Genomic DNA, 57,671 nt, shown 5'->3' with positions numbered 1-57,671 from the left:
TCGTAATTTAAAGACGCAATCATGACTCGTCATGCCACGTTCTTTCCAAAGCGGTAAAATACCGTTCATCTAAATCCCCCTTTTAGTACCATCACATGAAAAAAGCCTGCCTGCATGAAGATGCATGTGGCAGACTTTTACTGTTGTTATTCTTTGTGTAAACCACGTAGTAATGAATCAATACGGTTACCATACTCAATCGATGAGTCAAATTCAAAGATTAATTCTGGTGTTCGACGTAAACGAATACGAGAACCGATTTCAGAACGGATAAAACCAGCAGCTTTTACTAAAGCTTTTAGCGTTTCCTCACGTTCACGTTCATTGCCTAATGATGTAATATAAATTGTCGCTTGTTGTAAATCACCTGTTACATCTACACCAGTAACAGTAACGAAGCCAACACGCGGATCTTTAATTTTACGGCCAATAATATCACCAAGCTCTTTTTTCATTTGCTCAGCAACACGGTTTGAGCGTAGAGACATAATTAGTCACCTCTATTTCGATGTTCAGCTATTTGCGTTAAGCGAATGACTATGTCAATAAAAGGTTTTAAACAAACCTAACACTTTCATTGACAATAACCATCCTAAATCTTACAAATAACCTTTGCTGCTTATAAATAGTCTCGCCACACATTAAGTTGTTCCCAAGACGGATTTGACTGCAAATAATGAAGGGCGTGATTGATTTCACGCTCTGCTGCGTCCTTCGAGGAAGAAACAGCAACAAGCGCTAATTTCGTACGCTGCCATACATTTTGATGGTCAATTTCGGCAATGGATACATTAAACTTCTGTTTTGTGCGCGTAATCATACGCTGTAATACAGCGCGTTTTTCCTTTAACGAATGGGCAGTTTGGATAATAAATTCTACCTCAACGTATACAATCATTATGCACGTTTAACTTCTTCCATAATGTAGGCTTCAATGATGTCGCCTTCTTTAATGTCATTGAAGTTTGTAATCGTAATACCACATTCGTATCCTCTTGCTACTTCTTTTACTTCATCTTTGAAACGTTTTAATGTATCTAATTCGCCTTCGAAGATTACCACGTTGTCACGAATTACACGGACACCAGAATCACGTGTTACTTTACCTTCTGTTACGTAAGAACCTGCGATTGTACCAACTTTAGATACTTTAATTGTTTGACGAACTTCCGCTTGACCGATGATTTTTTCTTCAAATTCTGGGTCTAGCATACCTTTCATCGCTTGCTCGATTTCTTCAATTACTTTATAAATAACGCGGTGTAGACGAATATCTACGCCTTCTTCCTCTGCTGCACGTTTTGCATTTGTATCTGGTCGTACGTTGAAACCAATTACGATTGCATTCGATGCTGCGGCAAGAGAAATATCTGATTCTGTAATTGCGCCAGCGCCAGTATGAATAATTTTCACATTTACGCCTTCTACATCAATTTTCATTAATGAAGCAGCCATTGCTTCTACAGTACCTTGAACGTCAGCTTTAACGATTAAGTTTAACTCTTTCATTTCACCTTGACTCATTTGTTCAAATAAGTTATCAAGCGTGACACGTTGTTTTTCAGAACGTTGTGCTTGAATAGCTGTCATTGCACGAGTTTCCCCAACTTGACGAGCTGTTTTTTCGTCTTCGAAGACAACGAAGCGGTCCCCAGCTTGCGGTACATCGTTTAAACCTGTAATTTCGACTGGTGTAGATGGACCAGCTTCTTTTACGCGACGCCCTTTATCGTTAACCATTGCACGAACACGGCCATAAGCGTGACCAACTACGATTGGATCACCAACTTTTAATGTACCGTCTTGTACTAATAGTGTTGCAACAGAACCACGGCCTTTATCAAGCTGTGCTTCAATTACAGTACCAAGTGCTAAACGATCTGGATTTGCTTTTAGCTCTCCCACTTCGGCAACAAGTAATACCATTTCTAGCAATGTATCAATACCTTCACCTTTTAATGCTGAAATTGGCACGAAAATCGTATCGCCACCCCAAGCTTCAGGTACTAAACCATGCTCAGTTAATTCTTGCATTACACGATCAGGGTTTGCTGAAGGTTTATCCATTTTGTTGACAGCAACAATAATTGGCACTTCTGCAGCTTTTGCATGGTTAATGGCTTCAACTGTTTGAGGCATCACACCGTCGTCAGCTGCTACTACTAGAATTGTTAAGTCCGTTACTTTTGCACCGCGCGCACGCATTGTTGTAAATGCAGCGTGCCCTGGTGTATCAAGGAACGTAATCTTTTTGTCGCCTTCTGTTACTTGGTAAGCCCCGATATGCTGTGTAATACCACCAGCTTCTCCAGCTGTCACTTTTGTATGACGAATTGAGTCAAGTAAAGTCGTTTTACCGTGGTCAACGTGACCCATAATTGTTACTACAGGTGGACGTTCTGATAATTCAGCTTCATTGACTTCTTCTGTTTGCTCGAAGTGAGTTTCTAAATCCGTAATATCTACACGGATTTCTTCTTCAACTTCTACACCGTAGTCTGCGCAAATTAATTCAATTGCATCCTTATCTAATTCTTGGTTAATTGTTGCCATTACGCCAAGCATAAATAATTTTTTAATGATTTCAGAAGGTTCACGATATAATTTTTTTGCTAATTCAGCTACTGAAAGCGACTCAACAAAAGTAATTTTTTCTGGTAGTTCTTTTTGTTTGATTGGTAATGTTGGTTGATGCGTTTTTGGATGACGGCGTTTACCACCGTGGATTCCTGGTTTTGGACGTTGGTTGTATCCACCACCGCCTCTGCGATTATTATTATTATTGTTATTATTATTATTTTGTGTCATATTTCTATTTTGATTACCTTTAGTATTCTTAGATTTTTCGTTAGACGAATTTGAGTTTTGTTGCGTATTATAATGATTTGCTTTCGGCGTCGATGTAGCAGATTGCTGCTTTTGTCCATCTTGCTTTTTCACCGATTGCTGTGGTTTTTGTTGTCCATTCGCTTGCGAACGTTGTGTTACATTTTGAGTAGCTTGCCTTGCCTCTCTTTTCTCTGTCGGTGCTTTAAATGATTGATTTAACTTTGCCACAGTATCTTTTTCCAACATAGACATATGGTTCGTTACACTCACATTTAATTTACTTAGCGCTTCAATAACCTCTTTACTCGATTTATTCACTTGTTTGGCATATTCATGAACTCTGATTTTGGTCATCTGCTCACCCCCGATTATTTTTCGTTGAGTAGACTAGACAATTTACTTGCAAAACCTTTATCGGTAATAGCTAAAGCCACACGGGCTTCCTTACCTGTAGCATGTCCTAGATCATAACGATCGCCAATTACATGATACTCAACGTTGTAATAAGTGCATTTATCTTGAATTTTTTTACTAGAGTTTTTAGAAGCGTCGTTTGCAAGCAGTACAAGCTTAGCATTACCATTGCGGACTTCCTTTACTACTAACTCTTCTCCTGAAATAACTTTACGAGCTCTTGCAGCTATACCAAGCAAATTAAACACTGCTTGATTGGTCATAAAATAGCCTCCCTACGAATGAGCAACAATAGCTCTTCGTATATCTCTTCAGGAATTTTTGCATCAAGTTGGTGCCCTAAAACATTTTTCTTACGCGCGATGTCAACCGCCTGTTCAGACTTTGAAACATAAGCGCCTCGTCCAGGCTTTTTCCCTGAAACATCTACGCTAACCTCGCCCTCTTTCGAGCGTACAACACGAATCATTGCTTTTTTTGGTAGCATTTCTCCAGTAGCTACACATTTTCGAAGTGGTACTTTTTTATTAACCGCCATAAGAATCACCTTTCCTCTCTGAAGCTTCGTAAGAGGTGGACCAGCCATAACCAAAACGCAAAGGTAGAATTTTGTGATTTGAACATTGCGGAGTACAATCCCGCCTCTCAACATTCAGGGACCTTCGCCACAGTTCCTGGCTTTATTCAGTCGGCCCAGGACGCCCACTGAATAAAGCCAGGTGACCAGTCACACGGGCTTTCTTACTTATTCTTCGTCGTCTTGATATAAGTCAACTGTAGCTTCTTCGTAGTCACTATCATCAGCAGGTACGAAAGTGCTTGTTGCAGATGGATAAATCCCTAACTCACGTGCATCTGTTTCACTTTTAATATCGATTTTCCATCCAGTTAATTTTGCAGCTAAACGAGCATTTTGACCACGTTTACCAATTGCAAGAGATAATTGGTAATCTGGTACTACAACAGTTGTTGATTTTTCTTCTTCATTTACTTGCACATCTAAAACTTTTGATGGGCTTAATGCATTTGCTACAAATACAACAGGGTCTTCTGACCATTCAACGATATCAATTTTTTCACCATTTAATTCATTGACAATTGTTTGAACACGTGCACCTTTCGCACCTACACATGAGCCTACAGGATCAACTTCTTCGTTATGTGCATGGACTGAAATTTTAGAACGGTCTCCCGCTTCACGAGCAATTGACTTGATTTCTACAATGCCTTCATAAATTTCAGGCACTTCCATCTCAAATAATCGACGTAATAAGCCTGGATGTGTTCGTGAAACGATTACTTGTGGACCACGTGTCGTACGTTCAACCTTTGTAATATATACTTTAATACGATCATGTGGATGATACGTTTCACCTTGGATTTGTTCATTTTGTGGTAATGCAGCTTCTACTTTACCAAGACCCACGTAAATATTTCGCGCATCTAAACGCTCAACTACACCCGTTACAATGTCATCTTCACGATCTACGTATTGCTCATAAATTAAGCCACGTTCTGCTTCACGTACACGTTGAGTAACGACTTGCTTCGCTGTTTGTGCAGCGATACGCCCAAAATTTCGAGGCGTTACTTCCTGTTCAACAATATCTTCTAATTGGTAAGCCGGGTTGATGGCCTTCGCATCTTCTAAAGCAATTTGTAAACGGTCATCTTCTACTTCTTCAACAACATCTTTACGTGAAAATACACGAATTGAGCCTTTGTCTAAGTTTAAGTCAACACGAACATTTTGAGCTTGGTTAAAGTTGCGTTTGTAAGCTGTAACTAATGCTGCCTCTATCGCTTCGATTAACACATCTCTTGAAATTCCTTTTTGTTCTTCCAGCGCCGTTAGCGCATCTAACAAATCACTACTCATTTTATTTTCACTCCTAAATATGCATTATGCTGAAAAATCGATGGCAAGTCGTGCCAAAGCGATTTTTTCCTGTTCAATTGTTACTGTAATTTTGCGTGTTTTAATAGGTACTTCCATCACTAATGTATGTTCATCGTATGACGTTAAGTAGCCTTGGAATTCCTTCATGTCCTTAATGGGCTCATAGGTTTTCACATAAATAAATTTGCCAACGGCTTTTTTAAAATCAGTATCTTTTTTTAATGGACGTTCTGCACCTGGTGAAGATACCTCTAAATAATAATTTTGTGTAATAGGATCTTTTTCATCCAACAGTAAACAAAGTCGTTCACTAACTTGAGCACATTGGCCAATGTCAATTCCACCCTCAGGTGTATCTACATAAACACGTAAAAACCAGTTACGTCCTTCTTTCACAAACTCAACATTCACCAACTCAAGATTTAACTCTTCGACAATCGGTGTAGCAAGTTCTTCAATTAAAGATGGTACTTTGCTCATTGTTTCCTCCTGCATTTTCAATTTCAGGCGTAATAAAACAGAAATTCCACCAGTAATGTTGGTGAAATTTGACGGTCTTACCTGCTGTTAGTCTAAAAAATTTGTTTTGCTTCGGTATAACAACAGAAAAGAGCGGGAATGCCCCACTCTTTTGCTGGAAAACTATCAACAAATTATTACCATAAGGATAGCACAATTTACGTCACAATGCAAACTTCCTTATTTTAGACATTAGAAGAGCGATAACTGGTTCGCATCAGGCATACCTTCTAAACAACCTAATTGATCCATATACTCAATTAATGTTTTCGATACACGTCCACGTTGCTGTAAATCTTCTTTCGATAAGAACTCGCCATTTTCACGTGCCGCTACAATGGTTTTGGCAACGTTCGTCCCGAGTCCAGGAATCGCATCGAATGGCGGTATTAAAGAATTGCCATCAATAATAAACTCACTAGCCTGTGAACGATATAAGTCCACCTTTTGGAAGCTCATGCCACGCTCGCACATCTCCAGTGCAAGTTCCATTACTGTCAGTAAGTTTTTCTCTTTCGTCGAAGCATCTAAGCCCTTCATATTAATTTCATCGATTCTTGCACGAATCATTTGGGAACCTTGCGTCATCGCGATTAAATCAAAATCATCTGCCCTTACGGTAAAGTAGGCAGCATAATACAAGATTGGGAAATGCACTTTAAACCAAGCAATACGTACTGCCATTAAAACGTAAGCAGCGGCATGGGCTTTAGGGAACATGTATTTAATCTTTTTACATGATTCGATATACCAAGCAGGCACTTTATTTGCTAACATCTCTGCTTCAAATTCCTCTGATAAGCCCTTCCCTTTACGCACAGACTCCATAATTTTAAACGCTAAAGATGGTTCAAGCCCTTGGTAAATTAAATACACCATAATGTCATCGCGACAGCCGATTACTTCTTTTAATACACATGTACCATTTTGTATCAGCTCCTGTGCATTACCAAGCCATACGTCTGTTCCATGTGATAGACCAGAAATTTGCACAAGCTCCGAAAATGTTGATGGTTTCGTATCTTCTAGCATTTGGCGAACAAATCGAGTACCAAATTCCGGAATGCCTAGTGTTCCGGTCTTACACCCAATTTGCTTTTCTGTCACACCTAGCGATTCAGGTGAACTAAAAATTTTCATAACAACCGGATCATCGGTTGGAATTGTTTTCGGATCAATGCCAGATAAATCTTGTAACATACGAATAACAGTCGGATCATCGTGTCCAAGAATATCGAGTTTTAAAATATTGTCATGAATGGAGTGGAAATCAAAGTGTGTTGTTCGCCACTCCGAATCTTGTGCATCCGCTGGGAACTGCACTGGTGAGAAATCATAAATATCCATATAATCTGGTACAACGATAATCCCACCTGGATGTTGACCTGTTGTTCGTTTAACACCTGTACAACCCTGTACTAAACGGTCTACTTCAGCACCTCGGAAATGAAGGTTATTGTCGCTCGCATAGCCTTTAACGTAACCATATGCTGTTTTCTCTGCAACAGTACCGATTGTTCCAGCACGGAACACATAATCTTCACCAAACAGTACTTTTGTATAGTTGTGGGCTTGCGGTTGGTATTCACCTGAGAAATATGACGATAGGTAAGCATTTGAAGTCATCGCTAGCTTTTCCCCCGTCCCACACCGTGCATGAGGCTTTCACACTCACACGGCGTTCCATCGTTAATATTGTTGAAAGTTAGAGGCTAAGCTTTGGATTTCCTACTTCCGTTCTTAGCCTGTTTAGTTTATTAATTGCTTTTACTTCGAATTTACTAATTATCTTTTGATATTCTTTATTTGTTAGTGGGTCTGAATGATGGATAAGCATATGATATTGCTTGTTGATAATAATTAAATTATCATATTCATCTGTGCCACCAAGAGCTATTGGTTTTCTATGGTGGCAAATTGCTTGATGAGGTGTTAATCTCTCACCTGTAATACCACAACAACCTTTTTGTGCTACATATTTACTTAAGCGGTTATTTTCATACAGAACACTTTTTGATTTATATATTCCTTTACGAAACATTTCAATTTCCCTAACAGACACTTGTTTTAAACCTTTATGAATTGCAAGCCGATCTTTTGCGTTATAAATCGTAAAATCCGGTTTGCGTTGTCCTCGTATATCATGTCGAATTGCTTCAATAGGATATACCAATAATCCATTACTTTTGAATCGAGGATAATTATAGTCTCCATAAAACCTATCAATCACTCCATTTGTTTCTTTTGTTCTCACAAAAATGTTTCTGAACATTAGTGATTTGATATTAGGGTGAACATTATGCCTTATTTCATTAAAGTCTTGCGCTATCCTAGTAGCAATCTTGTAGTAATTTTGCAATCCTAAAATATTTGCATTGAAGTTCATTACCTTTTTTGGAGTAGGATTCTTTCTTAGCTTAATAAGTTGATGTCTAATTACGGCTTGTACCTTTTCTTTTGCTTTTGGGTCCATTTTTGAATTTACAATATAACCCGTTTTCGCATTTCCTTTTGATACCGCTCTAAATCGAATCCCTAAAAAGTCTGTACCGTTTTTCCGCAAGTTTGTAATTTTACTTTTTTCTTCACTTACCTCTAATCCCAATCGTTCTTTTAACCATTTTTCAATAGCTATTTTTATCCTTCGGGCGTTTTCATAGGAATTTGTGAATATTTTAAAATCATCTGCGTACCGAACTAAGTACATTGGTTTTAACTTTGTTTTCTTTAGAGCATCGGTTTTGTTGCGTTTTAGCTTATAAGGTACTTTTGTAGGTTTTGTTTCCCATTGATTCGAAATCCACCAGTCTAACTCGTTCAATACTACATTTGCGAGTAGAGGAGATAAAATTCCACCTTGTGGTGTTCCTTTTGACGGTACTCCTTCACCTAGTATTTCAGCTTTCAGCATCTTCTTAATAATAGCTAATACTTTTTTATCCCGAATGCCAATCGTCCATAATTGTCTCATAAGTTTTTTATGATTTACGTTATCGAAGAAACCTTTGATATCAATATCAATTACAAAGTGTTGATAGCTGTGATTCACCATATGATAACATCTTGCCAATGCATCGTGTGTGCTGCGTTTAGGTCTGAAACCATAACTTTGTGGGTTAAATTTTGCCTCCGTAATTGGTTCTAATACTTGTAAAAACATTTGTTGTATTAGCCTATCTTCAATTGTCGGAATACCTAGAGGTCTCATCTTTCCATTTGGTTTCGGGATAAATAATCGCCTAACAGCATGTGGTACATAATCTTCAAGCCTTCTTCGGACAAGTTTGACTAATTTATCAGCATTCATTTTATTCAAGTGTTTAATTGTGTGTCCATTAGTACCTTTCGTTTTACTACCTGTATTGCTCTTTAGGTTTCGAAAGGCTAATAAAATGTTCTGTTCAGAGATAATTATCTTATAGATATCTGTAAAGTATCGACCACTTTTACTTTCTTTATAAAGAATATCGAAAATCGATTGTAAACCGAAATATTCGTTGTTTCTTAGTTTTTGTATCATTAGGTCAGCCAACTAATCACTCCTTTGACGAAGCTTTCGTTCTCTTTAGTCATACTAGAATCTGACTTTAATGTAGGTTTGTTTTCAACATTAACGACTTGTGCCCTTCCCTCTGAAATGTTTTGTCCTCCGACTTATTGGATATTCAGTCATCTATGGCATTTCTTCACTGGTACTACGGCACTACTGCCACTCCTTTTAAGTAAGTTATAGCTAATAGCCTTTCCTTACACCGTCGTCAGCGGAATGCAATTTCCTCTTACGTTAGGAGCTTCACACGTTCCACTATTTCTATCTGTACATCTTTCCTTAGGTTCCCCCTAAATTCCGCTAGGCCAGCATGTGCCTATAACACACGATGGATTTTCATAACCAAACGCTTACTCATCCACACCTAGAAGTCCTATTTGGACCCCGCAGCATTTCTACTACGTGACATTCACGAAAAGTCAGTCGAGGGTTCGTCCCAGTCATTCTACTGATTCTAACCATAGAAAGTTTATAGACGCCAGACCTATCATTCACAAGATTGCTCTCTTTCCACAGCCGTACTGTTTGGGTGAACTTCAGCCTACTTTAACGAGCTTCATACAAGTTTCAATTTTGCAGTTATTCACTTGCATGTCGTAGCTTCAGCGAGTATGTTTCAGGGCGTTACTCCGTCATTCCATACTTTGAAATAGTAGTTCTACCAAATTGGTGGCTAATCTTTTCAATTAGCAACGTGTCGCACTCAAATCGATATCAGGTACTTTATCTCCTTTAAAACCAAGGAAAGTTTCGAATGGAATATCTTGTCCATCTTTTTTATAAGGTGTGCCACATTCCGTACAATCTTTGTTCGGTAGGTCATAGCCGGAGCTAACAGAACCGTCATTGAAAAACTCGGAATGCTTACAATTTGGACAAATATAATGCGGTGGTAACGGGTTTACCTCCGTAATTTCCATAAAGGTTGCCACTAATGAAGAACCAACGGAACCACGAGAACCTACTAAATAGCCATCCGCAAGTGACTTTTTCACAAGCTTTGCAGAAATTAAGTAAATCACACCAAATCCATGCCCTAAAATTGACTTTAGCTCTTTCTCAATACGAGCTTTAACGATTTCTGGTAATTCTTCACCATAGATACGATGGGCCATCTCATACGTTAAATTGGTTACTTCATCATCAGAACCTTCAATTTTAGGTGTATATAAGTCATCCTTAATCGGCTTTACATCGTCAATCATATTCGCAATTTTTTGCGGGTTTGTAACGACGATTTCTTTTGCAAGATCAGGACCTAAAAAATCGAACTCTTGCAACATCTCGTCCGTCGTGCGAAAATGAACCGCTGGCAGCTTGGATCGATTTAAAATATTGGCGCCACCTTGAGAACCAATCAGTATCTGTCTAAACATAGCATCGTTCGGATCGAGGTAATGAACATTTCCTGTAGCAACTACAGGCTTACCCATCTTCTTGCCAAGTTTCACAAGCTTGCGAATAATATCCTCAATAGTCCATTCATCGCGCACGACATTACGTTCAATTAACGGAGCATATACAGCCTTCGGTTGTACTTCAATATAATCGTAAAACCTTGCGATTTGTTCCGCTTCCTCAGGTGATTTATTCATCATCGTCTCAAACAATTCACCATTACTACAGCCGGAACCAACTAACAGTCCTTGTCGATATTGTTCCAACGTCGCGCGTGTTACACGAGGGACACGATAGAAAGTTTTTGTATGCGAATGAGACACAAGCTTAAATAGATTTTTTAAACCGTCATTATTAACTGCTAAAATCGTACAATGCATTGGGCGCGCTTTTTTATAGGCATCACCGCCGCCAATATGCTTATTGAAATCATCGTGATATTTAATGCCGAGTTCATCCGCTTCTTTTAACAGATGCAATAATAAGTAACCTGTTGCTTCCGTATCATAAATGGCGCGGTGATGTTGCGTTAATTCAATGCCGAATTTTTTACATAATGTATTTAAACGATGATTTTTCATCGTAGGATGGAGCAAACGAGCAAGTTCTAAAGTATCAATTACTGGGTGAATCGTATCTTCTAGACCGTATTTTTTATAACCAGTATAGAGGAAGCCCATATCAAAAGAGGCATTGTGTGCCACTACGATTGCGTCTTCTATAAAGGCATGGAACTCATGAATCACTTGCTCCACTTCTGGCGCATTGCGAACCATCTCATCTGTGATGCCGGTCAATTCGATTGTTGTTGCAGACAATGCATGATGTGGATTTGCAAAACTTTCGTATTTGTCAATCACATGTCCGCCTTTAATTTTTACTGCTGCAAGCTCTATAATTGTATCGTAAGCAGTAGAAAGCCCTGTCGTTTCGACGTCAAACACCACATAGGTCGCATCGTCTAATGAACGATGCTCAGAAGCATACGCAATCGGTACACCGTCATCGACTAAATTAGCTTCTAAACCGTAAATTATTTTTATGCCATGTTTTTTGCCCGCACTATAAGCCTCTGGGAACGACTGCACGACCGCATGATCCGTTATCGCAATCGCTGGATGACCCCATTTCGCCGCTTGAGCCACTAACCTATCTACCGGTGTAACTGCATCCATTTGACTCATCGGTGTGTGCAAATGGAGCTCTACTCGTTTTTCACCTTCTGGCGCCTTGTCTTGTCGTGTTTCTTTTTTAATTTCATTAATATCATTTGCCATCACAATTAAATCACGAATAAAGGTATCGGTTTGAACCGAGCCACGTACTTTCACCCACATACCCTTTTTCAAATGCTGCATTAATTCCGCATCATCGTTATCCCGTGAGAACATTTTTACAACAATTGAATCCGTATAGTCCGTAATTTTAATTTGTAGAAGTGAGCGTCCACTTTTTAACTCTTTAATTTCGGTATCGAACACAAACCCTTCAATAATAACACGACGTTCCTCTTCCACTATGCGCTTAATTTCCATAATTTCATCGTCTTTAATTTGCATACCGAGCTGAAATGGACGATCACCGAGGGCTGCCAATGCCGGATTGTCCTTTTTGTCCTGTTCACGTTTTTGGAAGTCTTGCATTGCTTGTTGAGCCATCGCTGCTTCTTCTAAACGTTTTTGCTCGATAAAAGCTTCTTGGGCTTCACGCATTTCTTCTGTTTCCTCTTGCAGCATAAAATCAAAGGCAATTTGCGGAAATCCAAATTGACTGTAACTAAGAGCTAGCTTTTCCGCATATTTCGTTTTCAGCATCATCAGTTCCATTTCCTGCACGCAGGATAACGTAATTTTTTGCCCATTCCACATCGGTATTTGCGATACAAGGCAATTTTTTAAGGTTGGTGCCATATCGTCGATTTGCTCAACAATGGTTAACCAATACGCTTGAATCAGCTCTTCCGTAACATTTTTTTCAACTGTTTCAAAAGTTGTTTCGATTTGGGCTATAGCAGCGAATTTTTCAGCTAGATGTGTACGAAATAGTTGATATAACGGAAATGGAAGTATGCCACGTAATTTAATATTAAAATGCCAGAGTCTATTTTTTTTATGCACAGTAAGACGGGCTAATTCGCCTTCTTCAAAAAAGGACATATAAACATCTTCTGTTAACTCTAGTTGTTGCAAGAGCATTTGAAATCTTTGTCTTGCTTCTTGTTGCTGTTCCAATCAATGACACCTACTTTCACTTTAATGGGCAAGAGTCTCTAATCACCACTTGCTCATTGTTATCTAGCAAATACTTTTTCAACTATGATGCAAAAAAATTCGCTCCCTTTCCACGGGCTATTCCAGCAAGCCTCACTTTGCTTTTATAGCAGTGAGATTTGCTTGGTTTCCCGTAGGAGTGTCGCGAATTCGTTTGCTTGTCCTCATTCATCTTCCAAAAGATGTTACTAGTAAGAACATCTATATCTTTTGGCTATTATGTTACCAAAGGATATTAATTTTTGCGGAAAAATTCATTTAAACGATCAATGACTTCCTCTTTTTTCCATTCAAATGTTTCACCTGTTTGACGGAATTTCACTTCGACAACACCTTCTGTTGCCTTTTTACCGACTGTTACACGAACTGGTAAACCTATTAAATCTGCATCTGCAAACTTAACACCTGCACGTTCCGCACGATCATCTAATAGTACATCATAGCGATATGATTTTAATAAGCCATATAACTCATTTGCTAATGAAACTTGTGTTTCATCTTTCGTATTAACAGGTACAACATGAATGTCATACGGAGCTAGTTGTATTGGCCAAGTAAAACCATTTTCATCTTGGAAATGTTCAGCTACGGCAGCTAAAATACGTGACACACCAATACCATAGCAACCCATAATAAACGGCTGTGCCTTTCCTTGCTCATCTAAAAATGTTCCATTCATTTTTTTAGAATAGGTAGTACCTAATTTGAAAATATGACCAACCTCGATACCTTCTGCAAATTTAATGATCCCTTGTCCATCAGGAGATGGGTCTCCTTCTTGGATAAAGCGAATATCCAAGTATTCATTGACAGCAAAATCTCGCTCTGGGTTAACATTTACTAAGTGGAAGCCGTCGTCATTAGCACCCGCTACCCCGTTACGAATTGATTTAATCGCATGATCTGCAACAACTTTGACCTCTACAGGTAATTTTACTGGGCCGATTGAACCTACGCCACAGCCTAGCAATTGACGAATAGCTGCTTCGTCAGCAAGTTCTACAGAACCAGCATCTAGCGCATTTTTCAGTTTAATATCGTTAATTTCGTGATCGCCACGAGCAAGGACTACCACTAATTCGCCATCAACATTAAATACTAATGATTTAATAACCTTTGAAGGTGCTACTTGTAAAAATGCAGATACTTCTTCAATTGTTTTTTGATCTGGTGTTGCTACTTTTTCAAGATCTTTTAATGCTTCATTGGCTGGTTGATACTCTACAGTGACTTCTGCCATCTCAATGTTTGCCGCATAATCGGATGTATCAGAGTATGCAATTGTATCTTCCCCAATTTCAGAAAGTACCATAAATTCATGTGTACCTTTACCACCAATTGAACCAGCATCGGCAATAACTGCACGATAGTTTAAACCAAGACGCGAGAAAATATTAGAGTAAGCGCGGTACATATCCTCATATGTTTCATCTAAGCTTTCCCGTGAAGCATGGAAAGAATAAGCATCTTTCATAATAAACTCTCTTCCTCGTAATAAGCCAAAACGCGGGCGTTTTTCATCGCGGAATTTAGTTTGAATTTGATAGAGTGTTAATGGTAATTTTTTATATGATTTAATTTCATCACGTACTAAAGTTGTAATGACCTCTTCATGTGTTGGTCCTAAGGCAAAGTCACGATCATGGCGATCTTTTAATCGCATTAGTTCTGGACCGTATTTTTCCCAACGGCCGGATTCTTGCCACAGTTCAGCAGATTGCAATGCAGGCATTAATAATTCGATAGAATTGATGGCTTCCATCTCTTCGTGAATAATATTTTCGATTTTTGTTAACACACGTTTTGCAAGCGGTAAATACGAATATACCCCACTTGTATTTTGACGAATAAACCCTGCACGTAATAATTGCTTATGTGATTTTACATCTGCATCAGCAGGTACTTCACGTAGCGTTGGGATAAATGTTTTACTTTGCTTCATTCAGTGTTCCACCTTTTTAATAAATAAATTTATACTCTAATTAGCATAAACAAATTTAGCTTTGAACGCAATGTTTCAAAAAAATTGCGCTCAAAGCTATTTTACATTTTATTTTCACTTTAGCCTAACTTTGTTTCGATGTTACGTTATAAACAGTCACGTATCATCTAAATATTGGAAATATAAAAGCCAATTGTCATTACGTGCTTGCTAGAAGAAGAAACGTTGGATATCGTTCCACGTTACAACCACCATTAATATCATCAGCAAGACGATACCTACAAAGTGCACCATACCTTCTTTTTGACGATCAATTGGTTTGCCTCTTAAAGCCTCATAGCCAAAGAACAATAATCGGCCACCATCTAATGCTGGAAGAGGTAGTAGGTTCATAATACCAAGGTTGATACTTAGCATAGCAGCAAAATTGATTAAGGCGAAAATGCCATATGTCGCCACTTCTTCCGTTGTTTTATAAATCCCTACAGGTCCTGATAATGCATCAATAGTAAATTGTCCTGTAATAAGCATACCTAGTAATTCAAAGATTTTAACCGTCATATTATACGTTTCTTGAGCTCCGTATACCACTGCTTTTAATGGGTTATAAACACGCGGACTTTCATACTTAACACCAATTTGTCCAAACGTCTCGCCTTTCTGCTTCACTGCTTTCACTGTCATATTGAGGTTTTCGATTTGTCCACCACGCTCAACCGTTACATTGATTTCTTGATTCGGGCGATTCTGTACAATGGCAGCTATATCTTGCCACTTTTCAACTGCTTGTCCATCAATCGAAGTCACCTTATCTCCTGCAAGCATCCCAGCTTGTGCTGCTGGATCATTTGCTACCACTTCTGTAATAATCGGCTCGTATGTTGGTACACCGTTTATTAAACCAATAAGCAAATAGATGAAAAAGGCTAATATAAAGTTAAATAATGGTCCTGCAAAAATGGTCATTGCACGTTGCCCAACGGTTTTTGCGTTAAATTGACGATCATATGGCGCGATTACGGTTTCTCTGCCATTTTCTACAACAACACAATCTCTTGCAACACTGTAACGAACTAAATTTTCTTCCTCATCATAGCCTTCAATAAATAATTCTCGTTCTAAATCAGCTCGTTCCACCTCTAAAAATAATAAATCTGGTAATTGTCTATTATTTTGATTGAAGATAATTTTTTTGGCGATATTATCTTCATCGACAATAAGCCCTACACGGTAGCCAGGCTGTAATTCAATACCATCCATATCTTCGCCTGCCATGCGGACATATCCACCTATTGGCAATAAACGGACTGTATAAATTGTTTCCCCATGCGTCTTGCCATAAATTTTCGGACCCATACCGATTGCAAATTCACGCACCATAATCCCTGCACGCTTTGCAAATAGGAAGTGACCAAGTTCATGGAAGAACACCAGCAAGCCAAATATTAAAATAAATGCAATGGCTGTTTGCATAATACCCCACCTTTAAAAGCGAATAGTTAACGAAAGCTTCCTGTCGTTATTTTACCATGTCTAACACTATTTTTCTTGTTTCTCTGTCCACATGTAAAATTGTTTGCAAATCTGGCACGGATACATTATTGTGTGCCTGCATGATCCGTTCAATTGTTGCATCAATTTCAAGGAACGTTATTTTCCCTTGTAAAAATGCTGCAACTGCCGCTTCATTCGCAGCATTCATTGCCGTTAAAATGGTACCGCCTGTACGCCCTGCTTCGAATGCTAAGCGCAACGCAGGATACCGTTCAAAATCCATTTCTTTAAAATGCAGTTGACCAATTTGCGCTAAATTAAGACGTTGTCCATTTTGGAGCGGCATACGATCTGGATAGCTTAATGCATATTGGATTGGTACACGCATGTCCGGCGTACCAAGCTGAGCAATTACGCTAGTATCATGATACTCAACAAGAGAGTGAATAATACTTTCTCTGTGTAAAAGTACATCAATTTTATCATAAGGCATATCAAATAAAACATGTGCTTCGATTACTTCAAGCCCTTTATTCATCATAGTAGCTGAATCTATCGTAATTTTTGCACCCATTGACCAGTTCGGATGATTAAGTGCATCGGCAACCGTAACATGTTTTAACTCTTCACGTGTTTTGTCGCGGAAACTTCCTCCAGAAGCTGTAATGATTAAACGCTCAATATTTTTCGGGTTTTCGCCATTCATCGATTGGAAAATAGCCGAATGCTCACTATCCACTGGTAAAATTGTAGCATTGTATTTTTTTGCCTCTGCCATAACTAAATGACCTGCTGTGACAAGCGTCTCTTTATTGGCAATCGCAATTGTTTTGCCCATACGAATAGCAGCTAGTGTCGATTCAAGACCAACGCTACCGAGCACTGCATTCACGAGCACCGTCGATTCAGGATGTGTAGCAACCTCTACAAGCCCTTTTGCACCAAATGTAAAGTGTACTTGCGGGTAGTCTTTTGCGAGAATAAGTGCATCTTCCTCAAGCTGAACCGATACCAGTTCAGGCTTTAAAGTCTCTATCATTTCACGTGTTTTTTCTATGTTTTTTCCTGAAGAAAACGCTACAAGATGAAATGCATCACGTTGTTCTTTTAAAATATCATAGGTTTGCCAACCGATAGAACCAGTTGCACCCAATAAACTAATTTTTTTCACGACAAAACGTCCCCTTTTTCTATCTAAGCGATCTATTGCAGAATTCGCATTTTCATCCATCATTGCGTCCCGATTTTATTCCAAGCTTGCTCGACAAGCAGCTGGCGTCGCCCTTTGGTGAGTATGTCGAGCTATTTACGGCTCGCTTTTCAAAGTGAGGTCGCCCGCCTTGCGCCCATCGATATATCTTTTCCTAAAACTTTAGGCAAATGACGCTTCCTAACAAGGTCTTACATACTTAGCTACCGAATAAATGTAAAAAATGCAGTAGTGGCACGACAAATAATAAACTGTCAAAGCGGTCTAGAATCCCGCCATGTCCTGGTAAAATATTGCCTGAATCTTTTACGTCAAAATGGCGCTTGATAGCTGATTCCACTAAATCGCCCATCTGACCAATTATCGAAGCAAAAATCGTGATCACAATAAGTGAAGCATAACCGTTAGCAAATGGATAAATCGCTTGCATAGCTATAGCAAAAATAACCGCTATAACAATCCCACCAACAAAGCCTTCAATCGTTTTCTTCGGTGATATTTCAGGCCAAAGCTTATTTTTACCTAGTTTTCTACCTACAAAATAGGCTCCTGAATCTGTTGTCCAAACAACAAGTAAACAATATACAACAAATTCAAGACCATAGTTTCGCGTTTCGATTAAATAATGGAAACCTAATCCTACATAAAACGCCCCAAGCAAAATAAAGCCAACTTCATCAAATGTAATTTTATTTTTTACGAGGACTACATAAATAAGTAACAGCATGACCAGTCCGTAAATAACCATTAGAACCGATGAATAGCCGATTGCATGTACTACCTCATTTGCCCAATCTTTTGGTATGACAAGCATAATAAGCGTTAGTAACCCGATCATACCAGGTACTGAAAAAATGGAAATACCTTTCATCTTCAGTATTTCATAAAAGCCTACAACAGCCATTGCTAGTACAAGTAGTGTAAATGGCACCTTTCCATAAATAACAAATGGAATAAACAGTGCCGCGGCAATGATTGCTGTGATGATTCGTTGTTTCAAGATGTTTCTTCTCCCTTCAACCCACCGTAACGGCGATTACGTTTTTGATAGTTTTCCACCGCTTCCAGAAAGTTTTCCTCGCTAAAATCTGGCCACAATGTATCTGTAAACCAAAATTCTGTGTAGGCGAGCTGCCATAACATAAAGTTACTTAATCGTACTTCACCACTTGTACGAATGAGTAAGTCTGGCTCTGGTAGATGAGCTGTCATTAAATGAGCTGTCATACATTCCTCATTTATGTCTTGTATAGTTAATTGACCGTCCTGTACTTTTTGAAGCATCGTTTTCATGGCACTTACCATTTCTGAACGACTACCATAATTTAAAGCAAAGTTTAAAATTAACCCTGTATTATGCTTCGTCTCTTCCATTGCCTCATACAATGCTTTTTGTGTATGTGCTGGCAAGAGTGACGGATCTCCAATCATTTCAACTCGCACATTGCGCTCCATCATTTCCGGTAAAAAAGATCCTAAAAATTCTACAGGTAGACGCATCAGAAAATCGACTTCAGGCTTTGGCCGTTTCCAATTTTCTGTAGAGAACGCATACACTGTTAATACTTTTATGCCAAGATCAGATGCAAATCTAGTTACCTTCCGTACCGTCTTCATACCTTCATGGTGCCCAGCAACACGTGGCATGGCACGTTTTTTAGCCCAACGTCCATTTCCGTCCATAATAATCGCTACATGGGCAGGAATCGGCTCGCTTTTCGCAAGGGCAACACGTTCCTCCAATGATAGTGTATCCATATTTACTTGTTTACCTAATAGCTTCTTAAACATGCTAACTCCCCCACTACAACTAATCGGACGTATACTAACCTATCATAACAAACAAAAGTGCTTTTTGTCTTTTTTTTCCCTCTAATTGACTATGTATGAACTAGCTTATTTTAGAACAACACACATCTCAAAGAAAAATCTTGTCTTGCTACATTCAGCAACTGCTAATAAGCCAGAACAATGTAATTCGTATACTACGTGTAAACGAGTTAACCATTACGGCTCGTAGAGAGCAGGTGAAAATTGTAACACCGATAAGAAATGAATACTTTTACAATAAAAGAGAAAAGACGTCCTGTTATGTATAGGACGCCTTCATCTCATCAAAAAGTTCCATCATAGAAATGCAAAGCGCCTGCTTACACTTCTAGAATTTCTTTTTCTTTTTCTTTCGCTACTTGGTCTACTTTCACGATGAACTCATCTGTTAATTTTTGAATATCGTCACCGTATCCACGTAAATCGTCTTCTGTGATTTCGCCTGCTTTTTCAAGTTTTTTAAGATCATCATTAGCATCACGACGAACATTACGTACTGCGATTTTTGCATCTTCAGCTTCTTTTTTCACTTGTTTTACAAGGTCTTTACGACGTTCTTCTGTTAACGCTGGAATCATTAAACGAATAACAGAACCATCATTTGTCGGTGTAATACCGATATCTGACTTCATAATCGCTTTTTCAATTTCACCTAAAATGGATTTATCATAAGGTGTAATCACGAGTAAACGAGCTTCTGGTACTGCAACACCTGCAAGTTGATTGATTGGGGTTGGCGCACCATAGTACTCTACAGAAATACGGTCTAGTAGAGATGCGTTTGCACGGCCTGCTCGGATTGATGCTAATTCACGTGAAAAAGCAGCAATTGATTTGTTCATTTTTTCTTTCGCTTGTTCTAATACTTGTTTAGTCATTGTGCATTCCTCCTAACAACAGTTCCAATTTTCTCGCCCAGTACGGCACGTTTAATATTACCTTGCTCCGTAATTGAGAAGACAATTAACGGAATATCGTTATCCATACATAAAGTTGAAGCAGTTGAATCCATTACTTGTAACCCTTGCTGAATAACGTCTAAGTATGTGAGTGTATCATATTTGATAGCAGTAGTATCGACTTTTGGATCTGCAGAATAGACACCATCTACATTATTTTTCGCCATTAAAATCGCATCTGCGTCAATTTCCGCTGCACGTAATGCAGCTGTTGTATCTGTAGAGAAGAACGGGTTACCTGTACCTGCAGCAAAAATAACTACGCGTTTTTTCTCTAAATGACGAACTGCTTTACGACGAATATATGGCTCTGCTACTTGTGTCATCACAATAGAAGATTGCACGCGTGTTTCGATACCTAATTTTTCAAGAGCATCTTGTAATGCTAATGAATTCATAACCGTTGCTAGCATACCCATATAGTCAGCTGCTGCACGATCCATGCCCATTTCACTACCGATTTTCCCACGCCATATATTACCGCCACCTACAACTACAGCAACTTCTACATCAAGATCTACTACTTCCTTCACTTCTTCAGCAACAGACTTGATAATTTTTGGTGATAAACCGAAGCCAGCCTCTCCTGCTAACGCTTCACCACTTAGTTTAATAACTACTCGTTTATATTGTGGCACACTCATTGTAAACCTCCGTCAGACATTTATTTAAAACTTTTCTTTTCCTTTTCCATTATAGTATATCTAACAATAATTGCTAGCTGTGAATAATGGTAATAGAAAATTCTATCCTTTTTTAGCTCATCTCGGAAAAATAGGGAACACGTTATGTTGTGTTCCCCATTTTTGTCTAGAAAATCTAGTTATTATTTGATTAGGATCAAATGCAAGCCAATCCATCAACTGAACTAGTCTACAAATTAGTTACCTTTAACTTGGTTCATTACTTCTTCAGCAAAGTTATCTTCGCGTTTTTCGATACCTTCACCAACAGCGTAGCGTACAAAACCAGTTACATTACCGCCAGTTGAAGCAACGAAGTCGCGAACTTTTTGATCTGAATTTTTAACGAATGATTGGTCAAGTAAGCATACGTCTTCGAAGTATTTACCAAGACGACCTTCAACCATTTTTGCAACGATGTTTTCTGGTTTACCTTCGTTAAGTGCTTGTTCAGTTAACACTTTACGCTCACGGTCAACTTCTTCAGCAGAAACTTCTTCACGAGAAACGTAAGTTGGGTTAATCGCTGCGATATGCATAGCGATATCTTTAGCAGCAGAAGCATCTGTAGAACCTTCTAAAGATACTAATACACCAATACGGCCACCCATGTGTAGGTAAGAACCGAAAGCATCTGCATCAGTTTTTGTTTTTACTTCAAAACGACGAAGTGTAATTTTTTCACCGATAGTTGCTACAGCTGTTGAAATTTGGTCAGCGATTTTTACGCCTTCTGCATTTTCAAGCTCTACTGCAGCTTCTACTGATGCTGGTTTAGCAGCAAGTAATTGCTCAGCTAAAGAAGAAACTAATACTTGGAATTTATCGTTTTTCGCAACGAAGTCAGTTTCAGCGTTTACTTCAAGAATAATTGCTTCGTTACCTTTTTCTAAAATATAAGTTGTACCTTCTGCAGCGATACGGTCAGCTTTTTTAGCAGCTGAAGAAAGACCTTTTTCACGTAGGAAATCGATTGCAGCTTCTAAATCACCATCAGTTTGTACTAACGCTTTTTTACAATCCATCATACCAGCGCCAGTTTTTTCGCGTAATTCTTTTACTAATTGTGCAGTAATGTTTGCCATTTAGTGTTGCCTCCTCAAATTGGTTAAACTATTTATAGTGGTAGGTTCTAAAAAAGGTGATAAGGGTTCTGAGCCACTTATCACCTTTTTGTAAACGTGAATTACTCAGCAGCAGCTTCAGTAGCTGGAGCTTCTTCTTCACCTTGTTTTGACTCGATTAAAGCGTCAGCCATTTTAGCAGTTAAAAGTTTAACAGCGCGAATAGCATCGTCATTAGCAGGGATAACATAGTCGATTTCATCTGGATCACAGTTAGTATCAACAATACCTACTAGAGGGATGTTTAATTTACGAGCTTCAGCAACAGCGATACGTTCTTTGCGTGGGTCAACCACGAACATAACGTCTGGAAGATCGTGCATATCACGGATACCGCCTAAGAATTTAACTAGACGTTCGTGTTCTTTTTTAAGTTGGATTACTTCTTTTTTAGGTAGAACTTCAAAAGTTCCTTCTTCTTCCATTTTTTCGATAGCTTTCATACGTGCAACACGTTTTTGAATTGTACCGAAGTTAGTAAGAGTACCACCTAACCAACGTTGGTTGATATAGTAGTTGCCTGAACGTTCAGCTTCGTCTTTGATCGCTTCTTGTGCTTGTTTTTTCGTACCAACGAAAAGAACTTTACCACCGTCTTGACCAACTTGACGCATGAAGTCATAAGCTTCCTCTAATTTTTTAACAGTTTTTTGTAAGTCGATGATGTAGATCCCGTTACGCTCAACGAAGATAAATTTCTTCATTTTTGGGTTCCAACGACGAGTTTGGTGACCGAAATGTACACCAGCTTCAAGTAATTGTTTCATAGAAATTACTGACATGTGAATTTCCTCCTAGAATGTTTGGTTTTTTTCCTCCGCATTTATCACTTGCGACAAGCTACCCTAATCTTAGAGCACCACTTACTGCATCAAAATGCGTGTGTAGTAATAACACCATTTGCTACTATATCACAGCTTTATGGCATTCGCAACTGTTTTAGCTATGAAATTTCAATAAAAGCTCGATTTCTGTCTTTCCTTTTTGCAGCTTTTTCGCAATTTCTTCAGCAGTTTTTCCCTGCTCAGCCATTTGAACAATTTGTTGTTCCATCGTTAACGGCTTTGATTCTTCTTTTGGTAAACTATCAATCTTTGGCGCAGCCGTTTGCACAGCCGTCGTTCCTCCCTGTTGTTGACGAGAATAGGCATTCGCTACGATATTTTTCGGCATTAAAATACGTGGCTCACTATTAGCTGTCACTGCCTTCATCTCACCATCGGTTTGTGACAAAGGCTGTCCTTGACTTTTAGGCACAGCTATTGGTTGTGCCTGTTGTCCAGTATCAGGTGTCATAGTAGGTTTTGGTACCACTTGCAACGCTTGAATTAGACGATTATTTTCATCCTTCATTTCAGCTAAATAGAGGCTAATCGTATCATCCATTTCTCGCATTAAGCGTTCCTGCTTTACTTCTAAATCTTTGAATTTCGCTAATTTCGTATTTAATATAATAATGAAATAAAATGATAGTAGCTGCAAAACAAAGAGAACAGCAATTAATATGGTTGTCATAGTAAACTCCTATCCACTAAAGTCCACGAAATTACCTTTGAACGGATGCTGAGCCTGTTTTTCTGGTTTTTCGTTATGGTTCTTTTTCTTTTTACGCGTTCCTTTTATATACTCGCCACCCGCTTCTTCCTCTTCGCTAATCTCCGTCATACCTTCTGAAGTATTTACAGCTTTTTGCTTGCGCTCTAATTCCTTTTTTAACGCTTCATTTGCATGTACTTGTTGAGCTAAAGTTTGTTGTTGTGCCTGATCTGCCATTTTACCCGCTTCAAACGTTTTTGGAATAGCTATTTGTAATTCGACACCTTTTAAACTCATTAAAATTCCTCCCTCAACAATCCGTTAGATACTATACATTAATCATTTCATTGGACAATAGCTTTCGCAACTTAAATAATGCTTTTGAGTGAATTTGAGAAATACGTGATGTTGACAATTCGAGCATTTCACCTATTTCAGTTAGTGTCAACTCTTCTGTATAAAATAAACTCAGTACGAGCTGCTCTTTATCATTAAGCTTTTGTATATTTACCGCTAAATCATCGAGTAACTCCGATTTTATTACGACTTGCTCTGGAGTCTTTGTCGTATCATCACGGATTACAAAGGACTTCCCCTCTGCTTCTTCCTGATCTTGTTGCTCATTGATGGAGAGTACATTTGAGAAGAAATGCTCCTGCACCGTTTGGTATACGTCTTCCACAGGTAACTCCATATGCTGTGCAAGCTCCTCAGGCGTCACATGGCGCATTAACTGTTGTTCTAATTGTTCAATCTTGGCATCCATCTTTTTGGCCTTTTCTCGTGCAGAACGAGGTAGCCAATCCTCTTTACGCAAGCCATCGATTATAGCGCCTCTCACCCTAAAAGAAGCATATGTATCAAACTTTAAGTCTCGATTTATATCAAATTTATTTAAAGCATCAAATAGACCTAGCATGCCTAAGCTTGTTAAATCGTCACGCGATACGCTCTTAGGTAAACCTGCACCAATTCGCTGCACATGGTAAGTCACAAGAGAAGTATATTTTTTTATTAATAAATCACCCGCATCAGGATCACGTTCATTCACCCATCGATTCCACAGCTTTTGTTCATCGTTTAGAATTGGTTGTGTCATAAAATCCACCTCTCTACTTTGCGCCTGTTTGCACGGACTTTTTGCGCTTTCCTCTCAAATGCTCCAAGGCGCCAATAGTTCTGTCGCTTTGTTAACGCTGTACGCTTGAAAATTAAAAAACATACACATGTCTATCAAAAAGAGACTCACTTATCACATTTTGAGTATTTTGCTTACAATGACTGACAGATTTAGATACAAACCTATGCCATTCTTTCCTTTTATTATAACAACATTCGACTATAATTTCATATGATTCTCTAACACTATTCTATTATTAATAGCTGTTCTATTTTAGGCAGAAGAAAACTGCCTCCAATAATTAGACGACAGCTAACATTAGAGGCAGTTTAAAGTGTTCTGGCTTATGCATTTACTTGTTGTTCATCTTCACGATGCATCATCGTTCGAACGGCTTGTGCAATATCTTCTGTGCTTTCATCTTGAAACTCAACCGTTGAATTTGTCGTAGAAGTTTCTTTCCCCTTCTCATCGACGACAGAAGCACTATTTTCTTCTAGTCCACTGTCATCTTCCGACGGGTCGGCAGTTGGTGTAAATAACACATACGCAATTAAAAACCTTACGATATACATGACAAAAAATACGATAATTGCTGCTACAAATGAACCGATGATAATACGTAATGGTGTATAGGGCTGTTGCAGTGTCATAAAGAAATAAAGGGAAAAGGCAATCAATGCCCCCCATAGGTTATAAAAAATAGAACCAAACATTATATTTCACTCACTCCTTGGTTAACCGTTCGAATATGTAACATCGACGTAGCAGGGTTAAATTCAATTGTTCGACCGCTATTACCGCCCGTATTTTCGGCTACTAAAGGAATTCCATGACGTTTTAATTCAAACTTTACAGCCTCCACATTACGAGGACCGATGCGCATTGAATCTTTGTCGGACGTAAATTGAAACATTTGCGCACCCCCCGCAATTTTTGCCTTCAGTTTAAATTTTTGAACACCCTCTAGCTTTAATAAATCAATCATAGCTGAAATGCCCGTATCTGCAAATTTCGCTACATTTATTGACTCTGCTCTACCTAAACTTGAATCTGGTAGCATGACATGTATTAAACCAGCTATTTTCTTTGACTCATCGTATAAAATAACGCCTACACAAGAACCAAGTCCTGAAGTTCTAATCGTGTTCGGAAATTTCGCTACATCCATTTGAGCAATTCCAACTTTTATTACTTGTCCATTATTATTGTTGTTAAGCATAGGCTATGAAACTCCCAATGCTTTAAAAATAGCATCAAAAGAATCTGGATCAGGCAGTAAGAAGAAATGTCCCCTAACTGTTTCATGATCCTCCACACCGTCTTCAAAAATGGATGTATTAATTACGATGACATTATCACTCACATGCGATAATTCAATTAAGCCAATACTAATAATAGCACCAAACATATCTACACTTAGACCAGGCACAGTTGGATAAATTTTTAAATTTGTAAAATCTGATAACGCGGATAAATATGAACCAGATAAAATATTCCCCATTTCCTGCATGGCAGATAAACCTAACTCCGAAACAGGTGGGTTTTTAAAGTCGAATGATTCATCCTGTATTAGACGTCGGATAAAGCGATTAGCTTGTTCAATCGGAAGTATGAAAAACATGCTTCCTTCAGCATCTCCCTCAATGCGTAAAAAAATCCCAACTACAACGTTTTCAGAACCACCAGCAAGCTCCATCATGTCATTAAACGACACCATTTCAACCTTCGGGACACGCATATCGATTTTTTTACCAAGTAAATTGGAAAGAGCTGTTGCAGCATGGGCAGCTCCAATATTTCCAATTTCCTTTAATACGTCTAAATGTAGTGATGTAATCTTTTGATTAAGTGTCATAATCGAATCCCTACTTTAGTGGATTTAATACTTTCTCTAAATGTAATAATATTAATAATCGTTTACCTATTTTGGCTACGCCAGAAATAAACTCTTCTTCAAGAGATCCTACTACCTCTGGTTGAGGTTCGATTGAGCTTGCTGGAATATCCAACACATCGTTCGCTGAATCTACAACAAAGCCTACTTCCATGTCTTCTAAAGAGATAATGATAATACGAGTCGTTTCTTCGTGCTCAGAGATTGGTAATTCAAAACGTTCGCGTAAATCAATAATTGGTGTTACGACACCTCGTAAATTGATGACACCTTTTACATATTTCTCTGTTTTAGGTACACGTGTAATATGCATCAGTTTCTCGATACCTTGGACGTGTGATACTGGAATCGCATATTCCTTATCTGCTAATTGGAAGACAATTACTTTAATATTTTCTTGTTCAACTGCATTTGTCATAGTAAACACCTCTCTTATTCATTCACCTTATTTTATAAGTGCATTGCAATCCACAATTAGGGCTACTTTACCATTACCTAAAATTGTTGCACCTGAAATTGCAAAGATATTCGTTAAGTAGTTTCCTAATGATTTCAGTACAATTTCTTGTTGGCCAATGAATGAATCGACAACTAAACCAGCAAGTTTCTCGCCTTTACGAACAATTACTACTGAATGGAATTCATCATCTTGTAGCTCTTTACGAGGTACTTCGAAGATTTCTTCTAAGAATACAAGTGGAACCACTTTACCACGGAAGTCAATCACCTTTTGGTTATGTGCATTCATAATATCTGATGAACGGATAATCGATGTTTCAATAATTGATGATAGTGGTATCGCATAAATTTCTTTTTCTATTTCCACAAGCATTACCGAAATAATAGATAATGTTAACGGCAATTGAATGGAGAAAATAGAGCCTACATCTTGTGTAGATTCAATCGAAATGTTACCACCTAACGATTCAATCGTTGTTTTGACAACGTCTAGCCCTACACCACGACCTGATACATCTGAAATAACATCTGCCGTTGAGAAACCAGAAGCTAAAATAAGCTCATTAATTTGATTGTCTGACATAGCAAGAGATTGTTCACGCGTAACAACTCCTTTTGAAATCGCTTTTGCCAACACCTTTTCACGATTAATGCCAGCCCCATCATCTTCAATTTCAATAAAGACATAGTTACCACTGTGATAAGCACGTAACACCACTGTGCCTTCTTCTGGCTTTCCTTTTGCACGGCGTGCAGTAGGGTTTTCAATGCCATGATCGACAGAGTTACGGATTAAGTGAACGAGTGGGTCTCCAATTTCATCGATTACTGTTCGATCAAGCTCTGTTTCTGCGCCAATAATCTCAAGGTTTATTTTCTTATTAAGATCACGAGATAGCTGACGAATCATTTTAGGGAAGCGGTTGAATACAGTTTCCACAGGGACCATTCGCATTGTTAAAATAATCGTTTGTAGGTCACCCATAACACGGCTCATTCGTTCAACAGTTTCGTTTAACTCCCCATGATTCACTTCAGTTGCAATGGATTGTAAACGTCCACGATCAATCACAAGCTCCTCAAATAGATTCATTAAAATATCCAGACGTTCGATATTTACGCGAATCGTTTTGTTTCCTACAGGTGCATGACTTTTATCTGCTTTGGCAGGTGTTGATTTTGCTGGTGCAGGCTTAGCCGGAGCTTCAACTGGTGTATCTACTACCTCTACTGGCGTTGTTGCTGTAGCCGTTGCTGTAGCGGCTACCTCTTTATTTGCTTCATATTGTTTTTCACTGAATTGCTCTTGATTAATCTTTGCAACACTTACTTCATCAACTTCAGAAACCTTCATTAACTTCTTCTGCATATCTTCTGCTGATTCTTTTGTTACGAACGCTACATAAAATTGTTGATCGAATTGTTCATCTTCAAGCTTCTCAACAGATGGCGTTGATTTAATAACATCACCATCTTTTTCAAGAATCTCGAATACCATAAATACACGTGCTGCTTTTAATAGACAATCTTCACGCAGTCTTACTGAAATTTCAAAAGCATTAAATCCTTGTTCCGCAGATTGCGTTATAACTGTTTGCTCAAAGCTATCATATTCTAGTACGCTTGGTACTTCAGGTATAGCTACAGTAGCTACTACTTCTGGAAGAGCTTCCTCACCAGATTCAATGCGCTTTAACTGTGCGACAGTGGAAGAAACATCTCTTTTACCGTCTCCGCCATTAGCAATATCCATTACCATTTCTTCTAAATGATCCACAGATTCAAATACAATATCTAAAATTTCTGGTGACACATGAATTTTTTCATTTCGAATTGCATCTAGGACATTTTCCATTTTATGCGTTAAATCTGCTAAGTCTTCGAAGCCCATAGTCGCTGACATACCTTTTAATGTATGAGCTGAACGGAAAATTTCTCCTACGATAGCCAAATCATCTGGGTTTTTTTCTAGTTCTAATAAATGCTCACTACAAGCTTGTAAATGCTCTTTACTTTCTTCGATAAACATCTCTAAATATTGATTGACTTCCATTAAGAGGACACCCCTTTTAAGGCAAATATTTCATAATTGTTTGTGCAATATCATCTACATCAGCGACTTCATCGACAAGCTGCGTTTCCACCGCAGCTTTCGGCATACCATACACTATGCAAGTTTCTGCTGACTCTGCAATAGCAACTACATTTCCGGTATTTTTTAATGCTTTCAGTCCCTTCGAACCGTCATAGCCCATACCCGTCATAATGACTGCTACCTTATCAAAATCTTTAAATTGACTTACATCTTCAAACATCACATCTACAGATGGGCGATGACCAGAACGTGGTGGTTCGTGATTATCTAAAACGATGCCAAATGAGGTACCAACTTTTCTTAACCTTAAATGATATCCTCCTGGGGCGATATAGGCCACGCCATTTTGTAAAATATCGCCTTGCTCTGCTTCTTTTACCGTAATCTCGCTCAATTGGTCTAAGCGGGAAGCCAGCGATTTTGTAAAGCCCGCTGGCATATGTTGAACAATAAGAATTGGCGCTTGAATTGTTTTAGGAATTTTAGTAATTACTTCTTGTAGTGCACGCGGTCCACCAGTAGATGTCCCAATCAACACAATTTTTTTACTAACTTTACTCCATTCAATATGTCCCTTAGTGACATTCGTACCTGTTGCGTTCACATTGACTGGAGGGGTAGCTTTACGTTCCTTCGACAATTCTTTTCTTATTGAAGTAGGCGATACAATTGGTTCTTGTTGTCTTTTGCTAATTGATGGTTTTTTCAATTTAGAAATAGGTACCAACGAAGCTTGTTCAACTTTATGGACAAGCTCAGATTGGATTTTATGTAAATCAAGAGAAATTGTTCCGCTAGGTTTCGCAACAAAATCAACCGCTCCATACTCGATTGCAGTTAGTGCATTTTCAGCCCCTCGCTGGGTTGTACTCGAAAGCATGACGACAGGCACTGGACAAATTGTCATAATCTCATTTAATGCATCGAGTCCATTCATTTCAGGCATTTCAATATCCATTGTCACGACTGTTGGTTTTAATGTTTGGATTTTCTTAATCGCATCTTTTCCATTTCGTGCTGTTCCAACTACTTCAACCCTCGAGTTTCCAACAAAAAAGTCACTAATTAGCTTTCTCATAAAAGCAGAATCATCAACGACTAAAAGCTTGCTTTTATGTACAAAGTCCAATTAATCACGCCCTTTCGAAAAAATACTTCTAAGTTTAGATAAGAATTTACTTGCTGACTGTTCATGTGCATGCACTTCCTCCATACGTTGTTCCATAAACCGAGCCACTATCAGTTGAAGTGTTTTAGAAATAAGTGCTTCTGGATATGCGATTGAAAATGGTACTTGCTCGCGCACAGCATTACGTACAACAGGGTCCTCAGGTAAGGAGCCTAATACTATAACCTCTTTGTCTAGAAATCGTTTCATCGTAAGCTTTAAACGTTCAATCGTTTCGATCCCTTCTTCTTTAGAAAAAGCACGATTACAAAGTAAATAAAATTGCTTATCCATATCGCGAACATGAATATATTTCATCATCGAATAAGCATCTGTAATAGAGGTTGGTTCAGCTGTTGTAATCACTATAATTTCATCAATAGATGTTAATAACTCTAATGACCATTTTGTCGCGCCAGCTCCCATATCAAATAGAATATAGTCGAAGTTTTTTTGGAGTTGTTCAAAAGCATGAATCAGTCTTTCAAACATTGCCTCCGACCATTCCAGCACACTCGACATGCCAGAGCCACCAGCAATACATTGTAAACCATGTGGCCCTTCAAATATTACCTCATCTAGTGATTTATTTCCTTCTAAGTAATCTTTTAAACTATAAGAAACATTTTTTCCAATTAATATATTGATATTCCCCATCCCAATATCCATATCTACAATTGCTACTTTTTTGTCCTTACTCGCTAAATTAATTGCAAAGTTCATTGAAAAGTTACTCTTACCAACTCCACCCTTACCGCTTACAACGGCAATTGTTTTACCTAATTCACCTTGCCGCTTCAGCATTTTCAAGCGTAATGTTTCTGCTTGATCTCTCATTTTTCTTCACCTTGGAAAAACATATTAAGCACTGCTTCTAAATCAGCTTCTTCAATATCTTCTGGTACTTCTTGACCATTGGTATAGTAAGCAAGTCCTTTATTATATTTAATCATTAAATTAATCATTGTGCCAATAGAATTTGTTTCATCAATCTTCGTAAAAATAAATTTTTCAATTGGCACACTTTTAAATTGCTCAATAATATTGGTCATATCCTTTTCTTTTGCCGTCATAGCAAGTACTAGAAAGGATTCAGCTTGATCATCAAACTTAATAAGGCGTTGTAGATCGTCTACATATTTTGCTTCCTTATAATTGCGGCCAGCAGTATCGATAAAGACTAAATCTAAATGGGACAATCGTTGCACAGCTTGCTCGTAATCTGTCGAATTATAAGCAATTTCAACAGGTGCTTGTAATAGGCCAGCATACGTTTTTAACTGCTCAATGGCAGCAATTCGGTATGTATCTGTAGTAATAAAGCCTATTTTTTTCTTTTTCTCTAGAACCGCTCGAGCTGCCATTTTAGCAATTGTCGTTGTCTTGCCGACACCCGTTGGTCCTAGCACATTAATATATTTACGTTCATAGGATAGGCCACCAATCGGCAAGCCTTCTAGTTTTTTACGCAGCAAGTTTTTTGTAATTAGCTTGCATTGTGAAAAATTGATTTCTGAAGCTTCTTTGAAATGCACAAAAAGCTCATCACCAATCGTTGTGATGAGCTCCTCATTTAGCTCTTGCTGTCTTAAGTATTCAATGAAGGATAAGAGTTCATCGGGATATTGAGCTTGGGTAGCCTTCTTGTGCATTGATTGCATTAACGATTTTAAATCTGCAATTTCCTTCCTCAGTTCTTCAGACATACCTGACTCATCTTGCAAAGTTATTTCTTGCGTAGGCTGAGCATGTTGAATTTTAGCTTGCACAGCATTTGTAATCTCTAGTAAACTAGCATTTTCTTTTTTAACAGGAATCATAGGCATACTTGCAGGTGTTGGAGCCGTATTGCTTGGCTCCATCGTGTCAATCCCTGCAACAACCTCAAAGCTCTTCTTTTTAACAAGCCCAAAAAGTTTCTTTGTTACGACTACTTTTGAATTCAAAATGACAGCGTCGTCGCCTAAATCAGCACGCACAAGCTTCATTGCTTCTGGTATGGAAGATGCATAATATTTTTTCATTTTCATTCAACATTCACCACCCCAACACTTTGAATTTCAATAGAAGCATCAAGTTCATTATAAGATAGTACCGGAATCTGCGGGAAATAGCGTTCTGTCAGCTGACGTAAATACATACGAACTGCCGGAGAGCACAAAATAATAGCAGATTGTTCCATAAATGACACACGCTCTACCTCTGATGCAATGGTCTCTAGCACCGTTTGAGAATCTTGAGGATCCATTGCTAAATAATTGCCGTGATCCGTTTGCTGAATGCTATCTGCAATCATTTTCTCTACTTTACCCGATACAGTAATGACTTTCAATGATGAGCTGTCTCCTACATATTGAGAGGTAATTTGACGAGCTAATGACTGACGCACATACTCTGTTAATATATCGGTATCACTTGTTAGTTTTGCATAGTCTGCTAATGTTTCGAAAATAATCGGCAAGTTACGGACAGAAACATTTTCTCGAAGAAGCTTGCCCAATACTTTTTGGATTTCTCCAGTAGATAATGGTGTGGGTGTTAATTCTTCGACTAAAATTGGATGTGTTTCACGTAAATGGTCAATTAATTGTTTCGTTTCCTGACGTCCTAATAATTCATGCGCATTTGCTCGAATCATTTCTGTTAAGTGTGTTGACACAACACTTGGTGGATCAACAACCGTATAACCAGACATCTCAGCGTCCTCTTTCACTTGCTCTGTAATCCATTTAGCAGGAAGACCAAATGACGGTTCAACAGTATCAATACCCTCGATTGAATCATCATCTCCTGGGCTCATCGCTAAATAATGATCGAGTAGAAGCTCCCCACGAGCCATTTCATTACCTTTAATTTTTATGCGGTATTCATTTGGCTGAAGTTGAATATTATCACGAATACGAACAACTGGAATGACAATCCCTAGTTCCAATGCTAGTTGGCGTCGAATCATGATAACGCGATCTAATAAGTCCCCACCTTGGGCTGCATCTACTAGTGGAATTAAGCCATAGCCAAATTCAAATTCAATTGGGTCCACATTTAATAAATTCACAACATTTTCAGGGCTCTTCATGCCGTCTGTTGCCACTTCTTCCTCAATTTCAAGTAATTCTTCCTCATCCTCTGGTTTCTTACGTTCCATCATGTAAGCACCTGCAACAAGTGAAATACCAATTGGTAACGTTACCCAGTTAGGAATTGGCGTGAATAAACCAAGTAAAATAATAGTACCCCCAGCAACATAAAGAAGCTTTGCTTGAGCGAATAGTTGTCCTGTAATATCTTCTCCTAGACTTCCTTTAGAGGATGCGCGTGTTACTACAATCCCTGTTGCTGTTGAAATAAGAAGTGCAGGGATTTGTGATACAATACCATCACCAACCGTTAGCTTTGAGAAATGGGTTGCTGCTTCCGCAAATGGTAAGCCCATTTGTACAACACCAATAATAATACCAAATAATAAGTTGATAATTACCATCACCATGGAGGCAATTGCATCCCCTTTTACGAATTTCGTAGCACCATCCATCGCTCCGTAGAAATCCGCTTCTCCCGATACTTTGTCACGTCGTTCACGTGCTTCTCGCTCAGATATTACACCTGCGTTTAAATCAGCATCAATACTCATTTGTTTACCGGGCATCGCATCGAGTGTGAAACGAGCAGCTACTTCTGCAACACGTTCCGCCCCTTTTGTAATAACGATAAACTGAATCAATACAAGAATTAAAAACACTACTAAACCTACGAGAACATTCCCGCCAACTACGAAATCCCCGAAGGTTTCAACAACTGATCCAGCATCTCCATTTGCTAAAATTGCACGCGTTGTGGAAACACTTAAGCCGAGTCGAAACAGGGTTAACAGAAGAATAACGGAAGGGAAAATAGAGAAATCTAACGCTTCCTTCATACTCATTGCTGTTAAAAGTACTATTAATCCTAACGTAATATTAATGACGATTAAGAAACTTAGCATCCACGGAGGAAGAGGGATGATGAGCATCGCAACGATTAAAATAACCGCACCTAAAACCCCTATATCGCGAACCTTCATTTGTGTCCCTCCTACATAAAAGCTTTAAATTTTCCGCTTAATACGATAAACATAAGCGAGTACTTCTGCTATTGCTTTGAAAAATTGTTCTGGTACTGAATCGCCTATTTCTACCTGATCATACATGGCTCTGGCTAATGGTCTGTTTTCTACCATTATGACATCATGTTCTTTCGCAATCAGTTTAATTTTTTGAGCAACAAAGTCTGTCCCCTTCGCCACTACGCGAGGGGCATCCATACTGTCCTCATCATACTTTAGAGCGATCGCATAGTGAGTTGGGTTAGTGATTACGACATCAGCATTTGGCACTTCTGACATCATTCGACGCATTGCCATTTCACGCTGACGTTGCTTGATTTTTGATTTAATCAGCGGGTCACCCTCACTATTTTTATATTCATCTTTAATATCTTGCTTAGACATTTTTAGATTTTTTTCATACTCATGTTTTTGATACATCCAGTCCAATAAGGATACACATAGTAACACAAGAGAAGCCGCGATCCCCATAATGCCAACAAGTTTACCAACTGTAACAAGGGTCACCCACGGACTTTTAAATGATAGTGCTAAAACTTCATGTAAATTTGACCATATGATAATTGTTGTTACTCCACCAATAAAGGAAATCTTTAAGATTGACTTTATAAGCTCAACAATGGCTTTTACAGAAAAAATTTTTTTTAAGCCTTTAATTGGATCCATCTTTTTTAAATCAAATTTCATCGGCTCTAATGTGAATAAGAAACCAAATTGTAGAAAATTACCTGCTAAGGCTCCTACAAACGCAATTGCCATTATTGGAACAATGACATAAGCCATTTGTACTAATGTTTCGGTAAATAGATGCATGACACTGTCAATCGTAAGTGTTTCTACACGGACGTTATGGATAAATGTTTGCCTAAAAAAAGCTAACAGATCGTCTCGCAATGATCCTGCAAAGAATAATAGAAAGATAAACACCATGAGCATCACAATCGCACTGGATATGTCCTGACTCTTAACGACCTGCCCTTTTTTTCTAGCATCTTGTCGTTTTTTAGGTGTCGCCTTTTCCGTTTTTTCACCTGCAAAAAACTGTAAATCTAAATCCAGTAGTAGCAACATCTTATCCACCACCTAATATCGCCATTAAATCGCGCATTCCATAAATCATAATCGTAATCAACTTTTGAATGACTTGTATCATAACCGCCATCATTGTGAAGAGCACTAAAAAACTGACACCAATTTTAATTGGGAAACCAACCACAAAGATATTTAATTGTGGCACCGTTTTTGCCGTTATACCAAGTGCTAAATCCACTAAAAACAACGTTGCTACAACAGGTGCTGCCATTTGAAACGCAATAGCAAAGACGGCAGTAAAGGTTGTCATGACAAACTGGATATAATCATCTTGCGCGAAATTAGGAAATCCCTGATCTATAGGTAAAAACTGATAACTATAGAAAATTCCATCTAGAATCATATGATGGCCATCAATTGCCAATAAGAACAGCAATGCCAATGTATTGAAAAATTGACCGATTAATGGACTTTGCGCCCCTGTTTGTGGGTCGATAATATTGGCAATGGCAAATCCCATTTGGAAATCGATAAAGCTTCCGGCAATTTGAATTGCCGACATGATGATATAGCCTATTAGACCTAATAACAATCCAATAACAGCTTCTTTCATCACTAAAAGTATGTAATCACCATTAAAAAGAAATGGCTCTACGTCTATTGTATAATACATCATCCAAGCTAAAACGAATGCGAGGGAAATTCGTACTTTCTGCGGAATCGTCCTATATGAAAAGAAAGGTACCGTAACAAAAAAAGCAGTTACGCGCACTAGTACTAATAAGAATACCGTTATTTGAGGGACTAGTTCATTCATGTACTCACCCTATATAACGCGTTAAATTCTCAAAAATGTCTCTCGCATAGCTCGTAACTTGTGATAACATCCACGGACCAAAGAAAACGATGGCCACTAATACTGCGACGATTTTTGGAACGAATGCTAATGTTTGCTCTTGAATCGAAGTTGTTGCTTGAAATATACTTACCGCTAAACCAGAGATTAAAGCAACTAATAATAGCGGTCCGCTTGTTAGAAGGATAATCATAATGGCACGCTCTGCTATTGAAATAACCATTTCACCTGTCATACTGTATCATCCCCTAAAAACTTTGTAGTAATGATTTCATTACGAGGTACCAGCCATCGACGAGTACAAATAATAAAATCTTAAACGGCAATGAAATCATAACCGGTGGTAACATCATCATCCCCATCGACATTAATGTACTTGCGACAATCATATCGATTACAAGGAATGGAATAAATATCATAAAACCAATTTGGAAAGCAGTTTTAATTTCACTGAGTGCAAAAGCAGGTACGAGCATAGTAAGTGGAATTTCCTCTACAGATGCTGGCTTTTCTGCCTTATTATATTGTAAAAACAGATCTAAATCTTTTTGCCTTGTATGCTTACTCATAAACTCTTTAAACGGCACACTTGCCTTCTCATATGCTTCTTCTAGCCCAATTTCTTCAGCAAATAGTGGCTGTAATGCCTCTTTATTGACCTCTTGAAATGTAGGAGCCATGATAAAGAAGGTTAAAAATAAGGCAAGTCCAACAATAACCTGATTAGGAGGCATTTGTTGTGTCGCCAACGCTGTACGTACAAATGAGAGCACAATGACAATCCGCGCAAATGATGTCATTAAAATTAAAATGCTCGGGGCAAGTGACAATACAGTTAATAATAAAAGGAGCTTAATAGAAGTTGAGACATTGGTTGGGTCGCTGTTGGAAAAATAATTGACTATATCATTCATTTATCATCATTCTCCTTTTGCTTCCATCTCTCTAATTCTTCACTACGCTCCTGTTTAATTTCAGAGATTTTTTTTTCAAAAAGTTCACCAAACGAATCTTGTTGTGTGCTTGTTGATGAATTTTGTTTATTTTTTCTCTTAAACTTAGAAATTACTTCTGCTATATAAGGTGATGTTGCCGCAAATTCCTGTTTTTCGTTATAGAGCGCTAACAGCTCTTCAACTTCTTGCGGATCGGTAATTTCTCGAATCAGTTGGACATCTTCACCGACACCAACCAAATAAATCGTTTTACCTATTTGCAACAGTTGAACAGACTTTTGTGCCCCTAACGATAAACCGCCTAAATTTTGTACCATTTGATTTCGTTGAAAAGTTAAATTTCTTTTATTTAAAAACTTCATCAACCCATAAAATAAAGCTACAACAAAAATAAGCGCCAAAACCATTTTTATGTATTCCCATGCAGAAACATCTCCAGCTGCTGAAACAACTGTATCTTCTTTCGCAGCTGGGTCTGAATTTTCCTTACATTCCTCTGGTTTTTTCATACAATACTCAATACTATTTGTATCGGTATCTGCATGAACAGAAACTGTTGGTGGATACACAAATAGGAAGGTTACAAGAAATGCGAAAATCATCGTGACACGAAATGATTTTAACATTTGCATGAAATCATCCTAGTGCTTTTTGAATCGCTTCAATTACACGATCAGCTTGGAAAGGCTTAACAATGAAGTCTTTCGCGCCAGCTTGAATTGCATCGATTACCATTGCTTGTTGTCCCATTGCTGAACACATGATTACTGTTGCGCTTGGATCAGTACCTTTAATCGCTTTAAGAGCCGCAATACCATCCATTTCAGGCATTGTAATATCCATTGTTACTAAATCTGGCTTTAACTCGTTGTATTTTTCAACAGCCTGTAGACCATCGGCAGCTTCCCCTACAACTTCAAATCCGTTTTTGGATAAAATATCCTTGATCATCATGCGCATAAATGCAGCATCGTCTACAATCAAAATTCTTTTAGACATGGTTAACTCCTCCAATTGAAACTATCTTAAATTATTTAAACGCTCTGCTTGACTTAAAACATCTGTAATGCGGACACCGAAGTTTTCGTCAATAACAACCACTTCGCCTTTGGCAATTAGACGACTATTTACTAGAATATCAACTGGTTCCCCTGCTAATTTATCTAATTCTATAATCGATCCACTAGCTAGTTCTAAAATCTCTTTAACAGAACGTTTCGTACGTCCTAACTCTACAGTAACTTGCAATGGAATATCAAGTAGCATATTTAAATTTCTAGCCTCAGATTGAGAGATTACATTTGGATCAAAGCTAGCAAACTGTGCTTGCTGAACATTTACAGGTTGAACTGGTCTTTGTTGCATCTGAATTTGTTGTTGTTCTTGATACATTGGTGGTTGCTCTTGATACATCGGCTGTTGCACTGGTGCAGCCGGTTGTTGATATGCCGGTTGCTGTGCTGGTGGCGGTGTATGTTGAACTGGTGGTGGCGCAATAGGCGCTTCCGGTGCAATGGTAGCTGCAACTGGCTCTGCAATCGCCTCTGTTTCACCTAATAATGATTTGACAATATTTTGACTAAACTTCAGTGGCAATAATTGCATTAAGTTCGAATCAATTAAATTACCGATACGTAATCGGAATGAAACTTTTACTAGTAAATCGTCTTCCGGAATATTGTCTCGACCTTCATTTTTAGAAATATTCATTAGATCGATTGTCGGTGGTGAAATATCCACCTTTTTGTTGAATACTGTCGACATGGATGTTGCCGCAGAACCCATCATTTGATTCATCGCTTCTTGTACTGCACTTAGCTGAATTTCACCTAGGTCGGGCTTAGGGTTTAAACCGTCCCCTCCTAACATTAAATCGGCTATAATGGCAGCGTCTGATTGTTTAATAACAAGTAAATTCATACCTGTTAAACCAATCGTATATTCTACCTGTACGGCTACATACGGATGAGGAAATTCCTCTTCTAACTTATTACGGTTAATCATTGAAATACTAGGGGTAGTAATGTCTACTTTTTGTCCTAATAACGCAGAAAGAGCAGTAGCTGAACTACCAAAAGATATATTGCCGACTTCACCGAGTGCATCTTGAGCAAACGAATCAAGGTAATCCTCTACTCTTACCTCATTTTGTTCTTCTTTTGTAGAAGCTTCGCTGTCGTTCATTCTATCGTCCAACGTTTCGCCCCTTAATAACGCTTCAATTTCTTCTTGGGAGAGCATTTCATCACTCATCTTCGTCTCCTCCTTTCAAAGGGTCGATAATCTGGATTGCTAATTTTTTACCCTGTTTGCCAGGTTGTACTGTGAATTTAGGTAATGTACCTACTTTCAGCAGCAGTGGATCATCAATTTTTTGTTCTAATTGAATAACATCACCGACTTGCATCATTAAGAAGTCTTCAATGGTGATGTCGCTAATGCCTAACTCAACAGAAAGAGGCAATTGAGCTTGTTTTACACGTGTTTCAAGCATTTTTGTTTGCTCTGGTGACATCTCTTTTGTATTAGTTTGCATCCAATAGCGAACAGATAGATTTGGTACAATTGGCTCTAAAACAACATGCGGAATACAAATATTAATCATACCGCTTGTCTCACCAATAATCGTATTTAATGAAATGACGACTACCGTTTCATTTGGTGAAATCATTTGTAAAAACTGAGGATTTACCTCAAGCTCTACTAAAATTGGGTCGATTTCAGCAACATTTTCCCATGCTTCGCGTAAATTGTCGAATGAGCGTTCAAAGAGATTTGTCATAATTTTTGTTTCAATTTCTGTTAAGTTATCAACATTACTATGACTTGCTCCACTACCACCCATTAAACGATCTAACATCGAATAAGCAATGTTTGGGTTTATTTCCATCAATATATTACCATCAAGTGGTGGCACTTCAAACACATTAATGAGCGTCATATTCGGAATTGAACGAACAAACTCTTCAAAGGGTATTTGGTCTACTGATGCTACTGTAATTTGTACATAGCTTCTTAACTGTGCAGAAAAGAAGGTAGTCAGTAGTCGTGCAAAATTCTCATGTATTCGGGTCAAACTTCGGATTTGATCTTTTGAGAAGCGCAACGCTCGCTTAAAGTCATAAACTTTAACCTTTCGCCCCTCGTCCTCTTTTTTAATGTCATCCGCTGACATTTCTCCGGTCGAGATTGCAGATAGTAGCGCATCTATCTCAGATTGGGATAACACATCTCCTGCCATTTGCCCACCTCCATTTCAAGCAGTTTCTAATTTTTATTGAAAGATGTAGGAGGTAATATATACTTGTTGAATTTCTCCCTCTTGCATCAATTCATTTAACTGTGTTTTTATTGCCTTTTCAAACATTATTTTACCTTGCTTGCCATCTAAATCTTTTTGTTCCATTTCTGAAAGCTCTTGAATAATTAAATTATTCGTTTGGAAATCACGCTTCTTTAACTCTTCTGCAGCGTCCTTGCTAGTAGTTTGGATTTTTAGCGTCATGCGCACAACCCTTTTATCAGCAAGATTGGTCATAATTTCAGGAACATCAACAGAGGCTTCTACAATATCGTCTATTGATGGTTCAAGTGATGCTGCCGGCTTATTGAATTGAGTAAATAATACAAACGCAATAACGCCAATAAGTATAATCGCCACTAGTACGATGATAATCATCGTTAACACTTTATTATTCTTCATCTTCTTCACCTCGTAGATGCGGGTTTGATAGTACTTGTATATTGTTATAAAAAGCTGTTGCCTTTTGTCGCACCTCATCTTCACTCTGTAACACAATAATTTTTGTTCCTGTTGTTAAAGTAATAGTCGTATCTGGGAAAGATTCGACTGTTTCTATGTATAAAGCATTTAGTGTAAATGCTTTGCCATTTAGTCGTGTTAGTTCAATCATTGAAATAGGGCCGGTCTAGCGCAAGAGCCGGCCCGACCCTCCCTCATATTGAAAATTATGTTTTATAGCTCGAACGCCCTCTACGCATAACCTCTTGTGACATCATCCAAAGCTCTACTAAATTACTAGCAGCTATTTGGTTGCATACTTAAAGGCTTAAAAACTATGATATAACAGCTTTCGAAACTAGAAGTAACTAATTTCTAAACTATCGTTTTAAGTTAACTAACTCTTGAAGAACCTCATCTGATGTAGTGATAATACGCGTATTCGCTTGGAAGCCACGTTGCGCTACAATCATTTCAGTAAATTCTTCAGATAAGTCTACGTTGGACATTTCAAGTGCCCCTGCCGTAATTGACCCCATACCTGCTACTGTAGCAATTTGTCCATAAGGTGCTCCAGAGTTCGCAGTTGCTTGGAAGTAGTTACTCCCTACTTTTTCAAGACCACCAGCATTAGGGAATTTAACCATAACAATTTGACCTGCATATTGTCTATATCCATTGGCATCCACATATTCAACCGTTCCATCCGGACCAATACTCAACTCTTTTGCAGTTGTTGGGATTTTAATTGGGTTATTACCGTCAAAAGTAAAAGTATCGTTTTCTCCAAGTAAATCCTCCGTTATTCCATTCAGCGGGCTGGCATTTTTATCTGCTTCTGCATTACTTTCAGTTGAGTCAGTTCCATACAATGTATCATTGGCATGCCCCACTAAATATTTCCCCTCTGCATTCACTAAATAACCTGCATTATCCATGTAGAAGTTACCTGCACGCGTATAAACAACGTTTGTATAGTTTTCTGCAACACCATCCGTATTTGATACAGAGTCAGCTACCATAAAGAAGCCTTCACCTTGAATGGCAAGATCCAATGGGCGGTTTGTCGTTTGACGTGAGCCAGAACCGTGAACTGTATCAATTGCTGCAAGTGTTGAACCAAGACCTACTTGTATAGGGTTTGTACCACCACGAGTAGGTGTTGCAGCTGAAGCACCTCCGCTTGTTTGAGATAGGATGTCTTTGAAAATCACGCGACCTTTTTTAAATCCATACGTGTTTACATTGGCAATATTATTGCCGATAACATCTAGCTTTGTTTGGAAGTTTTTAAGACCTGAAATACCTGAATACATAGAACGTAACATAAGTTGTCGTTCTCCCTTCATTTTTGAATTGTGTGCCTCTGTCAGTCAGCAACACATAGGCTTCCTTACTAAAGAAGGTCCAGCCTTAAAGCACGATTGTGCCATCAATATTAGTAAACAGTTGTTGCTTTGCTTCCGTGCGATCCATTGCTGTAATAACAGTAGCATTTTTAGCACTGACAATTAAAGCTGCTTGATCCATCAAGACTAATGGTTGTTTGACACCTTTGGAATGTGCCTCAAATACCTTGTCAGATACAACCTGCCATTCCTGTTCAGTAATCGCGATATTACGCTCTTTAATGCGTTCATAAGCATGCTTACTGACTTTTAGCTCCTGTTGATTCGTCGCCTCATGTAAATGCGCGCTAAACGATTGCTGTGTATTGGTAGGTGTAGGTTGCTTTTGGCGAATAGTTGGATACAATGGGACACGATGAATTGAAAATTTATCCATCTCTCTCCACCACCTTTATTCGCTAATTACTGTAAATTCTTTCCCTGCTAGTTTTTTGCCATTTGCTAATTCGTAATATATAATGCCATCTTTATTAGATACAGAAGTGATTCTACCTTGTGCATCTTGTTCCCCGTCTTTGTACGTAACATTTTTGCCGATTAGCATACTCGCTTGTACAAGCGGTGATTCAGTTGATGTATTGTTTTCACCTGTGCTCGTTTCTTTATTACCAAGAATAGCAGAGATATTTCCAGGGAATATTTCCTTGCCATCTGCTAATACAAACACGGCTTCCCCATCAACAAATTTTAAAGATTGGATAACGCCTGAGCCTTCTATTACAATCGGCTTATTATCTTTATCCACTTCTTTTGAGATTTCATGCCATTTTACTTCTTTGCCAACAAATGATGTATAGTTCATAAGCTGCGATTGTTGTTGAGACATCAGCAATGATTCCATCGCCTTTGTCATATTTTGCATTTGTTCTAAAGACGAGAACTGTGCCATTTGAGCAATAAATTCTCGGTCATCCATAGGATTTGTTGGATCTTGATGTTGTAATTGTGTAATTAATAACTTTAAAAATGCATCTTTACCGAGCTCACTGCTACCTGTTTGTTTAGTTGGGGCACTATAGTTTGAATAGTAAAGATCATTTGAAATTTTCGTTTCAGCCACTGTTTACACCTCCTCAATTTCTAAATAATCATGGAAGGACATACTCTCTTCGTTATCCTCATTTTGTTGCTCTTGTTCTTCTTGCTGTTGTCGCTTAAAGAAGTTGTTAAAGAAGTGTTGATCTCGCTGTTGTCTATCAGCATCCTGCAACGACTGTGCAATATCTAGTCGCTCCACTTGGATATTTTGCTGAACAAACGCTTGCTTTAACTGATGTGCTTGACTGTCAAGCAGTTCACGCCCGTGCGCAGTAGATGCTAGTAGACGCGCAGTTAAAACACCGTCATTTTGGACAAGCTCGATTCGAATTGTACCAAGATTTTCAGGATATAATTTTAATGTTAAACGTGTAATTCCTTGCGCATTAGAAATTTGAGCTTTATTGATGATTGCCTGCATTTCTTTCAGTAATGCTTCCGATTGAGCTGGCTTAGCTGTTGGCAAAGTTACTTGGAATGTATCTGCTTTTGTTTGTACTGTATTCGCTGTCACCATTTCATTAGCATTTGTATCGCTTTGTTTCGTCACTTGTACTTGCTGAATGACTTGTTGGAAACCTTGCAACGGCAATGTAACAGTTGTTTTTGTGGTAACTGGTTGCGCAGTTTGAATCGTTTCAATTTGCGTTTGCACCGTTGTTAAAAATTGTTGAACGTTTGACAAACTATTTTCTTGAGACATTGTTAAATCTGCTTTTTGTCCAACTAATTGTGTTAGTTTTAATACTTGAAGTAGCGTTGTTGCCTCCTCGGGCGTTACTTGTCCTTCACCTTGTAAAGCAGCTACTAACTGCGTCTGTAACACAGGTGCTTGAGCGTCTACTAAAGTTAGTAGCTCCCACACATCACTCGCTTGCTGTTCTTCCCCTAGAAGTTGTTGAACCAATTTCTGAATTTGCTCTTTATCTACATTCAATGCAGCCATTAAATTGTCTAAATTCAACATTTCATCCATAGCTACTGCTTTGCCATCTTCCCCTATTTGAAGCATTAACAAGCCTTCGTCGTGCGGGATCTCTAACAAATCTAACAATTCCTCGATAGATTGAGTATTTAATAATTCCTCTAGTTCAGCTAACTTATCGCCATCTTGTGTTTCACTGCTTTGTGATATGTTATTTTGCTGGTTCGTTGAAGCTACTACTTGTCCAAATACAGATCCAAATTTTGATACTTTATCTTGAGCTGTTCCTGCATTTGTTTTTACTTCAGCATTACTAGCTGACACAGCTTTCGGTGAAGCAGTGTTTACTTTAGAAGCCGTCATATTCATCATTGCAATATTCATGTTTTCACCTCCTTTTCAATTGTTTTTTTATTGTTTAGCCATCAGTTCAGTATATTTCGCAGCATCTTGTGGTTCCATTTTCTCTAAAATAGCAGCTAACTTATCAGGTTTTAAACTTGATAAAATGCGCAATGCCTGTGCATCGCTCATTTTTATAAGCACCGGTGCTGCTGCTTTAGGTGACATCTTATCAAAAGTAGACAAAATATCATTGAAATCACGTTTCACATCATCTTGTTCTCTATTTAATTTTTCTATTTCAAACAGTAATTTCTCTTGTTCTGTCAACAATTTTTCTTTCTCAGTTGTCGTGTCATCTAATTTTTTTTGTAATTGCGCTATTTCGGCTTCTTTTTCTTGTATTTCTGCCTGTAAACTTACAACTTTGGAATCATCAATTACAACAGCATCTTTCGCTTGTTGTGCCTCTGATTCAACAAAAGGTAAGCTACTTACTGCCTTTTTTCCTAAATCAAAGACGTTCGTATTCATTAACGTTGCTACAACAAGTAACACCGCGACTACAAACATAACAGGTATTAATATCCAGATAAAAAACTTTTGGAAACCTCCTGATTTACGTGGTGGCTGTTGTACTTCTAATTCAGTTTTAATACGGTTTTCTTTTTTCGCCATGAAATCACCTGATTTCTTTCTTGAAATACGTAAGTGAAGAAATTTCATCTAAAAATATGCTCTCGATGCGATCTTGTTCTTGTTGAAATGACTTATAATCTTTTTCACGCATTTTTTCAAATTTACGTACTTCCAAGTTTTTTTCTAATAGTTTTTCTTCGTACCAATTCATTTTAGAACGTGCCTGTACAACCTTTTGTTGTACGTCGGCAATAGTCTTTTCAAGGCTATCAATAAAACGAGCATAGTGATGAATTTCTTCTATTGATGATCCTACAACTAAACGTTCTTGCTGAAATTCTATTAAATTCTCTTTCTTTTTCAGCAAGTCATACAACTTTGTTGCAACCTCTTCAAAAGAACGAACAGCTTCTTTATAGGCAATTTCAGTTTCATTTTTTTCTTGTTCTCGAATGGTTAACACTTTTTCAAAACGATACATATAACTAACCAACCTACTTGCCACCACCGTTCGATAATGTAATCAACTCATTCATACTTTCCTCAAGCGTCACCTTATCTAAATACCCTTGCTTTAAATAAGCCGTAATAAGCGGTTCATAATAAATGGCCTCATCAATCTCTTTAGATGTCCCACGTTTATAGGCACCGATATTAATTAAGTCCTCAGATTTGTCATATGTATAATAAAGCTCACGTAAACGCTCGGCCGCTTTTTTATGCGCTGGCTCTGCCACATGATTCATTAAACGACTGACGCTTTTCAGCACATTAATAGCAGGATATTGGCCCTTATTGGCAAGGTTTCGGTCAAGTACAATATGTCCGTCTAAAATACCTCGCACTGTATCAGCTATAGGCTCGTTCATATCATCACCATCAACTAGTACCGTGTAAAAGGCAGTAATCGAACCTTTTTCATTTGTCCCCGTACGCTCTAATAACTTTGGTAAAATCGCAAATACAGATGGCGTATAACCTTTTTGAGCAGGGGGCTCTCCTGTTGCAAGCCCTATTTCCCGCTGTGCCATTGCAACACGCGTTACTGAGTCCATCATCAACATGACATTTAAGCCACGATTTCTAAAGTACTCTGCAATAGCTGTTGCAGTAAACGCTCCTTTAATACGCATTAGTGCTGGTTGGTCTGACGTAGCTGCCACAACAATTGAGCGGCTTAACCCCTCAGATCCTAAATCTCTTTCAATAAATTCGCGCACCTCACGGCCACGCTCTCCAACTAAAGCAATGACATTTAAATCCGCTTGTGTATTGCGTGCAATCATGCCTAGTAATGTACTTTTACCTACCCCAGAGCCGGCGAAGATACCTACACGTTGTCCGTTACCGACAGTTAACATACCATCAATTGCTTTTACTCCAACCTCAAGTCTTTCATTAATTGGCGGACGAGTAAGGGGATTGGGTGGATCTTGTTCTGTAGGAACAGACATTAATCCTTTCGGTAACAAAGTACCATCAATAGGATTCCCCATTGAATCTAGAACCTTCCCAATTAACTCTGGTCCCACTTTAATTTCAAGCGGCGCCCCTGTTCCCTCTACTAAGCAACCAATCGATATTTCTCGAAGCGAAGTATAAGGCATCAAAACAACAATTTCATCTTTGAAGCCAACAACTTCTGCCAAAATGATTTGATGGCCGTTTTTCGACGTTTCAACATGAATTTTACACACATCACCGATGGAACTATCGGGACCTTGCGACTCAATCATTAAGCCGACAACTCTCGTTACTCTACCATACTTTTTGAAAGTCGGTATATTTGGAATTTGTTCGATTAATTGAGCCGTTTTCATGTCGATCATTCCTTACTTTCTAATATTTCATGTAGCTTGATTCTTAATTCATTTAATTGCTCGTCAATACTAACAACTATCCGACCATAATTTGTTTCGATATAGCAATCTGTTTCATTTGCAAAATCTTCGTTAACAAAAATCATAAATGGTACGTCTGTTGGGAACATTTCGGCCAACTCATCACGATTAGATGTAATTAAGCCATAATATGTAGGAGAAACGTAGATTTTAATTTCCTTCATTTCTCTCGCTTCTTTAAGACCTCTACGAACAATGGATAGATATAATTCATCGTTTTGCTCTAATGAAGTCCCTATAATACGTTCTGCAGCAGTTAAACCTAGTTCTAAAATAATTGCTTCTTGATCTTCGATATATTTTTTCGCATTTTCCCCAGCTTGTACAATGATTTCATTCGCTGTTTGAAGGGATTGCGCCATTGCTTCCGTGGCTCTGTTTGTACCATCCTCATAGCCTTGACCATACCCTTCATCATACGCTTCTTGTACACGATTTGGGCGTTCTTCTTCCCAGCTTTGTTTCATATGCTCAATTTCTTGGAAGTGCATTTGCATCTCTTGTTCAAAGGCTTGTCGTGCCGCTTGAATTTCAGCTCGAGCCTCTGCAAGTAAACGATCACGTTCGGCAAATACATCTTCCATTGTCATTTGATGATGGGATGTTTCATCTGTTTCCATTTCGGGTATATCAAACATATCACGTATTTGTATCTTCTTTACATTATCGCCATTGGACTGTGTGTATACAGAACGGATGATTCTAGACAATGACGTCATCTCCTCCACCACGTGCAATAATAATCTCACCAGCATCCTCTAAGCGACGAATAACAGCAACAATTCGCGATTGAGCTTCTTCTACGTCACGCAAACGAACTGGCCCCATAATTTCCATTTCTTCTTTGAAAGTATCTGCCATTCGTTGTGACATATTTCGGAAGATAATATCTTTTACTTCTTCGCTTGACACTTTCATTGAAAGGAGTAAATCTTCGTTTTCACAATCACGGATAACACGCTGAATCGAACGGTTATCAAGCGTAACAATATCTTCGAATACAAACATGCGTTTTTTGATTTCTTCTGCAAGCTCTGGGTCTTGAATTTCGAGTGCATCGAGAATCGTTTTTTCTGTTTGTCGGTCTACACCATTTAATACTTCAACGACTGCGTCGATACCACCAGTTTCTGTGTAGTCTTGCGTCACAGTTGAAGATAGTTTACGTTCTAAGACAGACTCAATTTCACTAATTACTTCTGGTGAAGTTGACTCCATCATCGCAATACGTTTAGCTATATCAGCTTGTACTTCTTGTGGTAATGAAGGTAAAATAACACCCGCTTGTCCTGCTTCTAAATACGAGAGAATAAGGGCAATTGTTTGTGGATGTTCATTTTGAATAAAGTTAAAAATTTGTGCAGGATCTGCTCTACGTGCAAAGTCGAATGGGCGCACTTGTAAAGAAGAAGTCAAACGATTAATGATTGTTTGAGCTTGTTCAATACCTAGTGCTTTCTCTAATACCGTCTTCGCGTAGCCAATACCGCCTTGTGTAATATAATCTTGCGCAAGTGCAATATTGTGGAATTCTTCAATAATTTCTTCTTTTACATTTGCTTCTACTTTTTTAACACTTGAAATTTCTAACGTTAAACGTTCAATTTCTTCCTCAGTTAAATGTTTATAGACAGAAGCTGAAACCTCAGGCCCTAATGAAATTAACAAGAGTGCGGCCTTTTGTTTTCCGGTTAATTCCTTATCTTTCTTGGACACAGCAGAACCTCCTAGTTAGTCTTCCGCAATCCAACTACGCAGTAACTTTGCAAAATCATCAGGCTTTTCTTTCGCCATTTTTTCAAGTTGCTTACGACGCATTGTAGCTTCCGTTTCAATTTCTTCATTAATATCATCAATCATCAATTCTTCTTGTTCTTCTAGGATACTTAACTCTTCTTCTTCCTTCGCACGTTTACGTGAACGGATAATAAAGAATGCAAGTAATAGAATAACAGCTAGTAAAATACCTCCAACTACCCAAACCCACCATGGGATAACAGGTGTTTCATCAGCAGTATCAGCTACCTTACCATTTAACGGTTGGACAGAAACAGCCACTTTTTCATCAATTTGCTCTTGAGTAAGTACCGCTGCTACATCCTTTGAAATTGTTGTACGAACAATTGTACTTAAAATTTTCTCAATGTCTTGTTGTACACCATCAGGTAATGATGCAGCGTCTGTAGCTGTAGGTGGTTCAACAATTACTTGGATGCCAATATCTTGAATTTTATATGGTGCTTCTTGAATATCTTTACGAATACGGTTGACGTCATTATTAATAGTTTCTTCCGTACGTTCATAATCACCATTTCCTGTTGCACCCTCATTGTATGTTGTGAAATTATCTGTAGTTGTTTCAGCCTCAGGTGTACCCATTGCTGCATTACCAGTACCAGAATATTGCTCTGTAATACGTTGGGCGCTAATCGCAATCCCTTCCATATTCTCTTCATCAACTGGTGTCACTAAGTTCTCTTCACGATTTTCCTTTTTAAAGTCAATGTCTGTTGTAACAGAAACAATTACTTTATCTTGTCCCATCAGTGTTCCTAGCATATTTTGCACTTGACGTTGTAGGTCACGTTCAACCAATTTCTTCATTTGTAATTGACCTTCAGCTGTTGTTGTCGATGTACCATCTGTTGTTGCAGCATTTAAATCAAAGTACTCTGAGAATTGATTCGAGATCACAATGTTATCAGTTTTTAAATTCGGAATACTTTTTGAAACTAAGTTGTACATTGTTGCAATTTGTTGTTCTGTAAACTTATAGCCAGGATCTGTATTCAATACAATGGATGCAGTCGCATCTTCTTTTACATCTTGTATGAAAACTCCTTCTTCAGGAAGAGTGATCATCACTTTTGCATCTTTTACGCCCTCTAGATTTTTGATTAGCTTAGCAATTTCTGTTTCAGTTGCGGCTTTTTTCAATAAATTGAATTCATTGTCCGTCATACCGAAGCCAGAACTATTAGCAAAAGAGTAATCGATTGTTCCAGTCTGAGGATATCCTTCTGATGCTAGTTGCACCAATAAAGAGTCAACCTGTTCTTGAGGCACTAATATAGATGTGCCTCCTGGGGCAATTTCATATTTTACACCTTGAGTATCCAATGCTTCTTTTACTTGCCCAATTTCTCTTGTGGATAAATCTTTATAGAGCGGAACATATGTAGTTTTTGTTGCAAAAAACGTAATGATGGCTGCAAGTGCTATCACACCTACTACAGAACTAAGCATTACTATTTTTTGTGTTTTACTCCGACTTTTCCAAAATTGGCTGGTGTCGGTTTTTATTTTCGTCAATCGTTCATTCATTATGAATCCTCCGGTTATAGTGAATAACCTAGCAATCAATAATTCGCGATAACAGTGGAATCTCATGGAAGTATTGAATATAAAATGTATCGTTCCATGAGAAGCCTAATTAATTGGATTGGTGTCTTTCTTCACCAACGCAATTTAATTAGACACTCATTCGCATTATTTCTTGGTAAGCTTCAATCACCTTATTGCGAACTTCAATTGTTGCGTTTAATGTAATGCTCGCCTTTTGAGATGCAATCATTACTTCGTGCAACTCCACATCTCCACCAGTTATTAGCTTTTGTGTAAATTTATCAGAAGTGATTTGCTGATCATTCACTTTCGCTATTGCCTCTTTTAACGAATTCGCAAAGCTTTGTTGCGCTTCGTAAGGTGTCGTTTTTAGTTTATTTGTTTCATTTACAACCTGAGTAGGTGTCATTAGTGAAACGGACGAAATTGCCATTATGTATCCATCCTTTCTTTATGTTTATTTACCAATCTCCAACGCCTTTGTCAGCATGGACTTATTTGCATTTAAAACTGTTATGTTCGCCTCGTATGAACGAGTAGCAGACATTAAATCTACCATTTCTTTTAACGGGTCAACATTTGGCATGTTGACATAGCCTTCTGCATTTGCATCCGGATGTGTCGGATCATACACTAATTTGAAAGGTGTTTCTGTATCTTCCTTAATTTGCGATACTTTTACGCCATTCCCCACGCCACCTTTAGCATTTTTTCCGAGTGCAACATTAAGAAACTTTGAAAATTGCCCTTCCTGCGCGGAAAAAGTGACAGACTTCCGGCGGTATGGCTCCCATTCCCCATTTACTTGTTTAGCACGAGTTGTATCCATGTTTGCCATATTGGAAGAAATAACATCCATGCGCAACCTTTGTGCTGTTAAAGCAGAGGCAGTGGTATTCATTCCATGAAATATAGACATTTATTACTTACCTCCTTTAATAACTGTATTGAGTGTATTTAACTTACCATTTACACGGTCGATTAAAGCATTGTAGTAGATTTGATTTTCTGCTAATTTCGTTTGTTCAGCATCCATATCTACAGCATTTCCGTTATTTCGATATCGTAAGCCGTCAACATTATGGACACCTGGTGTCGATTGTCTTATTTCGAAATCATAATGTCTACTATCTGTGCGATATGCCGAAATAGAAATTTGTTTCTCTTTCTCCAACATATCCTTAAAACTTACACTTTTCGCCTTATAATTTGGTGTATCGACATTCGCAATGTTATTTGCGATTGTTTTATGATTCAAAGTTGCATAGGAAAGTCCGTTTTCCAGGCTACTAATAGTTCCTCCAAATAAGTTCAAAACCATTCACCTCATTTTAATTCAATCTATGTACTTCTTATTTTATCCAATAATACAATTGTAATTAAGATGATACGTAGTGTCTATTGTCTTTTGTCATTTTTTAATAGTAGATACGCCCTATTTTTTCAGAAGTTTAACCGGGACAAATATGCCCCATCCCTTGGGGCACTAAGCGTCGATACGTTTCGTCTTATTTCTAGTTATTTTACACTATTTCGACAGTGTTTACTGTATTAGTATCAATTATCTCCCTGTTTATTACTAGACAGGGCTGGATATAAATTACAAATTGTGATTTTTCGGTAAAAAAAAGTCCCTTTTTACTATTTTTAATATGATTATATAAGTAACCTTCTAGAAATGTAATTATGAAAATTTTCGCACATCGACAAAAAAGGCTATTGAAATGCATACCCCATTGTCAGATGTACTATCTTCAAACTGAGTACTTTTCAGTTGCTTCTCTGAAAAATTCTTTATATGTAAAGATTGAATTACGCGGAAATTAGCAAGTTATTCTCGTATAAGCATTAATTCTTTGCTTAACGGATTTTAATTGTCCCTTTGTTTTGCTAAAGCTACCTCCCCTTTTCCACAATAAACAGACCTTAGGATGCAGTTATTGCACTTACAGAAGATGGATTTTAAATTTCCCTACTAAAAAAGCCCTACCATATTTTTCCCTATTAAAAATACAAGATTGGTACCATTCACAAAAATGACACATATACCATTTGTTGAGATACCATTTGCACGTAAGAAAAGCTAAGTAAGGCTTAACATATTAACAATGTATATAGTTGAGATAACTAAAACAACGCTTAGTTACAGTGAAAAGCTCCCTCAAAATCATTTGAGGGAGCTTTTTTAATTATTTCATTTTAATTTCAGCAAGTGCATTTAAGAACTTATCGTTTAATACTTTAATGTAAGTTCCCTTCATACCTAGAGAGCGTGATTCAATGACACCCGCAGATTCTAGTTTACGTAATGCATTGACGATTACAGAACGTGTTATACCTACGCGGTCAGCAATTTTTGAAGCAACTAATAAACCTTCGTTACCATCTAGCTCTTCAAAAATATGTTCAATCGCTTCTAATTCACTATATGAAAGTGAGTTAATCGCCATTTGTACAACAGCTTTGCTACGCGCTTCTTCTTCAATCTCTTCTGATTTCTCACGTAAAATTTCCATACCTACTACTGTTGCACCGTACTCAGCTAAAATTAAATCATCATCTTCAAATTGAGCTGATAAACGGGCTAAAATTAAAGTACCTAAACGTTCACCGCCACCAACGATTGGAACGATTGTTGTTAAAGCGCTTTGGAATAAATCTTTATTTTCTACAGGGAACGCAGTATGTTCATTGTTTATATCTAGGTTTGAAGATGTTTCAGAAATTGTAAATAAGCTATGTGTATATTCTTCTGGGAATTGACGCTCTTCGAACATTTTTTTCATACGCTCATTTTCAATTTGTTGGTGAATTGAAATACCTAAAAGCTTACCTTTACGGCTCACAATATAAACGTTGCTGTCAATAATATCACCTAGTGTGTCAGCCATTTCTTTAAAGTTTACCGGCTTACCTGCAGATGCTTGGAGCATCGAGTTAATTTTACGTGTTTTTTCTAATAAGTTCATTATGTGTTCCTCCTATAAATAATCCATACCGTATTTATTTAATATTCTAAAGTTTTTTACAATTGAATGATACTAACAAGCCTTGCCTACAGTATAAACTGTGACAAATCTTTGTTTTTTACAATACCCGCTAGCTTCTGGTCAACATAAGCAGCTGTTATTTCAATTTGCGCCGGTGCTATTTCAGAAGCTTCAAACGATAATTCTTCTAACAAGCGTTCTAAAATTGTATGCAAACGACGTGCACCAATATTATCGGTTTCTTGGTTAACCTCTGTAGCAATTTCTGCAATTCGTTCAATTGCATTTTCTGCAAAATCGATTGCTACACCTTCTGTTTCTAACAATGCTTTATATTGCAAAATAAGTGATTGATCTGGTTCCTTTAAAATACGAACAAAATCTTGCTTCGTTAATTTTTCTAATTCAACACGGATAGGGAATCGCCCCTGTAATTCTGGAATCAAATCGGATGGCTTTGACATATGGAAAGCACCTGCTGCAATGAAAAGCATGTAGTCTGTTTTGACCGCCCCATACTTTGTCGTCACAGTAGAACCTTCGACAATCGGCAAGATATCGCGCTGAACACCCTCGCGTGAAACACTGGCAGAAGAGTTCGTGTCTTTGCTTGCGATTTTATCGATTTCATCAATAAATATAATCCCAGATTGTTCTGCTCTAGCAATCGCTTCTTGTGACACCTCATCTGCGTCAATCAGCTTATTTGCTTCCTCTATAGTTAAAATACGACGTGCATCTTTTACTTGCACTCTGCGTTTTTTCTGTTTTTTAGGCATTAAGCTAGACAACATGTCTTGCATCCCGCTATTGGCAGACATATCCATCCCTGTTCCTTGCAATGCATCAAAAATCGACGGACTTTGCTCCGTTACTTCAACTGTAACCCACTCATTTTCTAATTTGCCATTGCGTAAATCAATTGCGATTTGCGCACGTTTTGAACGCACTTCCGTTTCTTCAGAAGATGTATCATCATGCGTTTGTTGTTCTTTGCCACCAAATAACATTTCAAACGGATTTTGCATAGCCTGTTTTTTACGTAAAGAAGGGACAAGTAATTTTACAATGGCTTCATTTGCCAATTCTTCCGCTTGCTCCTTCACAGACTCCATCATCTCTTCCTTCACTAGACGATGAGCAGCCTCTACAACATCGCGTACCATTGACTCCACATCGCGTCCAACGTAGCCCACTTCTGTAAATTTCGTTGCTTCAACTTTCACGAACGGTGCATTCGTAAGCTTTGCAATTCTTCTTGCAATTTCAGTTTTCCCAACTCCAGTTGGTCCAATCATTAAAATATTTTTTGGAATAACCTCAGCCTTCATATCATCCGCTAGAAGAGAACGACGATAACGATTTCGTAATGCAATAGCTACCGCTCTTTTCGCCTCATTTTGCCCTACGATAAAACGATCCAAATGCTCAGTAATTTGTCTTGGCGTTAAGTTTTGTGGTGTCATTAGTTAAGTGCCTCCACGATAATATTATGGTTTGTAAATACACAAATTTCAGCGGCAGTTTCTAACGCTGCCTCCGCAATCTCTCGGGCAGTCATTGTTTCACCTGCATATTTTTTTAGAGCTCGACCTGCTGATAATGCATAATTCCCACCAGAACCAATTGCTAAAATACCATCGTCTGGTTCGATCACTTCTCCCGTACCAGATACAAGGAGTAGTGTACTTTTATCCATTACAAGTAACATCGCCTCTAGTTGGCGTAGCATTTTATCACCGCGCCATTGTTTTGCTACTTCTACAGCAGCCCGCTGTAAATTCCCATTATATTCGTTTAATTTCGCTTCAAACATTTCAAAAAGTGTAAATGCATCAGCTACCGACCCTGCAAAGCCTGCCAGCACCTGACCATTAAACAGACGTCTGACCTTCCTTGCAGTTCCTTTCATGACAACCGCATTGCCAAGTGTCACTTGACCATCGCCAGCCATAGCGCACCCGCCGTTATGATGTACCGCAAATATCGTAGTCGCATGGATTTGTCCCATTTGCCTTCCTCCTTAGCCTCTATTATGCCCTTGGATGGGCATTCATATATGTTTGACGAAGATGCTCATTTGTTACATGCGTATAAACCTGTGTTGAAGTTAAATGCGCGTGGCCCAGTAACTCCTGCACCGTCCGTAAATCCGCGCCATTATTCAGTAAATGTGTAGCAAAAGTATGGCGAAGCATATGTGGGTATATTTTCGTATGGAGTGAGGTCTTGTCAATCATTTCATTTAAAATATGACGTACCCCTCGTGGTGTAAGTTCCCCACCACGCATGTTGACAAATAATTGCTCATGATTTGTTTGTTTCATCAAACGTGGACGAGCCTGCTCTATGTAGTGCTGTATAGCCACACTCGCAAATTGACCAAATGGTATAATACGTTCTTTTCTTCCTTTACCCATTACCCGAACAATAGAATAACGGAAATCTATATCCCCTACCATAATGGATGTGAGCTCACTCACACGAATGCCCGTTGCATATAATAACTCTAAAATCGCCATATTGCGCAACGATTTCAAATCATCGCCTACATTCGCATCAAAAAGCTGCATTAATTCTTGTTCGTAAAAAAAACTTGGTAAACGTGATTCTTTTTTCGGATGATAGAGCGATCGAAAAGCGCCATCATCCAAGCCGTGCTGTTTATTTAGAAAGCGAAAAAAGGAGCGGATTGATGAAATCTTCCTTGATACAGAAGTTCTTGCTTTCTTTTCATCGTACAACTTCGTTACATATAGACGTGCATGTATATACTCAACACTAGCTAAATCATTAACGCCTTCTGCCTGTAAAAACGCTAAAAAATCTAGTAGGTCTGATTCATATTCTCGCACAGTATGAACAGAGAAGTTTTTTTCTACCTGGATGTAAAGCATAAACTGTTCAAGTGCTTCTTGGGACGAAACTAACATGAAAGATTCACCACCAATGAATTATTCGTAACCTTCTCTCATTACTATTACCAACAAATTCAAATGGTAAAACAATTGCGGCCATCTAAATCAATTTGTTGCTTTAGTAATCTTTAAAAAACATACATATTGACACTATACCTATCTTCGTAATATAGCAAGTGAAAATGGTTATATTTTGAGAAAATCTCTATACAAAATAATAAAATACGTGTAAATAAGCATTTTGTCTACATAAAAGAAAAAGCCTCTAAGAGTATATCAACTTTTAGAGGCTTTTGGCAATTAAATTGTTTGTGAATTCACAAAATTTCGAATTGTGCTCATTGCACGTGCAGCATGCATTTCTGCACGTTCTGGTTTTGAACGACGTCCAGGTGGTAATTCAGGGAATATGCCAAAGTTGACATTCATCGGTTGGAAGTTTTTCGATTGTGCTTCTGTTATATAACGCGCCATACTTCCTAATGCCGTTTCGAATGGGAAAATAATTGGTTCTTGACCCAATGCTAAACGTGCCGCATTAATGCCAGCAATTAAACCGCTTCCTGCTGATTCTACATAACCTTCTACACCCGTCATTTGACCAGCAAAGAAAATATTTTTTTGTTCACGTAACTGATATGTTTTCTCTAAAACTTTCGGTGAATTAATGAAAGTATTTCTGTGCATTACACCATAGCGTACGATTTCAACATTTTCTAGTCCAGGAATTAGTTGTAGTACTTCCTTTTGCGGCCCCCACTTTAAGTGCGTTTGGAAACCTACGATATTGTAAAGGGTACCTGCTGCATCATCTTGGCGCAATTGTACTACCGCATATGGTCGTTTACCTGTTTTTGGATCTTCAAGCCCTACTGGCTTCATCGGTCCAAATAACATTGTTTTTTCACCACGAGCTGCCATTACTTCGATTGGCATGCAGCCTTCAAAATAAATTTCTTTTTCAAATTCTTTTAATGGCACAACTTCTGCTTCAATCAATGCTTGGCGGAAACGATCGAATTCTTCTTTTGTCATAGGACAGTTTAAATAAGCCGCTTCACCTTTATCATAACGAGATT

58 protein-coding genes and 2 pseudogenes (2 of these 60 running past the window's edge) are annotated in these 57,671 nt (G+C 38.2%); all 60 read right to left on the bottom strand.

Annotated features, from left to right (window positions below):
- Positions 1-69 carry the start of a tRNA pseudouridine(55) synthase TruB gene (truB, locus tag I5435_RS05080; protein WP_229388778.1) on the bottom strand. The gene continues 843 nt to the left of window position 1, outside the view, so the window shows 69 of its 912 coding nt (coding positions 1-69); it begins with the start codon at positions 67-69; its stop codon lies off the left edge, out of view.
- Positions 70-146: 77 nt separating this feature from the next.
- On the bottom strand, positions 147-488 hold the full coding sequence (gene rbfA / locus I5435_RS05075; RefSeq protein ID WP_024361990.1) for a 30S ribosome-binding factor RbfA: 342 nt from the start codon (positions 486-488) through the stop codon (positions 147-149).
- 131 nt (positions 489-619) lie between these two features.
- On the bottom strand, positions 620-898 hold the full coding sequence (locus I5435_RS05070; RefSeq protein ID WP_024361991.1) for a DUF503 domain-containing protein: 279 nt from the start codon (positions 896-898) through the stop codon (positions 620-622).
- Entirely contained in the window at positions 898-3,183 is a 2,286-nt protein-coding gene (gene infB / locus I5435_RS05065) for a translation initiation factor IF-2 (protein WP_025218810.1), read from the bottom strand. Before infB ends, I5435_RS05070 begins: the two co-directional genes overlap by 1 nt.
- 14 nt (positions 3,184-3,197) lie before the next feature.
- Entirely contained in the window at positions 3,198-3,506 is a 309-nt protein-coding gene (locus tag I5435_RS05060; protein ID WP_024361993.1) for a YlxQ family RNA-binding protein, read from the bottom strand.
- Positions 3,503-3,781, bottom strand: a complete 279-nt coding sequence (gene rnpM, locus I5435_RS05055) for an RNase P modulator RnpM (RefSeq protein WP_024361994.1) — start codon at positions 3,779-3,781, stop codon at positions 3,503-3,505. Before rnpM ends, I5435_RS05060 begins: the two co-directional genes overlap by 4 nt.
- A 207-nt stretch (positions 3,782-3,988) precedes the next feature.
- Positions 3,989-5,122, bottom strand: coding sequence for a transcription termination factor NusA (nusA, locus tag I5435_RS05050; protein WP_024361995.1), 1,134 nt, complete (start codon positions 5,120-5,122; stop codon positions 3,989-3,991).
- A 24-nt stretch (positions 5,123-5,146) separates the two neighbouring features.
- Complete coding sequence (gene rimP, locus I5435_RS05045; RefSeq protein WP_024361996.1) at positions 5,147-5,623, bottom strand: ribosome maturation factor RimP; 477 nt, start codon at positions 5,621-5,623, stop codon at positions 5,147-5,149.
- Positions 5,624-5,854: 231 nt separating this feature from the next.
- A pseudogene (locus tag I5435_RS05040) lies at positions 5,855-7,258 on the bottom strand (PolC-type DNA polymerase III); the annotation flags it as partial.
- Positions 7,259-7,367: 109 nt separating this feature from the next.
- The gene (ltrA, locus tag I5435_RS05035; RefSeq protein WP_337983331.1) at positions 7,368-9,194 is read right to left on the bottom strand and encodes a group II intron reverse transcriptase/maturase; all 1,827 of its coding nucleotides are present in this window, start codon (positions 9,192-9,194) and stop codon (positions 7,368-7,370) included.
- A gap of 719 nt (positions 9,195-9,913) precedes the next feature.
- Positions 9,914-12,841 (bottom strand): annotated as a pseudogene (locus I5435_RS05030) (PolC-type DNA polymerase III); the annotation flags it as partial.
- A 274-nt stretch (positions 12,842-13,115) separates the two neighbouring features.
- The gene (locus I5435_RS05025) at positions 13,116-14,822 is read right to left on the bottom strand and encodes a proline--tRNA ligase (RefSeq protein WP_337983330.1); all 1,707 of its coding nucleotides are present in this window, start codon (positions 14,820-14,822) and stop codon (positions 13,116-13,118) included.
- Positions 14,823-15,032: 210 nt separating this feature from the next.
- A complete protein-coding gene (rseP, locus tag I5435_RS05020) occupies positions 15,033-16,295 on the bottom strand; it encodes an RIP metalloprotease RseP (protein WP_337983329.1) in 1,263 nt (420 codons plus the stop codon).
- Between the two features lie 46 nt (positions 16,296-16,341).
- Complete coding sequence (dxr, locus tag I5435_RS05015) at positions 16,342-17,487, bottom strand: 1-deoxy-D-xylulose-5-phosphate reductoisomerase (RefSeq protein WP_025218805.1); 1,146 nt, start codon at positions 17,485-17,487, stop codon at positions 16,342-16,344.
- Positions 17,488-17,725: 238 nt separating this feature from the next.
- The gene (locus I5435_RS05010; protein WP_337983328.1) at positions 17,726-18,526 is read right to left on the bottom strand and encodes a phosphatidate cytidylyltransferase; all 801 of its coding nucleotides are present in this window, start codon (positions 18,524-18,526) and stop codon (positions 17,726-17,728) included.
- Positions 18,523-19,317 (bottom strand): undecaprenyl pyrophosphate synthase, encoded by a 795-nt coding sequence (locus tag I5435_RS05005; RefSeq protein WP_024362002.1) that lies wholly within the window; start codon positions 19,315-19,317, stop codon positions 18,523-18,525. The genes I5435_RS05010 and I5435_RS05005 overlap by 4 nt, the downstream gene beginning before the upstream one ends.
- 359 nt (positions 19,318-19,676) lie before the next feature.
- The gene (gene frr, locus I5435_RS05000) at positions 19,677-20,234 is read right to left on the bottom strand and encodes a ribosome recycling factor (RefSeq protein ID WP_108029527.1); all 558 of its coding nucleotides are present in this window, start codon (positions 20,232-20,234) and stop codon (positions 19,677-19,679) included.
- Positions 20,231-20,959 carry a UMP kinase gene (gene pyrH / locus I5435_RS04995; RefSeq protein ID WP_024362004.1) on the bottom strand — a complete coding sequence of 243 codons (729 nt, stop codon included), beginning with the start codon at positions 20,957-20,959 and terminating at the stop codon, positions 20,231-20,233. The genes frr and pyrH overlap by 4 nt, the downstream gene beginning before the upstream one ends.
- Before the next feature lie 236 nt (positions 20,960-21,195).
- Positions 21,196-22,083 (bottom strand): translation elongation factor Ts, encoded by an 888-nt coding sequence (tsf, locus tag I5435_RS04990; RefSeq protein WP_069510104.1) that lies wholly within the window; start codon positions 22,081-22,083, stop codon positions 21,196-21,198.
- Between the two features lie 101 nt (positions 22,084-22,184).
- Positions 22,185-22,904 (bottom strand): 30S ribosomal protein S2, encoded by a 720-nt coding sequence (gene rpsB / locus I5435_RS04985; RefSeq protein ID WP_024362006.1) that lies wholly within the window; start codon positions 22,902-22,904, stop codon positions 22,185-22,187.
- 157 nt (positions 22,905-23,061) lie between these two features.
- On the bottom strand, positions 23,062-23,637 hold the full coding sequence (locus I5435_RS04980) for a DUF6115 domain-containing protein (protein ID WP_337983327.1): 576 nt from the start codon (positions 23,635-23,637) through the stop codon (positions 23,062-23,064).
- Positions 23,638-23,646: 9 nt separating this feature from the next.
- On the bottom strand, positions 23,647-23,955 hold the full coding sequence (locus tag I5435_RS04975; RefSeq protein WP_024362008.1) for a hypothetical protein: 309 nt from the start codon (positions 23,953-23,955) through the stop codon (positions 23,647-23,649).
- 31 nt (positions 23,956-23,986) lie between these two features.
- The gene (locus I5435_RS04970; protein WP_024362009.1) at positions 23,987-24,757 is read right to left on the bottom strand and encodes a FliA/WhiG family RNA polymerase sigma factor; all 771 of its coding nucleotides are present in this window, start codon (positions 24,755-24,757) and stop codon (positions 23,987-23,989) included.
- Positions 24,758-25,122: 365 nt separating this feature from the next.
- Entirely contained in the window at positions 25,123-25,494 is a 372-nt protein-coding gene (locus tag I5435_RS04965; RefSeq protein ID WP_024362010.1) for a hypothetical protein, read from the bottom strand.
- The gene (locus tag I5435_RS04960) at positions 25,494-26,000 is read right to left on the bottom strand and encodes a chemotaxis protein CheD (RefSeq protein ID WP_024362011.1); all 507 of its coding nucleotides are present in this window, start codon (positions 25,998-26,000) and stop codon (positions 25,494-25,496) included. The genes I5435_RS04965 and I5435_RS04960 overlap by 1 nt, the downstream gene beginning before the upstream one ends.
- Positions 26,001-26,003: 3 nt before the next feature.
- Complete coding sequence (locus I5435_RS04955) at positions 26,004-26,636, bottom strand: chemotaxis protein CheC (protein WP_024362012.1); 633 nt, start codon at positions 26,634-26,636, stop codon at positions 26,004-26,006.
- A 10-nt stretch (positions 26,637-26,646) separates the two neighbouring features.
- On the bottom strand, positions 26,647-27,093 hold the full coding sequence (locus I5435_RS04950) for a chemotaxis protein CheW (protein ID WP_024362013.1): 447 nt from the start codon (positions 27,091-27,093) through the stop codon (positions 26,647-26,649).
- 27 nt (positions 27,094-27,120) lie between these two features.
- Positions 27,121-29,187 (bottom strand): chemotaxis protein CheA, encoded by a 2,067-nt coding sequence (locus I5435_RS04945; protein ID WP_024362014.1) that lies wholly within the window; start codon positions 29,185-29,187, stop codon positions 27,121-27,123.
- A 16-nt stretch (positions 29,188-29,203) separates the two neighbouring features.
- Positions 29,204-30,358, bottom strand: a complete 1,155-nt coding sequence (locus I5435_RS04940) for a protein-glutamate methylesterase/protein-glutamine glutaminase (RefSeq protein ID WP_025218799.1) — start codon at positions 30,356-30,358, stop codon at positions 29,204-29,206.
- Complete coding sequence (locus tag I5435_RS04935; RefSeq protein ID WP_024362016.1) at positions 30,359-31,234, bottom strand: MinD/ParA family protein; 876 nt, start codon at positions 31,232-31,234, stop codon at positions 30,359-30,361.
- Positions 31,231-32,427 carry a flagellar biosynthesis GTPase FlhF gene (gene flhF, locus I5435_RS04930; RefSeq protein WP_024362017.1) on the bottom strand — a complete coding sequence of 399 codons (1,197 nt, stop codon included), beginning with the start codon at positions 32,425-32,427 and terminating at the stop codon, positions 31,231-31,233. The genes I5435_RS04935 and flhF overlap by 4 nt, the downstream gene beginning before the upstream one ends.
- Positions 32,424-34,457, bottom strand: coding sequence for a flagellar biosynthesis protein FlhA (gene flhA / locus I5435_RS04925; RefSeq protein WP_024362018.1), 2,034 nt, complete (start codon positions 34,455-34,457; stop codon positions 32,424-32,426). The genes flhF and flhA overlap by 4 nt, the downstream gene beginning before the upstream one ends.
- 24 nt (positions 34,458-34,481) lie before the next feature.
- Complete coding sequence (gene flhB, locus I5435_RS04920; protein WP_024362019.1) at positions 34,482-35,570, bottom strand: flagellar biosynthesis protein FlhB; 1,089 nt, start codon at positions 35,568-35,570, stop codon at positions 34,482-34,484.
- Between the two features lies 1 nt (position 35,571).
- Positions 35,572-36,348, bottom strand: a complete 777-nt coding sequence (gene fliR, locus I5435_RS04915; RefSeq protein ID WP_024362020.1) for a flagellar biosynthetic protein FliR — start codon at positions 36,346-36,348, stop codon at positions 35,572-35,574.
- Positions 36,349-36,352: 4 nt separating this feature from the next.
- The gene (gene fliQ, locus I5435_RS04910; RefSeq protein ID WP_024362021.1) at positions 36,353-36,622 is read right to left on the bottom strand and encodes a flagellar biosynthesis protein FliQ; all 270 of its coding nucleotides are present in this window, start codon (positions 36,620-36,622) and stop codon (positions 36,353-36,355) included.
- Between the two features lie 13 nt (positions 36,623-36,635).
- On the bottom strand, positions 36,636-37,301 hold the full coding sequence (gene fliP, locus I5435_RS04905; protein WP_024362022.1) for a flagellar type III secretion system pore protein FliP: 666 nt from the start codon (positions 37,299-37,301) through the stop codon (positions 36,636-36,638).
- A complete protein-coding gene (locus I5435_RS04900; RefSeq protein WP_227665413.1) occupies positions 37,298-37,969 on the bottom strand; it encodes a flagellar biosynthetic protein FliO in 672 nt (223 codons plus the stop codon). The genes fliP and I5435_RS04900 overlap by 4 nt, the downstream gene beginning before the upstream one ends.
- Positions 37,970-37,979: 10 nt before the next feature.
- Positions 37,980-38,342 (bottom strand): response regulator, encoded by a 363-nt coding sequence (locus I5435_RS04895; protein WP_004269288.1) that lies wholly within the window; start codon positions 38,340-38,342, stop codon positions 37,980-37,982.
- 21 nt (positions 38,343-38,363) lie between these two features.
- Positions 38,364-39,596 carry a flagellar motor switch phosphatase FliY gene (gene fliY, locus I5435_RS04890; protein WP_024362024.1) on the bottom strand — a complete coding sequence of 411 codons (1,233 nt, stop codon included), beginning with the start codon at positions 39,594-39,596 and terminating at the stop codon, positions 38,364-38,366.
- Entirely contained in the window at positions 39,589-40,584 is a 996-nt protein-coding gene (gene fliM / locus I5435_RS04885; RefSeq protein ID WP_024362025.1) for a flagellar motor switch protein FliM, read from the bottom strand. The genes fliY and fliM overlap by 8 nt, the downstream gene beginning before the upstream one ends.
- 33 nt (positions 40,585-40,617) lie before the next feature.
- A complete protein-coding gene (fliL, locus tag I5435_RS04880) occupies positions 40,618-41,046 on the bottom strand; it encodes a flagellar basal body-associated protein FliL (protein WP_024362026.1) in 429 nt (142 codons plus the stop codon).
- Positions 41,036-41,257 (bottom strand): flagellar FlbD family protein, encoded by a 222-nt coding sequence (locus tag I5435_RS04875; RefSeq protein WP_024362027.1) that lies wholly within the window; start codon positions 41,255-41,257, stop codon positions 41,036-41,038. The genes fliL and I5435_RS04875 overlap by 11 nt, the downstream gene beginning before the upstream one ends.
- A 208-nt stretch (positions 41,258-41,465) precedes the next feature.
- Positions 41,466-42,413: a flagellar basal body rod protein FlgG gene (gene flgG / locus I5435_RS04870; protein WP_108029522.1), complete on the bottom strand. Its 948-nt coding sequence runs from the start codon at positions 42,411-42,413 to the stop codon at positions 41,466-41,468.
- 85 nt (positions 42,414-42,498) lie between these two features.
- Positions 42,499-42,870, bottom strand: a complete 372-nt coding sequence (locus I5435_RS04865) for a TIGR02530 family flagellar biosynthesis protein (RefSeq protein ID WP_025218795.1) — start codon at positions 42,868-42,870, stop codon at positions 42,499-42,501.
- A gap of 15 nt (positions 42,871-42,885) precedes the next feature.
- Positions 42,886-43,554, bottom strand: coding sequence for a flagellar hook assembly protein FlgD (gene flgD, locus I5435_RS04860; protein ID WP_024362030.1), 669 nt, complete (start codon positions 43,552-43,554; stop codon positions 42,886-42,888).
- Between the two features lie 3 nt (positions 43,555-43,557).
- The gene (locus tag I5435_RS04855) at positions 43,558-44,841 is read right to left on the bottom strand and encodes a flagellar hook-length control protein FliK (RefSeq protein WP_108029521.1); all 1,284 of its coding nucleotides are present in this window, start codon (positions 44,839-44,841) and stop codon (positions 43,558-43,560) included.
- 27 nt (positions 44,842-44,868) lie between these two features.
- Positions 44,869-45,477 carry a MotE family protein gene (locus I5435_RS04850; protein WP_024362032.1) on the bottom strand — a complete coding sequence of 203 codons (609 nt, stop codon included), beginning with the start codon at positions 45,475-45,477 and terminating at the stop codon, positions 44,869-44,871.
- Positions 45,478-45,481: 4 nt separating this feature from the next.
- Entirely contained in the window at positions 45,482-45,931 is a 450-nt protein-coding gene (gene fliJ / locus I5435_RS04845; RefSeq protein WP_024362033.1) for a flagellar export protein FliJ, read from the bottom strand.
- 1 nt (position 45,932) lies between these two features.
- Entirely contained in the window at positions 45,933-47,258 is a 1,326-nt protein-coding gene (gene fliI / locus I5435_RS04840; RefSeq protein WP_337983326.1) for a flagellar protein export ATPase FliI, read from the bottom strand.
- Positions 47,259-47,263: 5 nt separating this feature from the next.
- A complete protein-coding gene (fliH, locus tag I5435_RS04835; RefSeq protein WP_024362035.1) occupies positions 47,264-48,049 on the bottom strand; it encodes a flagellar assembly protein FliH in 786 nt (261 codons plus the stop codon).
- A complete protein-coding gene (gene fliG, locus I5435_RS04830; RefSeq protein ID WP_337983325.1) occupies positions 48,042-49,055 on the bottom strand; it encodes a flagellar motor switch protein FliG in 1,014 nt (337 codons plus the stop codon). The genes fliH and fliG overlap by 8 nt, the downstream gene beginning before the upstream one ends.
- Positions 49,056-49,070: 15 nt before the next feature.
- Complete coding sequence (gene fliF, locus I5435_RS04825; RefSeq protein WP_337983324.1) at positions 49,071-50,663, bottom strand: flagellar basal-body MS-ring/collar protein FliF; 1,593 nt, start codon at positions 50,661-50,663, stop codon at positions 49,071-49,073.
- Positions 50,664-50,811: 148 nt separating this feature from the next.
- The gene (fliE, locus tag I5435_RS04820) at positions 50,812-51,117 is read right to left on the bottom strand and encodes a flagellar hook-basal body complex protein FliE (protein WP_024362037.1); all 306 of its coding nucleotides are present in this window, start codon (positions 51,115-51,117) and stop codon (positions 50,812-50,814) included.
- Between the two features lie 24 nt (positions 51,118-51,141).
- Positions 51,142-51,603, bottom strand: a complete 462-nt coding sequence (gene flgC, locus I5435_RS04815; RefSeq protein WP_024362038.1) for a flagellar basal body rod protein FlgC — start codon at positions 51,601-51,603, stop codon at positions 51,142-51,144.
- 3 nt (positions 51,604-51,606) lie between these two features.
- The gene (flgB, locus tag I5435_RS04810) at positions 51,607-51,999 is read right to left on the bottom strand and encodes a flagellar basal body rod protein FlgB (protein ID WP_024362039.1); all 393 of its coding nucleotides are present in this window, start codon (positions 51,997-51,999) and stop codon (positions 51,607-51,609) included.
- An 874-nt stretch (positions 52,000-52,873) separates the two neighbouring features.
- Positions 52,874-53,653: a GTP-sensing pleiotropic transcriptional regulator CodY gene (gene codY, locus I5435_RS04805; protein WP_024362040.1), complete on the bottom strand. Its 780-nt coding sequence runs from the start codon at positions 53,651-53,653 to the stop codon at positions 52,874-52,876.
- Between the two features lie 86 nt (positions 53,654-53,739).
- On the bottom strand, positions 53,740-55,140 hold the full coding sequence (gene hslU, locus I5435_RS04800; protein WP_024362041.1) for an ATP-dependent protease ATPase subunit HslU: 1,401 nt from the start codon (positions 55,138-55,140) through the stop codon (positions 53,740-53,742).
- Positions 55,140-55,685: an ATP-dependent protease subunit HslV gene (hslV, locus tag I5435_RS04795; protein WP_024362042.1), complete on the bottom strand. Its 546-nt coding sequence runs from the start codon at positions 55,683-55,685 to the stop codon at positions 55,140-55,142. The genes hslU and hslV overlap by 1 nt, the downstream gene beginning before the upstream one ends.
- A 22-nt stretch (positions 55,686-55,707) precedes the next feature.
- Complete coding sequence (xerC, locus tag I5435_RS04790; RefSeq protein WP_337983323.1) at positions 55,708-56,607, bottom strand: tyrosine recombinase XerC; 900 nt, start codon at positions 56,605-56,607, stop codon at positions 55,708-55,710.
- 285 nt (positions 56,608-56,892) lie between these two features.
- Positions 56,893-57,671, bottom strand: the 3' portion of a protein-coding gene (trmFO, locus tag I5435_RS04785) for an FADH(2)-oxidizing methylenetetrahydrofolate--tRNA-(uracil(54)-C(5))-methyltransferase TrmFO (protein WP_337983322.1). The gene runs 535 nt beyond the window's last position; the window shows 779 of its 1,314 coding nt (coding positions 536-1,314); the start codon falls outside the window, past its right edge; it ends in the stop codon at positions 56,893-56,895.

This window comes from Lysinibacillus sp. C5.1, assembly GCF_016350185.1.
GTDB classification, from domain to species: Bacteria; Bacillota; Bacilli; order Bacillales_A; family Planococcaceae; genus Lysinibacillus; species Lysinibacillus sphaericus.
This window is presented reverse-complemented; position numbering and strand designations above follow the sequence as displayed.

Coding starts and splice junctions, on each gene's coding strand:
- flgG (WP_108029522.1), bottom strand. CDS start 42,413: ATGTTACGTTCTATGTATTCAGGTATTTCAGGTCTTAAAAACTTCCAA.
- I5435_RS04950 (WP_024362013.1), bottom strand. CDS start 27,093: ATGACAAATGCAGTTGAACAAGAAAATATTAAAGTAATTGTCTTCCAA.
- fliM (WP_024362025.1), bottom strand. CDS start 40,584: ATGGCAGGAGATGTGTTATCCCAATCTGAGATAGATGCGCTACTATCT.
- hslV (WP_024362042.1), bottom strand. CDS start 55,685: ATGGGACAAATCCATGCGACTACGATATTTGCGGTACATCATAACGGC.
- I5435_RS04945 (WP_024362014.1), bottom strand. CDS start 29,187: ATGGAAGTCAATCAATATTTAGAGATGTTTATCGAAGAAAGTAAAGAG.
- rpsB (WP_024362006.1), bottom strand. CDS start 22,904: ATGTCAGTAATTTCTATGAAACAATTACTTGAAGCTGGTGTACATTTC.
- flgC (WP_024362038.1), bottom strand. CDS start 51,603: ATGTCTATATTTCATGGAATGAATACCACTGCCTCTGCTTTAACAGCA.
- I5435_RS05060 (WP_024361993.1), bottom strand. CDS start 3,506: ATGACCAATCAAGCAGTGTTTAATTTGCTTGGTATAGCTGCAAGAGCT.
- I5435_RS04855 (WP_108029521.1), bottom strand. CDS start 44,841: ATGAATATTGCAATGATGAATATGACGGCTTCTAAAGTAAACACTGCT.
- fliQ (WP_024362021.1), bottom strand. CDS start 36,622: ATGACAGGTGAAATGGTTATTTCAATAGCAGAGCGTGCCATTATGATT.
- fliL (WP_024362026.1), bottom strand. CDS start 41,046: ATGAAGAATAATAAAGTGTTAACGATGATTATCATCGTACTAGTGGCG.
- I5435_RS04975 (WP_024362008.1), bottom strand. CDS start 23,955: ATGAGTTTAAAAGGTGTCGAATTACAAATAGCTATTCCAAAAACGTTT.
- rseP (WP_337983329.1), bottom strand. CDS start 16,295: ATGCAAACAGCCATTGCATTTATTTTAATATTTGGCTTGCTGGTGTTC.
- hslU (WP_024362041.1), bottom strand. CDS start 55,140: ATGACACCACAAAACTTAACGCCAAGACAAATTACTGAGCATTTGGAT.
- I5435_RS05025 (WP_337983330.1), bottom strand. CDS start 14,822: ATGAAGCAAAGTAAAACATTTATCCCAACGCTACGTGAAGTACCTGCT.
- I5435_RS04850 (WP_024362032.1), bottom strand. CDS start 45,477: ATGGCGAAAAAAGAAAACCGTATTAAAACTGAATTAGAAGTACAACAG.
- flhB (WP_024362019.1), bottom strand. CDS start 35,570: ATGTTGCTACTACTGGATTTAGATTTACAGTTTTTTGCAGGTGAAAAA.
- fliE (WP_024362037.1), bottom strand. CDS start 51,117: ATGGCAATTTCGTCCGTTTCACTAATGACACCTACTCAGGTTGTAAAT.
- I5435_RS05070 (WP_024361991.1), bottom strand. CDS start 898: ATGATTGTATACGTTGAGGTAGAATTTATTATCCAAACTGCCCATTCG.
- fliY (WP_024362024.1), bottom strand. CDS start 39,596: ATGAGTGATGAAATGCTCTCCCAAGAAGAAATTGAAGCGTTATTAAGG.
- flhA (WP_024362018.1), bottom strand. CDS start 34,457: ATGAAGGTTCGCGATATAGGGGTTTTAGGTGCGGTTATTTTAATCGTT.
- I5435_RS05005 (WP_024362002.1), bottom strand. CDS start 19,317: ATGTTTAAGAAGCTATTAGGTAAACAAGTAAATATGGATACACTATCA.
- tsf (WP_069510104.1), bottom strand. CDS start 22,083: ATGGCAAACATTACTGCACAATTAGTAAAAGAATTACGCGAAAAAACT.
- rimP (WP_024361996.1), bottom strand. CDS start 5,623: ATGAGCAAAGTACCATCTTTAATTGAAGAACTTGCTACACCGATTGTC.
- fliF (WP_337983324.1), bottom strand. CDS start 50,663: ATGAATGAACGATTGACGAAAATAAAAACCGACACCAGCCAATTTTGG.
- I5435_RS04970 (WP_024362009.1), bottom strand. CDS start 24,757: ATGACACAACCAATTCTAAACGATGAACAAAAGCTGTGGAATCGATGG.
- I5435_RS04960 (WP_024362011.1), bottom strand. CDS start 26,000: ATGCTTAACAACAATAATAATGGACAAGTAATAAAAGTTGGAATTGCT.
- nusA (WP_024361995.1), bottom strand. CDS start 5,122: ATGAGTAGTGATTTGTTAGATGCGCTAACGGCGCTGGAAGAACAAAAA.
- I5435_RS04965 (WP_024362010.1), bottom strand. CDS start 25,494: ATGTTTGGTTCTATTTTTTATAACCTATGGGGGGCATTGATTGCCTTT.
- xerC (WP_337983323.1), bottom strand. CDS start 56,607: ATGTTAGTTTCGTCCCAAGAAGCACTTGAACAGTTTATGCTTTACATC.
- fliR (WP_024362020.1), bottom strand. CDS start 36,348: ATGAATGAACTAGTCCCTCAAATAACGGTATTCTTATTAGTACTAGTG.
- I5435_RS04865 (WP_025218795.1), bottom strand. CDS start 42,870: ATGGATAAATTTTCAATTCATCGTGTCCCATTGTATCCAACTATTCGC.
- frr (WP_108029527.1), bottom strand. CDS start 20,234: ATGACTAAACAAGTATTAGAACAAGCGAAAGAAAAAATGAACAAATCA.
- infB (WP_025218810.1), bottom strand. CDS start 3,183: ATGACCAAAATCAGAGTTCATGAATATGCCAAACAAGTGAATAAATCG.
- fliP (WP_024362022.1), bottom strand. CDS start 37,301: ATGAATGATATAGTCAATTATTTTTCCAACAGCGACCCAACCAATGTC.
- I5435_RS04895 (WP_004269288.1), bottom strand. CDS start 38,342: ATGTCTAAAAGAATTTTGATTGTAGACGATGCTGCATTTATGCGCATG.
- rbfA (WP_024361990.1), bottom strand. CDS start 488: ATGTCTCTACGCTCAAACCGTGTTGCTGAGCAAATGAAAAAAGAGCTT.
- rnpM (WP_024361994.1), bottom strand. CDS start 3,781: ATGGCGGTTAATAAAAAAGTACCACTTCGAAAATGTGTAGCTACTGGA.
- fliI (WP_337983326.1), bottom strand. CDS start 47,258: ATGAAAACGGCTCAATTAATCGAACAAATTCCAAATATACCGACTTTC.
- I5435_RS04935 (WP_024362016.1), bottom strand. CDS start 31,234: ATGAGAGATCAAGCAGAAACATTACGCTTGAAAATGCTGAAGCGGCAA.
- codY (WP_024362040.1), bottom strand. CDS start 53,653: ATGAACTTATTAGAAAAAACACGTAAAATTAACTCGATGCTCCAAGCA.
- I5435_RS04980 (WP_337983327.1), bottom strand. CDS start 23,637: ATGACAACCATATTAATTGCTGTTCTCTTTGTTTTGCAGCTACTATCA.
- flhF (WP_024362017.1), bottom strand. CDS start 32,427: ATGAAAATGAAAAAATATTATGCATCTTCCATACCAGAAGCAATGAAG.
- I5435_RS04875 (WP_024362027.1), bottom strand. CDS start 41,257: ATGATTGAACTAACACGACTAAATGGCAAAGCATTTACACTAAATGCT.
- I5435_RS04955 (WP_024362012.1), bottom strand. CDS start 26,636: ATGACACTTAATCAAAAGATTACATCACTACATTTAGACGTATTAAAG.
- I5435_RS04900 (WP_227665413.1), bottom strand. CDS start 37,969: ATGTTAAAATCATTTCGTGTCACGATGATTTTCGCATTTCTTGTAACC.
- pyrH (WP_024362004.1), bottom strand. CDS start 20,959: ATGAGTGTGCCACAATATAAACGAGTAGTTATTAAACTAAGTGGTGAA.